The sequence below is a fragment of the Pantoea sp. UBA4549 genome (assembly GCF_002387285.1).
Taxonomy (GTDB): Bacteria; Pseudomonadota; Gammaproteobacteria; order Enterobacterales; family Enterobacteriaceae; genus Pantoea; species Pantoea borealis.
The window spans coordinates 1-56,935 of record NZ_DGLH01000005.1 but is presented as its reverse complement, the minus strand read 5'-3'; the positions used below and the strand labels follow the sequence as shown (position 1 = coordinate 56,935).

Annotated in this window: 55 protein-coding genes (1 of these 55 cut by a window edge); 21 read left to right on the top strand and 34 right to left on the bottom strand. The window is 56.6% G+C overall.

The annotated features are described in order from the left end of the window. A protein-coding gene (locus tag B3041_RS01540) for an amidase (RefSeq protein WP_292968671.1) crosses the window boundary here: on the bottom strand, positions 1–608 show its beginning. The gene continues 742 nt to the left of window position 1, outside the view; 608 of the gene's 1,350 nt are visible here — the first part of the coding sequence; its start codon is at positions 606–608; its stop codon lies off the left edge, out of view. A 14-nt stretch (positions 609–622) separates the two neighbouring features. Then, a complete protein-coding gene (locus tag B3041_RS01535) occupies positions 623–1,303 on the bottom strand; it encodes a DUF2848 domain-containing protein (RefSeq protein ID WP_065647421.1) in 681 nt (226 codons plus the stop codon). Between the two features lie 113 nt (positions 1,304–1,416). Here B3041_RS01535 and B3041_RS01530 point away from each other — a divergent pair, with 113 nt between their 5' ends. Then, complete coding sequence (locus B3041_RS01530; RefSeq protein WP_292968670.1) at positions 1,417–2,091, top strand: GntR family transcriptional regulator; 675 nt, start codon at positions 1,417–1,419, stop codon at positions 2,089–2,091. Here the strand turns inward: B3041_RS01530 and B3041_RS01525 are convergent. Next, a complete protein-coding gene (locus B3041_RS01525; RefSeq protein WP_065647423.1) occupies positions 2,085–3,113 on the bottom strand; it encodes a LacI family DNA-binding transcriptional regulator in 1,029 nt (342 codons plus the stop codon). The two genes, B3041_RS01530 and B3041_RS01525, sit on opposite strands and share 7 nt — an antisense overlap. A gap of 237 nt (positions 3,114–3,350) precedes the next feature. Between B3041_RS01525 and ascF the strand changes: the two genes are divergently transcribed. From ascF to B3041_RS01500, 5 genes are all read left to right on the top strand, one after another. Further along, entirely contained in the window at positions 3,351–4,793 is a 1,443-nt protein-coding gene (ascF, locus tag B3041_RS01520) for a PTS cellobiose/arbutin/salicin transporter subunit IIBC (RefSeq protein ID WP_292968669.1), read from the top strand. Between the two features lie 14 nt (positions 4,794–4,807). Next, entirely contained in the window at positions 4,808–6,244 is a 1,437-nt protein-coding gene (locus B3041_RS01515; protein WP_292968668.1) for a 6-phospho-beta-glucosidase, read from the top strand. Positions 6,245–6,340: 96 nt separating this feature from the next. Then, positions 6,341–6,895 (top strand): YfiR family protein, encoded by a 555-nt coding sequence (locus tag B3041_RS01510; protein WP_292968667.1) that lies wholly within the window; start codon positions 6,341–6,343, stop codon positions 6,893–6,895. Position 6,896: 1 nt separating this feature from the next. Continuing rightward, positions 6,897–8,111, top strand: coding sequence for a diguanylate cyclase domain-containing protein (locus B3041_RS01505; protein ID WP_292968666.1), 1,215 nt, complete (start codon positions 6,897–6,899; stop codon positions 8,109–8,111). Next, positions 8,108–8,578 (top strand): OmpA family protein, encoded by a 471-nt coding sequence (locus tag B3041_RS01500; protein WP_414692342.1) that lies wholly within the window; start codon positions 8,108–8,110, stop codon positions 8,576–8,578. Before B3041_RS01505 ends, B3041_RS01500 begins: the two co-directional genes overlap by 4 nt. Here the strand turns inward: B3041_RS01500 and B3041_RS01495 are convergent. After that, positions 8,565–9,542: a UV damage endonuclease UvsE gene (locus tag B3041_RS01495; protein WP_065647427.1), complete on the bottom strand. Its 978-nt coding sequence runs from the start codon at positions 9,540–9,542 to the stop codon at positions 8,565–8,567. The two genes, B3041_RS01500 and B3041_RS01495, sit on opposite strands and share 14 nt — an antisense overlap. A gap of 105 nt (positions 9,543–9,647) precedes the next feature. Then, positions 9,648–11,678: a choline transporter gene (locus tag B3041_RS01490; RefSeq protein WP_292968664.1), complete on the bottom strand. Its 2,031-nt coding sequence runs from the start codon at positions 11,676–11,678 to the stop codon at positions 9,648–9,650. Positions 11,679–11,924: 246 nt separating this feature from the next. On the opposite strand from B3041_RS01490, the gene betI reads away from it, so the two are divergent. From betI to betA, 3 genes are read left to right on the top strand one after another with little or no spacing between them, the layout of a single operon-like run. Next, positions 11,925–12,521 (top strand): transcriptional regulator BetI, encoded by a 597-nt coding sequence (gene betI / locus B3041_RS01485; RefSeq protein ID WP_065647429.1) that lies wholly within the window; start codon positions 11,925–11,927, stop codon positions 12,519–12,521. 13 nt (positions 12,522–12,534) lie between these two features. Beyond that, a complete protein-coding gene (gene betB, locus B3041_RS01480; protein ID WP_292968663.1) occupies positions 12,535–14,007 on the top strand; it encodes a betaine-aldehyde dehydrogenase in 1,473 nt (490 codons plus the stop codon). 24 nt (positions 14,008–14,031) lie between these two features. After that, positions 14,032–15,711, top strand: a complete 1,680-nt coding sequence (gene betA / locus B3041_RS01475; RefSeq protein WP_065647431.1) for a choline dehydrogenase — start codon at positions 14,032–14,034, stop codon at positions 15,709–15,711. A gap of 147 nt (positions 15,712–15,858) precedes the next feature. Here betA and B3041_RS01470 read toward each other — a convergent pair whose 3' ends face one another. Next, entirely contained in the window at positions 15,859–16,785 is a 927-nt protein-coding gene (locus tag B3041_RS01470; protein ID WP_292968662.1) for a LysR family transcriptional regulator, read from the bottom strand. Between the two features lie 98 nt (positions 16,786–16,883). Here B3041_RS01470 and B3041_RS01465 point away from each other — a divergent pair, with 98 nt between their 5' ends. Continuing rightward, positions 16,884–18,215, top strand: coding sequence for an aspartate aminotransferase family protein (locus B3041_RS01465; RefSeq protein WP_292968661.1), 1,332 nt, complete (start codon positions 16,884–16,886; stop codon positions 18,213–18,215). A 4-nt stretch (positions 18,216–18,219) separates the two neighbouring features. Here the strand turns inward: B3041_RS01465 and B3041_RS01460 are convergent, their stop codons facing one another. The 8 genes from B3041_RS01460 to B3041_RS01425 form a co-directional block, all read right to left on the bottom strand. Then, positions 18,220–19,086 carry a DMT family transporter gene (locus tag B3041_RS01460; protein WP_292969226.1) on the bottom strand — a complete coding sequence of 289 codons (867 nt, stop codon included), beginning with the start codon at positions 19,084–19,086 and terminating at the stop codon, positions 18,220–18,222. 32 nt (positions 19,087–19,118) lie between these two features. Next, a complete protein-coding gene (gene leuE, locus B3041_RS01455) occupies positions 19,119–19,757 on the bottom strand; it encodes a leucine efflux protein LeuE (protein ID WP_292968660.1) in 639 nt (212 codons plus the stop codon). A 233-nt stretch (positions 19,758–19,990) separates the two neighbouring features. Continuing rightward, entirely contained in the window at positions 19,991–21,388 is a 1,398-nt protein-coding gene (locus tag B3041_RS01450) for a purine-cytosine permease family protein (protein WP_292968659.1), read from the bottom strand. 183 nt (positions 21,389–21,571) lie between these two features. Then, a complete protein-coding gene (locus B3041_RS01445) occupies positions 21,572–23,038 on the bottom strand; it encodes an aldehyde dehydrogenase (RefSeq protein ID WP_292968657.1) in 1,467 nt (488 codons plus the stop codon). A 12-nt stretch (positions 23,039–23,050) separates the two neighbouring features. Next, positions 23,051–24,088: an LLM class flavin-dependent oxidoreductase gene (locus B3041_RS01440; protein ID WP_292968656.1), complete on the bottom strand. Its 1,038-nt coding sequence runs from the start codon at positions 24,086–24,088 to the stop codon at positions 23,051–23,053. Beyond that, on the bottom strand, positions 24,085–25,026 hold the full coding sequence (locus tag B3041_RS01435; protein ID WP_065647437.1) for a flavin reductase family protein: 942 nt from the start codon (positions 25,024–25,026) through the stop codon (positions 24,085–24,087). The genes B3041_RS01440 and B3041_RS01435 overlap by 4 nt, the downstream gene beginning before the upstream one ends. Positions 25,027–25,029: 3 nt before the next feature. Beyond that, positions 25,030–25,857, bottom strand: coding sequence for an alpha/beta fold hydrolase (locus tag B3041_RS01430; protein ID WP_292968655.1), 828 nt, complete (start codon positions 25,855–25,857; stop codon positions 25,030–25,032). Beyond that, the gene (locus B3041_RS01425) at positions 25,829–26,431 is read right to left on the bottom strand and encodes an amino acid synthesis family protein (RefSeq protein WP_065647439.1); all 603 of its coding nucleotides are present in this window, start codon (positions 26,429–26,431) and stop codon (positions 25,829–25,831) included. Before B3041_RS01425 ends, B3041_RS01430 begins: the two co-directional genes overlap by 29 nt. Positions 26,432–26,963: 532 nt before the next feature. On the opposite strand from B3041_RS01425, the gene B3041_RS01420 reads away from it, so the two are divergent. Both B3041_RS01420 and B3041_RS01415 read left to right on the top strand, forming a co-directional pair. Continuing rightward, positions 26,964–27,641, top strand: a complete 678-nt coding sequence (locus B3041_RS01420; RefSeq protein WP_065647440.1) for a GntR family transcriptional regulator — start codon at positions 26,964–26,966, stop codon at positions 27,639–27,641. A 2-nt stretch (positions 27,642–27,643) separates the two neighbouring features. After that, positions 27,644–27,931 carry a DUF1330 domain-containing protein gene (locus B3041_RS01415; RefSeq protein ID WP_292968654.1) on the top strand — a complete coding sequence of 96 codons (288 nt, stop codon included), beginning with the start codon at positions 27,644–27,646 and terminating at the stop codon, positions 27,929–27,931. 186 nt (positions 27,932–28,117) lie between these two features. Here the strand turns inward: B3041_RS01415 and B3041_RS01410 are convergent, their stop codons facing one another. Continuing rightward, positions 28,118–29,314: an FAD-dependent oxidoreductase gene (locus tag B3041_RS01410; protein ID WP_292968653.1), complete on the bottom strand. Its 1,197-nt coding sequence runs from the start codon at positions 29,312–29,314 to the stop codon at positions 28,118–28,120. Between the two features lie 216 nt (positions 29,315–29,530). Between B3041_RS01410 and B3041_RS01405 the strand changes: the two genes are divergently transcribed. Beyond that, positions 29,531–31,858, top strand: a complete 2,328-nt coding sequence (locus B3041_RS01405) for an FdhF/YdeP family oxidoreductase (protein ID WP_292968652.1) — start codon at positions 29,531–29,533, stop codon at positions 31,856–31,858. Between the two features lie 46 nt (positions 31,859–31,904). Here the strand turns inward: B3041_RS01405 and B3041_RS01400 are convergent, their stop codons facing one another. Further along, positions 31,905–32,750, bottom strand: a complete 846-nt coding sequence (locus B3041_RS01400) for a substrate-binding domain-containing protein (RefSeq protein ID WP_292968650.1) — start codon at positions 32,748–32,750, stop codon at positions 31,905–31,907. A gap of 240 nt (positions 32,751–32,990) precedes the next feature. Here B3041_RS01400 and B3041_RS01395 point away from each other — a divergent pair, with 240 nt between their 5' ends. The 3 genes from B3041_RS01395 (at position 32,991) to B3041_RS01385 (ending at position 34,690) form a co-directional block, all read left to right on the top strand. Next, on the top strand, positions 32,991–33,680 hold the full coding sequence (locus tag B3041_RS01395; protein ID WP_065647445.1) for a hypothetical protein: 690 nt from the start codon (positions 32,991–32,993) through the stop codon (positions 33,678–33,680). Positions 33,681–33,794: 114 nt separating this feature from the next. Next, entirely contained in the window at positions 33,795–34,322 is a 528-nt protein-coding gene (gene blc, locus B3041_RS01390) for an outer membrane lipoprotein Blc (RefSeq protein ID WP_292968648.1), read from the top strand. An 89-nt stretch (positions 34,323–34,411) separates the two neighbouring features. Further along, complete coding sequence (locus B3041_RS01385) at positions 34,412–34,690, top strand: VF530 family protein (RefSeq protein ID WP_292968646.1); 279 nt, start codon at positions 34,412–34,414, stop codon at positions 34,688–34,690. Positions 34,691–34,732: 42 nt separating this feature from the next. Here B3041_RS01385 and B3041_RS01380 read toward each other — a convergent pair whose 3' ends face one another. The 5 genes from B3041_RS01380 to B3041_RS01360 all read right to left on the bottom strand — a co-directional run bounded on the left by B3041_RS01380 (position 34,733) and on the right by B3041_RS01360 (position 38,294). Then, positions 34,733–34,945, bottom strand: coding sequence for a hypothetical protein (locus B3041_RS01380; protein WP_065647654.1), 213 nt, complete (start codon positions 34,943–34,945; stop codon positions 34,733–34,735). A gap of 428 nt (positions 34,946–35,373) precedes the next feature. Then, on the bottom strand, positions 35,374–35,589 hold the full coding sequence (locus B3041_RS01375; RefSeq protein WP_065647448.1) for a YdgH/BhsA/McbA-like domain containing protein: 216 nt from the start codon (positions 35,587–35,589) through the stop codon (positions 35,374–35,376). Positions 35,590–35,962: 373 nt separating this feature from the next. Next, positions 35,963–36,514 (bottom strand): C40 family peptidase, encoded by a 552-nt coding sequence (locus tag B3041_RS01370; protein ID WP_292968645.1) that lies wholly within the window; start codon positions 36,512–36,514, stop codon positions 35,963–35,965. A gap of 317 nt (positions 36,515–36,831) precedes the next feature. Beyond that, on the bottom strand, positions 36,832–36,987 hold the full coding sequence (locus B3041_RS01365; RefSeq protein WP_167350646.1) for a hypothetical protein: 156 nt from the start codon (positions 36,985–36,987) through the stop codon (positions 36,832–36,834). Positions 36,988–37,226: 239 nt separating this feature from the next. After that, positions 37,227–38,294, bottom strand: coding sequence for an SDR family oxidoreductase (locus B3041_RS01360; RefSeq protein ID WP_292969223.1), 1,068 nt, complete (start codon positions 38,292–38,294; stop codon positions 37,227–37,229). Positions 38,295–38,395: 101 nt separating this feature from the next. Between B3041_RS01360 and B3041_RS01355 the strand changes: the two genes are divergently transcribed. Then, positions 38,396–39,298 (top strand): LysR family transcriptional regulator, encoded by a 903-nt coding sequence (locus tag B3041_RS01355; protein ID WP_065647451.1) that lies wholly within the window; start codon positions 38,396–38,398, stop codon positions 39,296–39,298. 4 nt (positions 39,299–39,302) lie between these two features. On the opposite strand, the gene B3041_RS01350 is transcribed toward B3041_RS01355, so the two are convergent. Continuing rightward, positions 39,303–40,430, bottom strand: coding sequence for a lactonase family protein (locus B3041_RS01350; RefSeq protein WP_292968644.1), 1,128 nt, complete (start codon positions 40,428–40,430; stop codon positions 39,303–39,305). A gap of 263 nt (positions 40,431–40,693) precedes the next feature. Between B3041_RS01350 and B3041_RS01345 the strand changes: the two genes are divergently transcribed. After that, positions 40,694–41,332 (top strand): LysE family translocator, encoded by a 639-nt coding sequence (locus tag B3041_RS01345; protein WP_065647453.1) that lies wholly within the window; start codon positions 40,694–40,696, stop codon positions 41,330–41,332. Between the two features lie 14 nt (positions 41,333–41,346). Here B3041_RS01345 and B3041_RS01340 read toward each other — a convergent pair whose 3' ends face one another. The 4 genes from B3041_RS01340 to B3041_RS01325 all read right to left on the bottom strand — a co-directional run bounded on the left by B3041_RS01340 (position 41,347) and on the right by B3041_RS01325 (position 46,545). After that, a complete protein-coding gene (locus B3041_RS01340) occupies positions 41,347–42,147 on the bottom strand; it encodes an inositol monophosphatase family protein (protein ID WP_065647454.1) in 801 nt (266 codons plus the stop codon). A gap of 14 nt (positions 42,148–42,161) precedes the next feature. Continuing rightward, positions 42,162–43,223: an ABC transporter ATP-binding protein gene (locus tag B3041_RS01335; RefSeq protein WP_292968643.1), complete on the bottom strand. Its 1,062-nt coding sequence runs from the start codon at positions 43,221–43,223 to the stop codon at positions 42,162–42,164. Beyond that, positions 43,220–45,442, bottom strand: coding sequence for an ABC transporter permease (locus tag B3041_RS01330; RefSeq protein WP_292968642.1), 2,223 nt, complete (start codon positions 45,440–45,442; stop codon positions 43,220–43,222). The genes B3041_RS01335 and B3041_RS01330 overlap by 4 nt, the downstream gene beginning before the upstream one ends. 74 nt (positions 45,443–45,516) lie before the next feature. Then, positions 45,517–46,545 (bottom strand): ABC transporter substrate-binding protein, encoded by a 1,029-nt coding sequence (locus B3041_RS01325; RefSeq protein WP_065647457.1) that lies wholly within the window; start codon positions 46,543–46,545, stop codon positions 45,517–45,519. A gap of 211 nt (positions 46,546–46,756) precedes the next feature. Here B3041_RS01325 and B3041_RS01320 point away from each other — a divergent pair, with 211 nt between their 5' ends. Next, positions 46,757–47,791 carry a LacI family DNA-binding transcriptional regulator gene (locus B3041_RS01320; protein ID WP_065647458.1) on the top strand — a complete coding sequence of 345 codons (1,035 nt, stop codon included), beginning with the start codon at positions 46,757–46,759 and terminating at the stop codon, positions 47,789–47,791. 20 nt (positions 47,792–47,811) lie between these two features. On the opposite strand, the gene B3041_RS01315 is transcribed toward B3041_RS01320, so the two are convergent. The 3 genes from B3041_RS01315 to B3041_RS01305 are packed head-to-tail and all read right to left on the bottom strand — an operon-like array spanning position 47,812 to position 50,069. Continuing rightward, on the bottom strand, positions 47,812–48,219 hold the full coding sequence (locus B3041_RS01315) for a DUF2000 domain-containing protein (protein WP_292968641.1): 408 nt from the start codon (positions 48,217–48,219) through the stop codon (positions 47,812–47,814). Between the two features lie 33 nt (positions 48,220–48,252). After that, positions 48,253–49,110 (bottom strand): AraC family transcriptional regulator, encoded by an 858-nt coding sequence (locus tag B3041_RS01310; protein ID WP_292968640.1) that lies wholly within the window; start codon positions 49,108–49,110, stop codon positions 48,253–48,255. 56 nt (positions 49,111–49,166) lie between these two features. After that, positions 49,167–50,069: a LysR substrate-binding domain-containing protein gene (locus tag B3041_RS01305; protein ID WP_292968639.1), complete on the bottom strand. Its 903-nt coding sequence runs from the start codon at positions 50,067–50,069 to the stop codon at positions 49,167–49,169. 98 nt (positions 50,070–50,167) lie between these two features. Between B3041_RS01305 and B3041_RS01300 the strand changes: the two genes are divergently transcribed. Beyond that, positions 50,168–50,938: a HalD/BesD family halogenase gene (locus B3041_RS01300; RefSeq protein WP_065647462.1), complete on the top strand. Its 771-nt coding sequence runs from the start codon at positions 50,168–50,170 to the stop codon at positions 50,936–50,938. On the opposite strand, the gene B3041_RS01295 is transcribed toward B3041_RS01300, so the two are convergent. From B3041_RS01295 to B3041_RS01285, 3 genes are all read right to left on the bottom strand, one after another. After that, on the bottom strand, positions 50,900–52,003 hold the full coding sequence (locus tag B3041_RS01295; RefSeq protein ID WP_292968638.1) for a DUF2817 domain-containing protein: 1,104 nt from the start codon (positions 52,001–52,003) through the stop codon (positions 50,900–50,902). The genes B3041_RS01300 and B3041_RS01295 overlap by 39 nt on opposite strands. A gap of 39 nt (positions 52,004–52,042) precedes the next feature. Then, the gene (locus tag B3041_RS01290; protein ID WP_065647464.1) at positions 52,043–52,810 is read right to left on the bottom strand and encodes a transporter substrate-binding domain-containing protein; all 768 of its coding nucleotides are present in this window, start codon (positions 52,808–52,810) and stop codon (positions 52,043–52,045) included. 218 nt (positions 52,811–53,028) lie between these two features. After that, a complete protein-coding gene (locus tag B3041_RS01285) occupies positions 53,029–54,030 on the bottom strand; it encodes a zinc-binding alcohol dehydrogenase family protein (protein ID WP_065647465.1) in 1,002 nt (333 codons plus the stop codon). Positions 54,031–54,167: 137 nt separating this feature from the next. Here B3041_RS01285 and B3041_RS01280 point away from each other — a divergent pair, with 137 nt between their 5' ends. Beyond that, positions 54,168–55,082, top strand: a complete 915-nt coding sequence (locus tag B3041_RS01280; protein WP_065647466.1) for a LysR family transcriptional regulator — start codon at positions 54,168–54,170, stop codon at positions 55,080–55,082. A gap of 412 nt (positions 55,083–55,494) precedes the next feature. On the opposite strand, the gene B3041_RS01275 is transcribed toward B3041_RS01280, so the two are convergent. Together B3041_RS01275 and B3041_RS01270 are read right to left on the bottom strand one after the other, a co-directional pair. Continuing rightward, the gene (locus tag B3041_RS01275; protein WP_065647467.1) at positions 55,495–55,953 is read right to left on the bottom strand and encodes a hypothetical protein; all 459 of its coding nucleotides are present in this window, start codon (positions 55,951–55,953) and stop codon (positions 55,495–55,497) included. 66 nt (positions 55,954–56,019) lie between these two features. Next, the coding region (locus tag B3041_RS01270; RefSeq protein ID WP_292968637.1) for a HesA/MoeB/ThiF family protein at positions 56,020–56,935 on the bottom strand (916 nt) is incomplete at its 5' end.

The following is a 56,935-nucleotide window of genomic DNA, read 5'->3' as shown; positions in this document are numbered from 1 at the left end:
AGCGTGCCCTGCTGATCGATACGGCTGGCGCTGGGCTTAAAGCCGGTCAGACCACAGAGTGCGGCCGGAATACGTACCGAGCCGCCGGTATCCGTGCCTGCGGAGCCGGCTGACATACCATCAGTAACGGCCACTGCCGCACCGGACGATGAGCCACCCGGAATGCGTTTTTCCTGCCGCCGCCACGGGTTGGCAGGCGTGCCGTAATGCGGATTAATACCCAGACCGGAAAACGCAAATTCCGTCATAGTGGTTTTCCCTACGATCACGGCGCCCGCCTGCAGCAGACGCTGCACAACAGTGGCGTCTGCCGCCGCCGGAGAAAAACCGGGCAGCCGTGATCCGGCCAGCGTGGGCATACCTGCGACGTCAAACAGATCTTTAATACTGACCGGCACACCATCGAGCGGTGAGCGTGCTGCACCGCGCGCCCGGCGCGCATCGGCAGCGATCGCCTGCTGCTGCGCCTGTTCTGCCCACACCTGTGTAAACGCGCGCGTACCCTCGCCCTGTTCCGCCTGAATTGCCGCCAGCGCCTGTGCTGTCAGCGCCACCGATGTGGTTTCGCCGACCTGCAGCTGCTGGCTTGCCTGCCATAAGGTTGTCATAAGGCGCGTCTCCATCAGGCAATAACCGGCAGAGTGGACAGCGAATAGCTGTGTTCCAGCGTGCGATTCAGCACCGGGTCATGCAGCGCCATGCGAAACGCTGCAGCGGGACGGATCCCCCCGATTGCCGACAGCGTGCCGCAGGAGAGCGCAAATCCCTCCTCTTCACTCGCCTTACCGGAGAACCGCGTCATCAGCTCCTGCGGAGAGAGCAGTGCATCAAGCGTGCCGCACTGGTAAGTGACCCAGTCGCCGTTTTCCTTTATCCAGGCACGCAGCTCCAGCTGGTCCCAGTGTGCGGCAACCTCTGCCATGCGCCATGCCTGCTGCGCAACCGGTTTAACGCATACCTGTTTTGAAAGCGCCACGCTGAAGGTTTCCAGATGGCGATCGGTGTGGTCAGAGATAAGCGAAACCCAGCACTCCCCCTTGTGAAAAAAGACAAACGGCTCAGCTTCCCCTGACGTCTGCTCTCCCACCACATCCACGTTCGCCTGCTGGCTCAGCAGCGTCGGCGTAGCGCGATAGAACAGCGGCACTGCACCAGGAGCGGGCACACCCAGCGCCTCCAGTTCACGGATATGGTGCAATACGGCCTCACGATCGCGGCCGGCCCAGCCCGCGATAACCAGTCGGTTGATGGTAACGTCCAGCGCCAGAGGCGGGTTATCCTGCGTGGTGAAACGTAGCTGCATGGTTTTTCTCCCGGCTTGAAATGCCTGTGAAATTTCACTGTGATTTCAAAGTAGCCAATTTCATGCCAGGTTTTTGTGTAATATGTCTCAGTACCCAAAAAAGGATGTGCGTAATGAGTGACGTAATGGCTGAAAATGTGAACCCGCAGGCGGAGGGAAAAACGCTTTCACTGAATGAGCGAGCCTATCTGGCATTTAAACATCGCCTGATCACGCTGCGTTATAAACCCGGCGACTATCTGAATACGGCCCAGGTGATGGAAGATCTGCAGATGGGGCGCACGCCGGTCAACCAGGCAGTGCACCGGCTGGCTACAGAGGGTTTGCTGCAGATCATTCCCCGTAAAGGCGTCATGGTTTCGCCGCTCTCTATTGATGATGCACTTGAACTGATTGAAGTCAGGCTGGTAAATGAAGCGTTATGCGTCAGGCTGGCTGTGGCACGTATCAGTGACGCGCAGATTGCCACCCTGCGACAGCTTAATCAGCAAATCGCACATGCCGGTGCGGCGCATGAAAGAGAGACGATGATGCTGCTGGACCGGGAATTTCATCAGGGACTGGCGGAGATCGCCGGAAACCGGCGCCTCACCGATATTCTGAGCATTATTCATGCCCAGGCACAGCGCTTCTGGGCCACCACGCTCTCCAGCGTCCGGCACATGGAAGAGGTGATCGCCGAGCATGAAGCGATTATTGCTGCGCTGGAGCAGGGTGATGTACAACAGGCGGAAGCGGCTACGCGGGTGCATATTCTCTCCTTCCGGCAGGCGCTGCTTAATCACTGATCATCGCGGGAAAACCAGGGGCCTGCAGCCAGGGATTCGCGCCGGATAAGCGTGCCGGTGTACGGCGCACCGGGCCTCAGATCGCCGCCGTCAAGCATGGCAACCAGACGGGCAATGGTTTCATGGATCATCTCTGTCACCGGCATTTTTACGCTCGACAACGACGGAATGGTATACGGCGCGAGTGGAATATCATCAAACCCCACCACCGCCACTTGCTGCGGCACGGCAATTCCCTGAGCGGCCAGCGCCCTGAGCGCGCCGATTGCCATTTCATCATTGCCTGCCACCACTGCGCTGAAGCGGATCTGCTGCGCTACCAGCTGCTCAATAGCCCTGACGCCCTGTTCCGCCTGCCAGCGCCCTTCCACCACCCGGGCGGGATCAAACGCAATGCCATGCTTCGCCAGCGCCGCCTGATAGCCCGCCAGGCGCTCGCGTCCGGTTGGCGAATCCAGCGATCCGGTAATAAACGCGATCTCGCGATGCCCCAGCAGGATAAGTTGCTCAACCGCTGCCGCGCTGGTGGCGTGCTGATCGGCAAAGATGCAGTAGCTGGTGTGCTGACGCAGGCGACGGTTGATCACCAGAATCGGATGGCGGTGCTGAGCGATGATGCTGTCCATCTCTTCAATGGAAAGAAAGCGCGGATAAATAATGACGCCATCGCAGCGCAGATCGAGCAGAAATTCAATGGCGGCCCGCTCTTCTGCCGCACTGTGTTTGCCGTCGACCAGCAACAGCTGGCGTCCCTGCTGCTCGAGCATGCGTGCTGAATGCTGCATCATCTCGGTAAAATAGCTGCCGCTGTAGAGGGTATTGGTAATGACCAGACCAATTGTCTGGCTGGAGCGCGTCGCCAGATTGCGCGCCAGCAGATTAGGCCGGAAGCCGGTTTCGGCAATGGCCGCATACACTTTTTCCCGCGTATCCTGGCTGACGTAGCCGTTGCCTGACAAGACGCGTGACACTGTCGCTTTTGATACACCCGCGCGTTTTGCTACTTCAGTAATGGTGGTCATAATCTGCCTGTTTAGGGTCTCCTGCTCTGAGTTTACCTAAGTATCAGGAAACGCATAGAAATTATGTTTTGCCCCGCCCGAAGGCATCTGATCTGCGTCACAATTGAGAACATTAAATTTTAAATACCTTGCCCGAACACTTACACGCCTCATGATTTTGTGAAACCGGTTTCTCATGAATAAAAAACAGGCAGCCTGCTGCCGGACACTCTTACCCTGAAAACTGAGACAGACATCATGGCGAATAAGTACGCTGATGCCGCCCGTTCTATTGTCGCTGCGCTTGGCGGTCTGGAGAACATTACGGCAGTGACCCACTGTATGACGCGACTGCGTTTTGTTGTGAGCGCACGTGAGAAGATCAATGACGCAGAGCTAAAAGCGATCCCGGGCGTCATGGGCGTGGTCTACACCGATACCCAGTGTCAGGTGATCATTGGCAATGACGTGAACCTCGCTTATCAGGCTGTGCAGCAGCTCGGCACGCCAGATGCTTCTGCCACGGCAGCCGCGCCGGCCCGTAAAATCACGCTGCGCCGTATCGGGGCCGGTATTCTTGATGCGCTGGTGGGCACCATGTCACCGCTGATCCCGGCTATCATCGGTGGCTCGATGGTTAAGCTGCTGGCGATGATGCTGGAGATGGGCGGCGTGCTGGAAAAAGGCAGCTCCACGCTGATTATTCTCAACGTCATTGGCGACGGCGCTTTCTTTTTCCTGCCGGTGATGGTCGCTGCATCAGCCGCTCTTAAATTCAGAACCAATATGTCGCTGGCGATCGCTATTGCCGGTGTGCTGGTGCACCCCAACTTCATCGATCTGATGGCGAAAGCCGCGCAGGGTCAGGCAGTGGAGTTCGCGTTTATTCCGGTAACCGCGGTGAAATATACTTATACGGTGATCCCCGCACTGGTGATGACCTGGCTCCTCTCCTGGATCGAACGCGGGGTTGATCGCATTACCCCTGCCGTCACCAAAAACTTTCTCAAGCCGATGCTGATTGTGCTGCTGGCCGCACCGGTAGCGATTCTGCTTGTCGGGCCGCTGGGGATCTGGATTGGCAGCGGCATCTCTGCTCTGGTCTATACCATTCATGGCTATCTGGGCTGGCTTTCGGTCGCCATTATGGGTGCGCTATGGCCGCTGCTGGTAATGACCGGTATGCACCGCGTCTTTACTCCCACCATTATTCAGACCATCGCTGAAACCGGCAAAGAGGGCATGGTGATGCCGTCAGAGATCGGTGCCAACCTCTCGCTCGGCGGTGCGTCGCTGGCGGTCGCGTTTAAAACCAAAAATCCGGAGCTGCGACAGACTGCTTTTGCCGCCGCCGCTTCTGCAATTGTGGCCGGTATTTCCGAGCCAGCGCTGTACGGTGTGGCCGTACGGCTGCGCCGCCCGCTGATCGCCAGCCTGATCAGCGGCTTTATCTGCGGTGCAGTGGCCGGCATCGGCGGACTCGCCAGCCACTCTATGGCTTCACCGGGCCTGTTTACCAGCGTTCAGTTTTTTGATCCTGCTAATCCCATGAGCATTGTCTGGGTTGGCGGCGTCATGGTGCTGTCTGTAGTGGTTTCATTTGTGCTGACGCTGCTGCTCGGCTTTGAGGATATTCCTGTTGCCGCACCAGCAGAGAAGCCGCAGCCGGCAACCGGAAACGTTGCCATCCCTACCCGTTAATGATTGAGGTTTTTATGTCTGACACGCCATTTCCGGCCGGTTTTTTGTGGGGCGGTGCGTTAGCCGCCAACCAGTCTGAAGGAAGTTATCTGGCCGGTGGTAAAGGGCTGACCACGGTGGATATGATCCCGCATGGCGCTAACCGTATGGCGGTCAAGCTGGGGCTGGAAAAGCGATTTACGCTGCGCGAAGATGAATTCTATCCCAGCCACGACGCTATCGATTTCTATCATCGCTATAAAGAAGATATCGCGCTGATGGCAGAAATGGGCTTTACCGTCTTTCGCACGTCCATCGCCTGGAGCCGGCTGTTTCCCAACGGTGACGAACTGACGCCGAATGCAGACGGCATCGCTTTTTATCGTCAGGTCTTTACCGAATGCCGCAAATACGGCATTGAGCCACTGGTTACGCTCTGTCATTTTGATGTGCCGATGCATCTGGTCATTGAATATGGCTCATGGCGCAATCGCAAAATGATCGATTTCTTTGCCCGGTACGCGCGTGCCTGCTTTGACGCGTTTGATGGTCTGGTAAAATACTGGCTGACGTTCAATGAAATTAATATCCTGCTGCACAGTCCCTTTTCAGGCGCAGGTCTGGTGTTTGAGCCTGGTGAAAATCATGAGCAGGTGAAATATCAGGCGGCGCACCATGAACTGGTGGCCAGCGCGCTGGTCACAAAGATTGCCCATGAGGTTAATCCGCAGAACCAGGTGGGCTGCATGCTGGCGGGCGGTAACTTCTATCCATGGTCGTGCAAGCCAGAGGATGTCTGGGCCGCCCTGCAGAAAGATCGTGAAAACCTGTTCTTTATTGATGTTCAGGCGCGCGGAGCCTATCCGGCCTACAGCGCACGGCTGTTCCGCGAAAAAGGGGTTACCCTTGAAATAACGGATGAAGATGCAGCCATTCTGCGTCACACGGTGGATTTTATCTCCTTCAGCTATTACGCCTCCCGCTGCGCCTCGGCAGAGATGAATGAGCAGAACAGCAGCGCCGCCAACGTTGTCAAATCGCTGACCAACCCGCACGTCGCGCGCAGCGCCTGGGGCTGGGGAATTGATCCGCTGGGGCTGCGCATCACCATGAATATGATGTATGACCGCTATCAGAAGCCGCTGTTTCTGGTGGAGAATGGCCTCGGCGCACGCGATGAGCTTACTGCCGCCGGTGAGATCCATGATGACTACCGCATCAGCTATCTGCAGCAGCATATTGCGGCTATGGCAGAGGCGATCGCCGACGGTATACCGGTTATGGGCTATACCACCTGGGGCTGTATCGATCTGGTCGCCGCTTCTACGGGTGAAATGAGTAAACGTTACGGCCTGGTCTACGTTGACCGGGACGACATGGGCAACGGCACCCTGCAGCGCACGCGTAAAAAATCATTCTGGTGGTATAAAAAAGTCATCGCCAGTAACGGACGCGACCTTGGTTTTGAGTAAAATTTTGCCGCTTCTGTAGCGACTGCAACGGGCCGCAGATGCGTATTGGTGCGGAAGAATGGTACTATCCCGGCTTTACCGACCCGGAACAGTGCCATGCAGATAAAAGGATTTCCTGCTCCCTATTCAAAAGGATCCTGCCTTTGGCTCTGCTGCGCACTGCCTGCGCTGCTGGTGCTGCTTAGCGGGCAGATGGCATACGCCGCCGATCATGCTGCTGACAATCGCGCTAACCGCATTGTCAGCGGCATCCTCAGTTTTACCCGCTGGCCGCCTCCGGTGCAGGTTCCGCAGCTCTGTATCCTGGCCTCCGCCCGCCATCTTACGCTTTCATCAGCCGACGCACCGCCTGCCACGCCGTTCAGCGTCGTGCGCGCTGACAGCACCGGCAGACTCTCCGCGCTGCATTGTGATGCAATTTATTTCGGTACGGAAACCCCGGCTCAGCAGCACGCGGCTCTGGCAGCAATGCCTGATAAAGCAGTGCTTAGCATGGCGGAAAATAACCCTGACTGCGCAACCGGCGCCACTTTCTGTATGATTTTTGGTGAGGAACGTACCCGTTTTTCGGTGAATCTCGATTCACTGGCACGCAGCGGCGTCAAAGTCAGTCCCGATGTGCTGATGCTGTCGCGTAAAGAGAACCAATAAGATGAAATTTTTACTGAGAAAACGTCAGGGTTCATCACTGCGCGGTCGCCTGCGCCGCATCAGCACCATAAATGCAGCGGTGATCCTGCTGCTGTGCTGGCTGCTGATGACCTCGACCTCTCTCTACTTTATTAAACGTTACGAAAACCGCAATCTGGCGCTGACGGCAACCACGCTGAGCACCAGTCTTACTGCGGCAACGGTATTTGAAGATAGCTATGATGCGCACAGTAAGATTGCCATGCTGGGTGATGAAGGCATGTTTGCGTCAGCGCAGCTGGTCACCGCCAGCCATACTGTACTGGTTGACTGGGTCAACCGCCGCGAGCACAGCGGCTTCTATGAAAAACAGCTGCGGCAGTGGATCTACGCCAGTCCGGTCACTGTTGATATACAGCACGCAGGTACCCGGGCCGGCAGCCTGACGCTGGCCGGAACGGTGAATGGCGCCAGCGAGTTTATCCACTACTCCATCCTGATCCTGACCTGCGGCATGCTATGCGTGCTGGTGATCTCTTTTATGCTGAGCGAGTTTCTGCATCGCGGCATTCTGCTCTCCATGCGCACTATCACGCGCGCCATTCACTATGTGATCCGCACCGGTGATTTTACCCAGCGCGTGCCGCCTGAGCCGATCAATGAGTTTCAGCTGCTCTCCAGCGATCTGAACGCGCTGCTGAGTGAGATGCAGACGCTGAAAGCATCGCTGCTGCGTGATAACCGTTCGCTGGCAGAAAAAGCGCTGACGGATCCGCTTACGGGTCTGGCGAACCGTTCTGCTTTTGTGGCGCGGCTGGCGCAATTGCTCGATCGTCCGTTAACGCCGCCGCGCTTTGCCTTGCTGTTTCTGGATGGTGACCGCTTTAAATGCATTAACGACAGCTGGGGACACGCTGCCGGGGATGAAGTGCTGAAAGCCACCGCTGAACGCCTGGCTGGCCTGGTCTCAGAGGGCGATCTGGTCGCACGCATGGGGGGCGATGAGTTCGCAATGGTCCTGACCAGCCGCACCACCCCTGCCCGGCTGCAGGAACTTCGGGATGCCATACAGCACGCGGTGCGCCAGCCTATCGCGCTCAGCGAAGACCGCACTATTACCACCTCGGTCACCATCGGCTATGCCTGGGCGCAATCTGGCGACAGCGTGGCCTCACTGCTGGAGCGGGCAGATTTGCATATGTATAAAAACAAAAAACTGAATAAGGATCGGCTGTGAAAATCTATGGTTGCCTGATGGCGCTGATACTCACCTGCGCGGGCTGCCAGTCCGGCGGGTTTACCCGTGCCCAGGTTGCGGCGCTGCAGCAGGAGGGGTTCAGTCAGAACAGCGAAGGCTGGGGGCTGGGATTACCCAACCGTATTCTGTTTGGCATTAATGAGTCAGAACTTACCGCAGCCAGTAAACAGCGCATCGCCTCCACGGCCGGCACGCTGGCAGCCACCGGTATTACGCATCTGCGCATTGATGGTCATACCGATAACTACGGTGAAGCGGGTTATAATCAGCAGCTTTCACTCAGGCGGGCTGATGCTGTCGCACAGCAGTGGGCCGCCAGCAGCGGCGTCCCGCGCGCGAATATTGTGACGCGCGGGCTGGGCATGCGGGTACCGGTTGCCAGCAACAGTACCTCGCAGGGACGGGCGCAGAACCGCCGCGTCGCTATTGTGATCACGGCGCCGTAGCGTGGCCGCCGCGCTCCAGCGCATAGAAATAGAGCCGGTCGCGGGCAAGGTTTTTCATTTTGACTTCGCACATGATATCGAACTGGTCAAACGAGAGCGCCCAGTCATTTAGCGTCTGATTGAAGAAGTAATCAGAATGCGCGCGCAGCTTCATTTTAGAAGCCGCCAGCGCGTTCTGATCGGGGAAACCGTGATCGGGGATCAACCCTTCCTGCGCAATTGAGTAGTGCAGCACCGGGCGGACGCCGCGCCAGGAGTCGATGATGTGTGCGATCCGGCTATCATCAGGCTTGATAAAGGCATTCTCTTTTACCCAGTGGTGGTGAATATCCAGTACCACCGCACAAAGCTCTCGCGCCTGCAGCACATCATCCAGCGCGCAGGAAACCTCATCATTCTCCACCGTCAGCATATTACGCGCCTCAGGGCTGAGCCGCATAAACGCGTCGCGAAAGCCGGCAAAGCCATTTTTGCCATTCATATGGATATTGATTTTGAAATCCTGAAAATGCTGGCCATAGCCCATCAGGACGGCGCACATGGCGTGATATTCGACATCCTCAATTGCGCGTTCCACTACGCCCTCATTATCCGACGCCAGCACCGTATATTGTCCGGGGTGAAACGAGAGACGGACATTGCTGGCCCGCGCCAGTTCGCCGCAGCGGGCAAACAGCGGTGCCAGTTCCGACATCGCCTCGCGATAAATCGGCGTCGCCTGCGGTACGGTATAGAGCGGCAGCACATCGCTGCCGATACGCATCATGCGCAGCGCATCGGGCAGCGTAGCCAGCTGCCCGATCATCGCGTAAAGGTTGGTGAGATTGGTGCGGGCCAGCCCAATCAGCAGCGTGGCGGCGGCCTCACCCTCCATGCCCAGAAAGCGGGTGCGGGTGGTGCTTTTGAATGGGAAAGGCTGCTTCGCCTCATGATCGAAATACTTACACGCAAAACCCAGTTTCATAAAATTCCCCTTAACAGCAGCTAGTGAGTCTAGCTCTCTGACAGGAATGCGCGAGGCAGACGGGAAAGAAAACGGGCAGCCGCGTTGTCGCTGCTGCCCGTGGAGTTACATCTCAGGGAAGGTCAGATTACTGCCCGGTGCTTCACGATGCAGATGGATAAAGTTCAGGTGACGCTCATAGTGATCGAGAATATCGATAATCACCTGCTCCTTGTTGTAGTCCATCAAATCGTTGCCCTGGCTTCCTTCCAGTAAAAAGGTCTCCAGCCGGTAGTAGTGCGATTTACCGCTGCGGGCGCGGTAGGTAAAGCCGGGAATTGAATATTGCTGTGGCCAGACCTGATACATAAAGCTCTGCTCTTCACCCAGATCAACGCGCAGTTCAAGGTGCCCCAGCACCTGCCCCTCTTCAGCCGGCATTTTCTCCAGCATTACGTGCGCCCCGCGCAGCTCCAGCTCTTTCGCCACATCTTCCATCGCCGGATAGATAACCGTTTCCATCATCCGCTGCGTATAGCGCGTACCCGGATAGTTCATCAGGCGTGACAGCCGCTTCTTCCAGCTCAGGCGATCGCTGCTTGAGGGAATATAGGGCGCGGTTTCACGCACGGCACTGGCCCGGCGATGATCTTCTACCTTCAGCGATTTCCACAGGCCGGCCATTACAAAGAAGATCACAAAGCTAAACGGCAGCCCCATGATGACCGTGGTGTTCTGCAGTGCAGAAATCCCGTTGGTCATCAGCATGCCCATGGTCAGCACCCCAATCGCAATTGACCAGAAGATGCGCAGCCAGTTAGGCGCATCGCTGTTGATATCCTTGAGCTTTGAAGTGAAGTTGCCCAGTACCAGTGAACCGGAATCTGCTGAGGTAACGTAGAACAGCATCCCGGTAATGGTGGCAACGGACGCGCTGAGTTTAAACGCCGGATATTGCGCCAGCAGACTGTAGAAACCGCGTTCGGCATGCGCCATCACTTCCTGCGCAAAGCCGGCATCGCCGTGAATGATTTCATACAGCGAGGCGTTACCGAATACAGAGAGCCACAGCAGCGTAAACGTAAAGGGAATGATCAGCGTGCCGAGCACAAACTGGCGAATGGTGCGGCCGCGTGAGATACGCGCCAGGAACAGGCCAACAAACGGCGACCAGGCGACCCACCATGCCCAGAAAAACAGCGTCCAGCTGTTCATCCACTGGGTCGGACGATCGAACGCAAACGTATTCAGCGTCATCCCCATAAAGCGGTTGATATAGTCGCCAACGTTCAGCACCAGCGCGTTCAGCAGGAAGTCTGTCTTGCCCATAAACAGCACAAACAGGATCAGGCCGAGCGCCAGCGCCACGTTGAGCTCAGACAGGATCCGGATGCCCTTATCAACGCCCGATGTCACGGAGATAGTCGCAATAATCACTGACAGGACAATCAGCGCCATCTGCGCGGTCAGTCCTTCAGGAACGTCAAACAGCACCTTAAGGCCGTAATTCAGCTGCACCACGCCGATACCCAGCGTTGTGGCGATACCAAATATGGTGCCAATGACCGCAGCGATATCCACGGTATGCCCAATCGGCCCATTGATGCGTTTACCAAAAATCGGATAGAGCGCAGAGCGAATCGTGAGCGGCAGGTTATAGCGGTAGCTGAAGTAGCCGAGTGCAATCCCCATCAATGCGTACATTGACCAGCCGGTCAGCCCGTAGTGAAACAGCGTCCAGACCATCGCCTGACGCGCAGCCTCCATGGTTTGTCCGGCGCCCTCCGGCGGCTGCATATATTGTGATACCGGCTCCGCAACAGAGAAAAACATTAAGTCGATGCCAATACCGGCGGCAAACAGCATCGCCGACCAGCTCAGCAGGCTGAACTCCGGTTTAGACTGCTCCGGCCCGAGCTTAATTGCGCCATAGCGCGAGCAGGCCATATAGACCACAAAGACGATATAGAGCGTGGCAGCCAGCATGTAATACCAGCCAAACGTGGTTGAGACCCAGTTTACCGCTGTCTGGATCCAGGCGGCCGCAAGGTCGCTGTAGAGAATGGTGACAAGTGAAAATGTCAGAATCAGTCCGGCTGAGGTGAAGAACACCACGGGATTAATTCTGTCTTTTTCACTGGCAGGTGGATTAATCATCGATAACCTCTGGTTAATTTCCTGTAATTACTCAAAAATTTTATATGATCAGTGTGGCTGACCTTGTAGTTGTACTCCCTGCTTTTCCTCCATTAGTTGAGAACGGTGATAAATCGCTATCAGCGTAGCGTACCGTCTGGCTTTGTAACAAACGAAGCACACCATCCTAACAACTTTCTTTTTTATATTGAACGTGCAATCAAAAAAAGTTTTAATAGGGTCTCAATTTGAGGTGGAGCGGTAGTGATGCCAAAGGTAGGAATGCAGCCGATACGTCGCCGGCAGCTGATTGATGCGACGCTGGATACCATTAATGACGTAGGCATAAACTACGCCACCATTGCGCAGATCGCCCGACGGGCTGGCGTCTCCACCGGCATCATCAGTCATTATTTCAAAGACAAAAATGGCCTGCTGGAAGCCACCATGCGCGATGTCACGCGTCAGCTGCGCGAAGCGGTTGCCATGCGGCTTAAGCCGCTGGCAGGCGCCAGCACTGAAGCACGCCTGCTGGCCATTGTGGAAGGTAACTTTGATGATACCCAGCTCCATAGCGCTGCCATGAAAGCGTGGCTCGACTTCTGGGCAAGCAGCATGCATCAGCCGCAGCTGGGCCGGTTAGAGCGGGTCAGCAGTCGTCGTCTGTTCTCCAGCCTGGCCGCCGAATTTCGCCGCGAAATGCCACGTGAGCAGGCCCGCCTGGCAGCTTACGGTCTGGCTTCTATGATTGATGGCTTGTGGCTGCGTGCCGCATTAAGCGGCAAGCCTTTTGATTTAGCCATTGCCAGAACGCTTACCACCCAATTCATTCGTCAGCAACTGGCTGGCTCACCGAATCACTGAGGAAGGAGAACCCATGTCCCGATTCACCGAACAGCACCTTTACATTGATGGCAAATTTGTTCCTTCAGCAGCGGGCAATACCTTCCAGAGTATCAACCCTGCGAATGGGGACGTGCTGGCAGATATCCATGAAGCTGAGCGCGCGGATGTTGATCGCGCCGTCGAAGCGGCAAAAAAAGGCCAGAAAATCTGGGCTGCGATGACGGCGATGGAGCGTTCACGCATTTTACGGCGTGCGGTGGAGATCCTGCGCGAACGTAACGATGAACTGGCGGAGCTGGAAACGCTGGACACCGGTAAACCTTTCAGCGAAACCCAGGCGGTGGATATTGTCACCGGTGCAGATGTGCTGGAGTACTATGCCGGTCTGATCCCTTCACTGGAGGGTCAGCAGATCCCGCTGCGCGACACCTCTTTTGTCTATACCCGCCGCGAACCGCTGGGCGTGGTGGCCGGGATCGGCGCATGGAACTACCCCATCCAGATCGCGCTGTGGAAATCGGCGCCGGCGCTGGCAGCAGGTAACGCCATGATTTTTAAACCCAGCGAAGTTACCCCGCTAACCGCGCTGAAGCTGGCTGAGATTTACACTGCTGCCGGCGTGCCGGATGGTGTTTTCAACGTCCTGAACGGGCGTGGCGCGGTGACCGGCCAGCTGCTGACCGACCATCCTGGTATCGATAAAGTCTCTTTCACCGGCGGCGTAGCCAGCGGTAAGAAAGTGATGGCAAACGCCGCTGGCTCGACGCTGAAAGATGTCACGATGGAGCTGGGCGGAAAATCTCCGCTGATCATTTTTGAGGATGCCGATCTCGATCTCGCCGCTGACATCGCCATGATGGCGAATTTTTACAGCTCCGGTCAGGTCTGCACCAACGGCACCCGCGTCTTTATTCCTGCTGCAGTAAAAGCGGAATTTGAGGCCAAAATCAGCGAGCGGGTTGCGCGTATCAAAGCAGGCGATCTCACCGATCCGGCCACGAACTTTGGCCCGCTGGTGAGCTTTGCCCATCGTGACAACGTGATGCGCTATATCGAATCGGGCATCAGCGAAGGAGCCACGCTGCTGTGCGGCGGTAAGCGCATGAGCGGCGCTGATTTTGACAAAGGTGCCTGGGTTGAGCCAACCGTCTTTACCGACTGCCGCGACGAGATGACTATCGTGCAGGAAGAAATTTTCGGTCCGGTCATGTCCATTCTTACCTATGAGAGCGAAGAAGAGGTCGTGCGCCGTGCGAATGCCACCGAATATGGTCTGGCTGCGGGCGTGGTCACGCAGGACCTTAATCGTGCACACCGCGTTATTCACCAGATTGAAGCCGGTATTTGCTGGATTAATACCTGGGGCGAATCCGCAGCTGAAATGCCGGTTGGCGGCTACAAGCACTCCGGGATCGGGCGTGAGAACGGCGTGATGACGCTGCAGAATTATACGCAGGTTAAATCGGTGCAGATCGAAATGACCCGTTTTCAGTCAGTATTTTAATTAGGCTTACCTGAGGAGCGACTAATGGAATTTGATTACGTCATTATCGGAGCCGGATCCGCAGGAAACGTACTGGCTACCCGTCTGACCGAAGACAGCAATGTCAATGTACTGCTGCTGGAAGCGGGCGGTCCCGATTACCGCTTTGACTTCCGTACCCAGATGCCCGCGGCCCTGGCTTACCCGCTGCAGGGCAAGCGCTACAACTGGGCGTATGAGACCGAGCCGGAACCCTATATGAATAACCGCCGCATGGAGTGCGGGCGCGGTAAAGGACTGGGCGGCTCTTCGCTGATCAACGGCATGTGCTATATCCGCGGCAACGCGATGGATCTCGACAACTGGGCCAAAGCGCCTGGTCTGGAGCAGTGGAGCTATCTTGACTGCCTGCCCTACTATCGCAAGTCAGAAACGCGCGATATTGGCGCAAATGATTATCACGGCGGCGAAGGTCCGGTCAGCATCACCACCTGTAAGCCGGACAACAACGTCCTGTTTGCGGCGATGATTGAAGCAGGCGTACAGGCGGGTTATCCGCGTACCGACGATCTGAACGGTTATCAGCAGGAAGGCTTTGGCCCGATGGACCGCTTTGTTACGCCAAAGGGCCGTCGTTCCAGCACGGCGCGCGGCTATCTTGATACTGCGAAAAAGCGTCCGAACCTGAAGATCATTACCCATGCGACCACCGATCGCATTCTGTTTGACGGCACGCGCGCGACCGGCGTCGAGTACCTTGAAGGCGGCAGCAATGCGCCGAAAACGGTCTATGCACGGCGTGAGGTACTGCTGTGCGCTGGCGCCATCGCCTCGCCGCAGATCCTCCAGCGTTCAGGTGTGGGTCCGGCAGAGCTGCTGCAGCAGTTTGATATTCCGGTCGTGCACGACCTGCCTGGCGTGGGTGAGAATCTGCAGGATCACCTGGAAATGTATCTGCAGTATGAGTGCAAAGAGCCGGTTTCGCTCTACCCGGCGCTGAAGTGGTGGAACCAGCCGAAAATTGGCGCCGAATGGCTGTTTAACGGTACCGGCGTGGGAGCCAGCAACCAGTTTGAAGGCGGCGGCTTTATTCGCAGCCGGGAAGAGTTTGACTGGCCTAACATCCAGTATCACTTCCTGCCGGTTGCCATTAACTACAACGGCTCTAACGCGGTTGAAGCGCACGGATTCCAGTGCCATGTTGGCTCTATGCGCTCGCCAAGCCGGGGTCACGTGCGGATTAAATCACGCGATCCACGCCGTCATCCGGCCATTCTGTTCAATTACATGTCACATGAACAGGACTGGCAGGAGTTTCGCGATGCGATCCGCATTACGCGTCAAATCATCAACCAGCCGGCGCTGGATAACTATCGCGGTCGCGAAATCAGTCCGGGTATCGACTGCCAGACCGATGAGCAGCTGGATGAGTTTGTGCGTAACCACGGTGAAACGGCTTACCACCCTTGCGGCACCTGTAAAATGGGCAGCGATGAGATGGCCGTGGTCGATGGTGAGGGCCGCGTGCATGGCCTGCAGGGTCTGCGCGTGGTCGATGCTTCTATCATGCCGCTGATCATCACCGGGAACCTGAATGCGACAACCATTATGATTGGCGAGAAGATTGCAGATAACATTCGCGGTCGCGATCCGCTGCCACGCAGCACCGCCGACTACTATGTTGCCGGCGAGCGCCCGGTGCGCGGTGAGCCTGTGCGGGCATAATCTCCTGTCTTTCTGCAGGGCAGCGTAAAGCTGCCCTGCCTCATGTGCTCCTCACACCGTTGTAAAACAAGCCTGATATGACTGCCTGATTAAACGGCCTGCACTATGGCTTAACAAGGTAGTTGATCAACTAAAAGTATGTTGTAATTACAGAGGCGCATCAGCTTCACTCTCTGCGCCCGTTGCCGTCAGAAAACGCTGCAGGATGGCGTTATTACGCTGCCCCTGTCGGGTCACAATCGCGATTTCGCTGCTGAAGCACAGCCGGGCAGGCGCAATCGCACGCATCTGCTCCAGCTCACACCAGCGTGCTGCATAGTGATCGGGCAGAAAGCCGATATAGCGTCCGGTCAGGATCAGAAAAGCAATCCCTTCCCGGTCAGAGGCCGTGGCCGTGCAGTTAAGTGACTGATGCAGCGCAGCGGCTTCCGCACTCAGACGGTAACCCGGTGCTATCGCCTCATGGCGAGCCAGCACCGACAGATCCATTTCATGCGCCTGGCTGAAAAGCGGATGCGTGCTGCTGCAGTAAAGGCAGGAGATCTCTTCATAAAGCGGGGTATAAGCCAGGCCCGACACCGGCGCGGTATAGGGTAGCGCGCCCACGTGCAGGCGACCGTCGAGCAGGCCCTGTTCAATATCAGCGGCCGTGAGCATACTGATATTAATGCGGACGTCGGCCCCCTGTTCGCGTAATGCTTCCAGCGCCTGAGTAATCTGCATTCGCGGCTGCGTCACCAGATTATTGATAATGCCGATGTTCAGCTCGCCGCGCAGCTGTTTATGCATCTGGTTGATCTGCTGGCGGAAGTCCTCGACGGCCACCATCAGGCTGGCGCTGAGACGCAGGATCTCACGGCCCTCATCCGTCAGGGCAAATCCCGCCCTTCCGCGCTGACAGAGCCGCATCCCGAGACGCTTTTCCAGATCGCTCATATGCAGGCTGATTGCCGAGCGGGTAATGCCCAGCCTGCTTTCGGCGGCCGTAAAGCTGCCGCATTCGCTGACGGTTTTAAACAGCCGCAGTAGGCGCAGATCGAAATCAGTAACCTGCGCCAGCGTTTTAGGTTTCATTCAGGTGAGTTTTCCGCTGACTAAACTTAAGTTAATTAGCATTTAACTTAACCGATGCCTGATTGCAAACTCTGGCTATACACTCTGGAGAAACTGCTATGTCTGAACGTATTGATACCGCATCCCTGAACCTGCAGTCGCACTGGATGCCCTCCAGCGCCAACCGTAATTTCCAGCGCGACCCGCGCTTTATCGTGGCCGCGGAAGGACGCTGGCTGACCGATGATAAAGGGCGGCGCATTTATGACAGTTTGTCAGGACTGTGGACCTGCGGCGCAGGCCATACGCGCAGTGAGATCCAGCAGGCGGTCAGCCGGCAGCTCGGGGTACTGGATTACTCCCCCGGTTTTCAGTATGGCCATCCGCTCTCATTTCAGCTGGCAGAACGTCTTGCGCAGCACATGCCGGGCGATCTCAATCATATCTTTTTTACCGGTTCCGGATCTGAAGCCGCAGACACCGCGGTTAAAATGGCGCGCGGCTACTGGCGGGCCAAAGGTCAGCCGGCCAAAACGAAACTGATTGGCCGCGCCCGCGGTTATCACGGGGTGAATATTGCCGGTACCAGCCTCGGCGGCATTGGCGGTAACCGCAAAATGTTTGGACAGTTTATGGATGTGGATCACCTGCCGCATACGCTGCAAAGCGATCTCGCCTTTACACCGGGCCAGGCTGAAACCGGCGGCGAGGCGCTGGCGAATGAGATGCTGAAGCTGATTGAGCTGCACGATGCGTCAAACATCGCCGCGCTGATTGTTGAGCCGCTTTCCGGCTCCGCCGGCGCCATTATTCCGCCGCGGGGCTATCTGCAGCGCCTGCGTGAGATCTGTACGCAGCACAATATCCTGCTGATTTTTGATGAAGTGATCACCGGCTTTGGCCGCATGGGACGCTGGACCGGCGCAGAGTATTTTGGTGTGACGCCGGATCTGCTCAACTTTGCCAAGCAGATCACCAACGGGGCCATTCCGCTGGGAGGCGTGGCGGCCAGCAGCGAAATCTACCACACCTATATGTCACAGCCGCTGCCAGAGCATGCGGTGGAGTTTGCCCACGGCTATACCTACTCGGCGCATCCGGTCGCCTGCGCAGCGGCCATCGCGACGCTGGACCTGCTGGAAAAGGAGTCGCTGATCGCGCAGTCGGCTGAGCTGGCTCCGGTATTTGAACAGCAGCTGCACGCGCTGCGCGGCTGTCCGCACGTGGCAGACATTCGCAACTGCGGGCTGGTCGGCGCGATTCAGCTGGCACCCCGCGAGGGCGATGCCACACTACGGCCTTTTGAGGCGGGTATGCTGTTATGGAAGGCGGGATTCTATGTCCGCTTTGGCGGCGATACGCTGCAGTTTGGTCCGATGTTTGCTGCTCAGCCTGACGAACTCGACAGGCTGTTTAATGCGGTAAGTGATGCACTGCATCGTGTGGCTTAAGCGGTTACGTCAGCGCTTTCGCCTGCCGCAGCCGGTAATAGAGCAGCGACAGTAATATCAGCAGGCAGCCGAGCATCTGCCGTGCTGACATCGCCTCGCCATACCAGAGCGCCGCCGCCAGTACCGTCAGCAGCGGCTCTAAAATCATAATCAGTGCGGCATTCGCGGCGCTGGTCATGCTCTGTCCTTTCAGCTGCAGCCAGAAGCGCAGGCTGGTTGCCATCAGCGCGCTGGCCGCCAGCCAGCTCCATGATGCCAGCGTAACCTCCTGCGGCCAGCTTTCAGTGAACAGCGACAGTACGCCTGCCACTGCGCCCGTGCAGGCGAGCTGTACCGTAGCCAGCGGACAGACGGGAACCGTAGCGGCAAAGCGGGTAGTGAAACAGAAGTAGACCGCCTGAATCAGCGCGGCGCCCAGAAACAGCAGCTGACTCAGTTCAAAATGCAGATCCTGCCTGAGCGTCAGCAGAGCCAGTCCCGCTATGCCCACCGGCAGAGAGAGCCAGAACGCGCGTGCCGGGCGGCTGCGCAGTATGAGCCAGGCGAAAAGCGGCACAAACAGCATGGAGAGGCTCATGATAAATGCCCCCTCACCCAGCGAACGCGTGGTGGCAACGGCATAGATCCACAGCAGCATATAAGCAGACTGCAGGAGACCACTCATCAGAACCGGCCTGATATTCCGCAGCGTATGGCGCAGTTCGGCGGCGCGGCAGAGCAGCAGCAGTATCGCGCTGGCAGAGAGAAAGCGCAGCGCGACAAATGCCAGTGCGGGAATACCGGCTATCGCCTCACGCGAGCAGATCCAGCCAAACGCCGCAATGAGCGTAGTGCTCACCAGCAGGGCATCAGCCTGACGTTGTTTGGTTATCATTTATCTCTCCGCAGCGTGCGTGGTCACTATCAGCTCTGGGCGCTTACCAGCCGGACGGCAAAACCAAAGAACAGCATACCGGTCAGCATGTTGGCAAATTTAACCAGCCGCGTGCGGCTGCGCAAAAAGCGGACCATTACCGCGCCCGCCACCAGCAGCACGGAATAGTAGCTGAAGCTGATCAGCTGGATCAGCGCACCCAGCGTGGCGAATGCCGGTGCGGTATGCGTGACTTTCGGGTCGATAAACTGAATAAAGAAAGAGACGTAAAACAGGATAGCTTTAGGGTTAGTCACCCCCAGCAGTACTGCACGCAGAAAGTAGTTTTCCGCTTTGACCGGTTCAGCAGGCTGCGTGTCCGTGCGCTGGCGCAGCGCGCCCATAATAATTTTGATACCCAGATAGAGTAAAAACATCGCCCCCAGATAACGCACCATCATAAAAATATGCGGGCTGGTGCGTATCAGCGTGGCCACCCCCGCCCAGGCGAGAAAGATCAGGATCAGATCGCCTGCCATGACACCCGCAATCGCTTTAGAAGCCGCTTTGATGCCGCGCCCCATGCCGGTGCGTAAAACATACAGACTGTTCGGGCCAGGTAACAGAATAATCACCAGCGCACCTGCCAGAAATGTCCATAAATCGATAATGCCTAAATCTTGCAACATCAGTGCCATAGCTCCATTCGCCGCGCGTTATTTACACGACGTAATCATAGTATTTATACAGGGTTTACCAGACGACAACGCGCAGCTGCCGCGCGCTATGGTAGCAGGTATTCCATACAAATCGCACGCCTGCAGCGCGCTGTTTCCCGGTTTGAAGAAGAGAGCAGACGTTAATGGCGGAAACGGAGGGTAACGTGTCGGGTAAACCGGACGGGGCGTCCCTGCCCCGGTTTTTATACTTTGCTTTCAGGCAGTACGGTTAACCGCGGCTGATACTTTCGGTGAAACAGCGGATACGCGATGCTGGTGACAACCAGACTGATAATCCATGAGATATCCACACCGGGGATCAGTTTTGCATACGGACCGGAAAAAAACGCATTTTCAATAAAGGGGATCTGTACCAGAATGCCGGCAAAATAGACCAGCAGTGCCTGCAGATTAAGCCGCCCGTAGCGTCCTCCGTCGGCCTGAAATATAGCGTCCACATCGTAATGCTGTTTGTTGACGTAGTAGAAATCGAGCAGGTTAATCACAATCCACGGGATCAGTACGGCAATCAGCGCCAGGATAAGGTTGATGAAAAAAGCCACAAAGTTCTGCGACGCCGCCAGGGCAATCAAAATGCTGCCTGTCAGCACCAGGGCCGACACCACCAGCCGTACTGCCGCCCCCGGCGTCCAGTGCGGACGAAAGGTTTGCACAGCCGTTATCAGCGACAGCACCGCACCATACAGATTCATCGAGTTATGGCAGATGATATTTACCAGAAACAGGATCATCAGCAGCGGTCCCAGCCAGCCAGTGGCGTGACGTACTGCCACCATGGCGTCATCCGCAGGAGCAATACTCACGGCCATCATGCCAAAGACAAATGCCAGAATCGTCCCGCCACAGGCGCCGAGATAAGTGGCCCAGAAAGGACGGGCGATACCCACATCTGCGGGCAAATAGCGCGAATAATCTGAGGTGTACGGTGAAAAGCTGATTTGCCACACGGCCCCAATGCAAAAGGTGCCGAACCACCCTGCTGCACTCATCGAGCCGCGCTGCCAGAAATCTGCCGGTAGCGGCTGCGATAACATCAGCGTCAGTCCAAGCAGCAGGGCTGCTCCCATAATCCATGCGCCAACTTTATTGATCCGGTGGATAAAGCGGTAGCCTATCACGCCGATCGCTGTTGCCAGCACGGCACCTAAAATCGTTGCGCTGGCTACCGGCAGTACCGGAATAACATTGTTAATTACCCGGCCAGAAAGCGAAATGTTGGAAATAAAAAAGCCAAGATAGATAACGGTGGTGAAGCTGATCACCAGCAGCGAGCCATAGCGCCCGAACTGCGCGCGACTCTGCACCATCTGCGGAATGCCGGTTTTAGGTCCCTGCGCTGAGGTCAGCGCAAGAAAAATGCCACCAAACAGATGACCGGCGACAATCGCAGAGAGCGCTGAAATCACATTGAGATGAAACGTTTCGGTTGCGATCGCCCCGCTGACCACCGCCAGCGGAGCAATATTGGTGCAGAACCAGAGCGTGAACAGGCTGTGCGGCTTGCCGTGTCGCTCAGACACCGGCACATAATCCACCGACTTGTTCTCGATAAACTGCCCCTGACGTGATGATTTTTCCACCTTACCCTCCGGTTGAGATGCAGAATTATTATGTGTTGCAGATACATCACTGGCGTTTAAATGCCATAGCCATCCCGACGATGTGCGTCTCGTCTTCTCTCAGGAGAAACTGCTGGCGGTAAGACGCCTGATACTTAACGATCCGGCGGGCAATGGTGTGGATGGCCAGCGCCGGAAGGGGAATTAACGCATGATAAAAGGATCGTCGATGGGTTCATCGCTGGTACGCAGCCAGACGGTTTTGGTTGTGGTGTACTCCAGCGCTGCGTCAACGCCGCCTTCGCGCCCAGAACCTGACTTGCCGTAGCCACCGAAGGGGGCCAGCGGTGAGACAACCCGATAGGTGTTCAGCCAGACCACGCCGCTGCGCAGCTGGCGTGTAATACGGTGTGCCCGCGTCAGATTTTGCGTAAAGACGCCTGCAGCAAGGCCATATTCAGTGCCGTTTGCCAGCCGCAGCGCCTCCGCCTCACCGCTAAAGGTCAGCACTGAGAGCACCGGACCAAACAGCTCCTGCACGACACTCTCTGCTTCCGGCACGCTGCTGCAATCAAGGATCGTAGGCGGATAATAAAAACCGGGCTGGCTGACCGGCTCATGCCCGATAATCAGCTGTGCGCCCTGCTCCAGCGAACGACTGACAACCTGCTCGATATTCTGTTTCTGACGCAGTGTGCAGAGCGGGCCAAACTGAGTATCGGTCTGCTGCGGGCAGCCAATGACAATGTCGCGCACTTTACTCACCAGCTTGTCAATAAACGCCTCTTTAACACTGGCCTCTACCAGAAGACGCGAGCCCGCGACGCAGCTCTGACCCGACGCTGAGAAGATCGCCGCCACCTGAGCGTTAGCCGCACTCTCCAGATCGGCATCGGCAAAAACGATGAACGGGGACTTGCCCCCCAGCTCCAGTGAGGTGCTGGCGAGGTTCTCCGCGCTGCCGCGAATAATATGGCGCGCCGTTTCTGCTCCGCCGGTAAAGGCGATATGATCGATCAGCGGATGCGCAGTGAGCCGTGCCCCGCACTGCTCAGCAAATCCGGTGATAACGTTAATCACGCCGGGCGGAAAACCCGCTTCATCAATCAGCTCTGCCAGCGCCAGAAGAGGAGCCGGTGCCACTTCTGCTGCCTTCACCACCAGCGTACAGCCAGCGGCAATCGCCGGGCCGATTTTAACCGCAGAGAGAAATAGCTGACTGTTCCAGGGAATGATTGCCGCCACCACGCCCACCGGTTCGCGTCTGACCCACGTTTCCATATCGGGCTTGTCGATACTGAGCGTAGCCCCCTCCATTTTGTCAGCCAGCCCCGCGTAATAGCGGTAATACTCTGCGACGTAGGCAATCTGCGCCTGCGTTTCACGAATAATTTTGCCGGTATCCAGCGTTTCAATACGCGCCAGCCGCGCCGCATCCCGCTCAATCAGATCGGCCAGCCGCAGCAGCAGTTTACCGCGCGCGCTGGCGGTAAGACCGCGCCACGCCTCTGACGTAAACGCGCGGGCAGCTGCCTCCACCGCGTGGTCAGTCTCCTGCTGTTGTGCGCCGGCGATCGTGGCCCAGGGTTCTGCTGTCGCCGGATTAAGGGATGTGAACGAGGCAGCGCCGGTTACAAACTGCCCGTCAATGTAGAGTTTAAACGCGTCCATCTCTCTCTCCGCTTAGTGGAATTCCGGAACGACCTGTTCAATAAAGCGCATCAGTGAGGCCTTTTTGCGTTCAAAGGTCATCCCGCTGTCGAGCCACAGCGCATATTCGTCATAGCCCAGTGCTTCATAGTTTTTCAGCCGTGCGATCACTTCGTCCGCCGTACCGATAGCCAGGTTCTGGCGCATTTTTTCTGCGCTGTAATACGTGTTAGCGGCCATCTCTTTCTCACTCAGTGGGGCAATAAGCCCCTGCGTCACTGGTCGCTCGTTTTTAAACCAGGCGCCGAAATAGTGGTAAAAGCGGTTCAGCTCCTCTGCTGCCTGCTGTGCATCCGCCTCATCCGCCGCCACGAAACCGTGCTGCAGTAACATGATTTTCAGCGGTTGCTCCGGGGCGTATTCCCGACACGCCTCTTTAAACGTGGTGATCAGCCGGACAATCTCCTCGTCCCCCTGATGCAGCGGCGTGCACTGCACGTTACAACCCTGTTTAACGGCAAACTCATGGCTGTTGGGATCGCGGGCAGCAACCCAGATGGGGGGATGCGGCTGCTGTTTGGGTAACGGCGATGACGTGGTGGAAGGAAACTGCCAGAACTCGCCCTGATGAGTATAATCACCGCGCCAGAGCGCTTTTACTGCCGGGACCAGTTCCCGCATGCGCTGGCCGGCCCCCCAGGCATCAAGCCCTGGCAGCAGACGCTCATACTCATACGCGTAGGCCCCGCGCGCAATACCCAGCTCCAGCCGTCCGTTAGTGATGATATCGGTCATTGCCGCCTCACCGGCAAGGCGAATCGGATGGGTAAACGGCGCAATAATGGTGCCGGTGCCGAGCCGCACATGCTGTGTGCGGTGCGCAATATCCACCAGATTAATAAAAGGATTGGGGGCAATGGTAAAATTCATACCATGGTGTTCACCGGTCCAGATAGCGTGCAGACCACCGCGGTCGGCGATTTCACACAGCGTCATCATCTCTTCGTAGAGCTTATCCTGTGCATCATCAGCTGAGACGCGCTCCATATGCAGAAACAGAGAAAGCTTCATACCACCTCCTGATGGGCTGGCGTAACGAACTGGCGCACAGAGCCTTGCGCTTCATCACCGTAATAAAGGCCATAATTACCCGCCGCGTATTCACGCATATAGCGCCCCAGCAGCGCCTGCAGCGCACTGTCGGCGACCGGCATGGTGGCCAGATCCTGCAGATCCCGCCACTCTCCCTGGTCCACAACGGGCAGCGTACTGCCCGTGGGCTGCGCACATAAGAAGACAATATGCTGCTGCTTTTTCTGCCTGTCTTCCCACATGGAATAGATAAAACCCGGACTGGCGGCAATCTGCAGCGTACTGAACACCTGCGTCAGCGTTTCATCAACACTGCGACCGCGCATGGTTTGTGCCGGCAGACTGTACCCTTCTGACTGCCGGACCAGCAGCACCTGACCGGCAGATTCGATAAGCGCACTCACCACGACATCCGGCCCGCTAATCAGCGACTCCGCCTGCTGGTAAGGTGTGAAATAGGCGCCGCGATAGTAGCCCAGACCTGCAGTGCCGCTGGAAGCGAATTGCAGCACATTACCGATCAGGATCGCGTGGTCGCCCGCGTCAATCACCTGATGCAGCGAACACTCAAACCAGGCCGAACTCTCATCAATCAGGGGTGTACCCTGCTCTCCGCGTCGCCAGCTGACGCGCGCAAAGCGATCGGCAATCTTCTGCGCAAACACGTTCGACGTCTCTTTCTGCTGTTCTGCCAGAATATTGACGGCAAAATGGCGGCACTGCGTAAAGTGCTCAAAGTTAGCCGACCGTTTGTCGATGCTCACCAGCAGCAGCGCCGGGTCCAGTGATACCGAGGAAAAAGAGTTAGCGGTAAAACCAATTGGCTCACCATTCGCATCGTGGGTCGTGACTACGGTTACGCCCGTCATAAAGGCACCAAAGGCGTCACGCAACTGTCTGCGTTTATCTGCGTCCATAAGTTACTCCTGAATAGGCTCTTGTGACGTGACGTGTGCTGCAACCGGCTCGAGGAAAGAGAGCATCTCTCGTGTTACCCGTTCAGCATCGGTCAGATTCAACATGTGTCTGGCGTTATCGATAACCACCGCCTCACCGTAAAGCGCAGCGCTGGCCATCTGTCGGGTCATGTCCGGGCTGGAGTTGGCGTCCAGTTCCCCCGTCATTACCAGCACCGGACAGCGCATCTCTGCCCAGCGATCGGCATACAGCGAGTCGCCCTCAGCGAAAGCCTGATAGGCACGCGCATAGCCTGCCGGGCTGACCTGCTGCAGCCACTCACCGACTTTGTGTCGCAGCGGCTGCTCCTGAGGGGTAGCGCTGAACCAGCGCTCCAGTGGCGCATCCAGCTGTACGTTGCCGCTTGCCAGCTCGTGAGCGCGCTGCAGTACCGCCGCCCGGGCAGCAGCTGAGCGCCTGAATACGCCGCTCATCACGATTGCCCGGCTGACATAGTGCGGATAATCAATCGCCAGTCCGGCGGTAATCAGAGCGCCCATTGAGTGCCCGGCAACAGCGAAGCGTTGTTCTGGCTGGGTGGCGAGAAAGGCCGCCAGCCAGTCGACATAATCGGCCAGCGTCGCATGATGCCCGAAGCCCGTGCTCTCGCCATGTCCGGGCATATCCACTGCGATCACCCGGAAATGGCGGCTCAGTACCGCTATCTGGGGAAACCAGGCTTCAGCATTCATGCCCACACCGTGAATCAGTACCAGGGGGGTGCCTGTTCCCGCTTCGAGATAGCTGACCTGTGATAACGCCTCAGACAGCCGCTGGATTTTTCTGATCATGGCCAAGCTCTTTAAGATCAAGATAACGGTTACCGATACGGTGGTGCGGCCGTCCGCCCAGCGCAGCGCCCAGCGCAATCACGATCTCGTCACTGAATGGCGCATCGTTAATATTGAACTGCATGGTCAGGTAGTGTTCACGTGAGCCCTCATCTTCTGTTCCCATCATCGGAACCAGAATCGGCGTGTTGGCCGGGCCGCGCGTATTATTGAATGCCAGATAGGTTTTGCCCTGCACTGCAGAACGGTAGTGATTACCAAAATGCAGCGTATGAATCAGCGCTGAGGCGTGCTCCAGCTCGCCGTTCAGTCCGGTAACGGCACATTTGCCATAGGCGACCACGCGATCGCCGCCTCCCGCCTCTTTAACGATGAGTCCGGTCAGCAATTCGCCCAATACCGGCGCCATCTCACGGATTTCCGGTGCCAGATCTTCAACAAAGCCTCTGCCAGCCCACGGATTTTTGACCACGGCTGCAGCGGCAATCATCACCAGCGGCGTGCCTGCCGCTTTGCCGCCGTCGGTATACAGCGTTTCAGTTGTGACGATGGTTTTACGAATGTCCGGATGCATGTAATCCCCTTTCAAGTTAACGGTTTGTTAATTACTACTGGTGAAAGGGGTATAACATCGGCGCTTTTGGGATGTCAAAAGTTGGTATACCATCATACAGTCATACATTAATTAGCTGCTTTTTCCGCTTCAGCGTGCGCCAGCTGCGGTTCCGGCCATCTTTTGACTCTCTGTTCAGGTGCATCGCGTCGGATACCAATACTGCTGCCGGAGTGTGACTGGCCTCAAATAACTGATGCAGGCCTGTACGACAGGATAAATTTATGTTGCTGATAAGTAGGGGGTTTCAGGAAAAGGCGTGATGAGAACCGAAAAGCGTCAGCGATCGGTGATAAAAATGTGAGCAATGACAAATTACTGGCGCGACCGCATCAGGATAAACCGCAGCACCGTTTATTACTTTGTTGCTTCAGGCCCTGTTGCCCGTACTACCTGCAACGTTGCGTTCATTGCCATAACAGTGCTAATAGTAAAAAAGAGCGCGCGCAGGGCTGCGCGCAACGATTCTTAACGCAGGACAATAGGGAAGATCATGATTGCGATTCACTCCTTAAGGATTGAAAACACGCCGGTGACTCTCCGGGAACTGGCGCTGGTGAAAGTAAGACAGGCAATCATCTCGGGCTATTTTAAAGCGGGCGATCGTCTGGTTGAACGCTCACTGTGTGATGAGCTGGGTGTCAGTCGTACCGTGGTGCGGGAAGTGATCCGTTATCTGGAAGCGGAAGGCCTGATTGAAAATCTGCCCAAAAAAGGGCCTATCGTGGCGCGGCTTACCTGGGAGGTTGCGCAGCAGATCTACAGCATACGGCAGCTGCTTGAATCTGCAGCCGCAGAGGATTGCGCCCGTACAGCCACAGCGGAAGACAAGCAGGCGCTGCACACGCGGCTGATGCGGATTGCCAGCGCTTCTGAACATCATGACGATATTGAGCGGGTTGAAGCGTCGCAGGCGTTTTACGAAACGCTGTTTTCGATTGCAGAGCATCATATCGCCTGGGAAATCGTGCAGCGGCTCAACAGCCGCATCAGCCGTCTGCGCGCCCTGACGCTGCGTAGTCCTGAGCGTCAGGTTGCCGGATTTGAACGTATGTCGCGTATTTACGCTGCGGTTGAAGCCAGCAATCCGCAGCAGGCCAGAGAAGCGGTGATTCAGCATCTGACGGAAGCGGCGCAGCTGGCGAAAACAATTCTGACGACGGAGGAGTAGCGATGACTGCTTACTGGATAGCTCACGTTACGGTGCATGATGCTGAGCGCTATCAGCGTTACCGGGATCTTGCACCGGCAGCTTTTGATAAATATCAGGCGACCTTTCTTGCACGCAGTGAGCACGCGCTGACGCTGGAAGGTAAAACCTATGCCCGCCATGTATTAATCGCGTTTCCCGATTATCAGACGGCCGTTGAGTGTTACCATTCGCCAGAATATCAGCAGGCGCGGGCAGCGCGGGCTGACATTGCTGAAGCGATGATCGTTATTACTCAGGGCGCAGACTAAACCAGGAACGCTACCGTAATCTTTAAATTATTTATCTGTTCAGCAAAATTAACTCATCGAACAAAATTCGTACGCCTGCGTAATCGTTGCTACTATAGTGACGCTAAACAGCAATGCGTTGCTGACGAGAAAGTTTACCGGTTATCGTTCGCCTGCCCGCCTCGCGGGCTTTTTTTTGCCTGCCGTTCAGCCTTTATCTGCCAGGCGCGGACGTTCCGGGCGAAATCCCAGTCCGATAAGGCGTCCGAACAGATGCCGCAGAAACGGGTAGCGGCTGATGAACTGTGGCACTTTGGATGGCGCGCTGCGCGTGCGTTTTTTACTGCTCATCTTGATCTGCAGAAACTGCGTGGCGACCGTGGGAAACTGACGCCGCCGCTGGACTTTCTGCAGCGTTTTAAGGTTTACCTCACCTTTCAGCAGCGCGGGCGTCAGCAGATTAGCGGTGGCCACCGCATCCTGAATCGCCAGATTGACCCCTACGCCCCCGATAGGCGACATTGCATGCGCTGCATCACCGATACAAAGGACGCCTGGCCGGCACCAGCTATCGAGACGATCGATTCGAATCGACAGCAGGTGAAACATCTCCCAGCCGGTCAGCGCCTGCATACGCACTTCACTGAACGGCGCAACCTCAGCAAGCTGTGTAATAAACGCAGCGATATCGGTCTCTTTCAGTCGCTCAAACTCGCCTTTTTCGATGGTATAGCCACACTGCCAGTAGTCACCGCGATCGATCACGATAAAATTCTGTTTCGGCCCTTTATGACCCATTCCGAGCGCCAGATCGTCGGGCTGTTTAGCGAGTGAAAACCACAGCACATCACGCGGCGCGCCAAAATTCTGGCTGGTTAATCCCGCTTTAGCACGAACCTGCGAATGACGGCCATCTGCCCCGACCACAAGCGGCGCATGAATAGTGTGACCCTGTAACGTCGTCAGGCCAGTAATCCGATCTCCCTCTCTGATGAAGTCAGCAAAGCCGGTATCGTGCAGCAGGGTAAAATTATCAAAGGCGCGGGCTTTACGGGCCAGAAAATCGAGAAAATCCCACTGCGGCATAAAGGCGATAAAACGGCAGCGCACCGGCAGGCGGGAAAAGTCCGCCATAGTGATCTCTTCGCCACCGACTTCCGCCTGCAGTTTCTCAGTGCGCTGATGCGGCAGCGTTAACAGCTCATCCAGTAATCCAAGCTGGTACATGATCTCCAGCGTAGAAGGATGGATCGTGTCGCCACGAAAATCACGCAGAAAATCCGCATGTTTTTCAATAATAATAACGTATACGCCGGCGCGCGCCAGCAGGTATCCCAGCATCAATCCTGCCGGGCCACCGCCTGCAATACAGCAGTCAGCATAGAGAGATTTATCGTTTTGCATCTGTCAGTTCCGCATCAATTCACTGAGAATAATTATCATTTATATAGCATATTATTACCGCAGGACGATAATCAGAGGTGCTTTAACACGTTTTTAGCAATCGCAGCGCTGCAATATTCTGTAAACATTAAAATAGCGTGTTTCATATAGTTTCCTTGCGGACGCCGCAGCTTATTCCAGGCTTAAGAGATAATTTTTTACACGAGATAAGCAGCCATGAAAGAGCAGAACCGGGATGTCGGCATTAAACCTTATGGAGGCTCAGCGGGCGGCTGGGGAGCACTGAAAGCGGTAGCAGATGCGATCCGGCATCAGATGGCGGTAAAACAGGATGTTATCGCCTTATTCAAGGTCAACCAGCCTGAAGGGTTTGATTGTCCGGGCTGCGCCTGGCCCGATCCACGTCACGCCTCCTCATTTGAATTTTGCGAGAACGGTGCCAAAGCGGTTTCCTGGGAAGCGACCAGTAAACGCACTACGCCTGCCTTTTTCGCCGCGCATACCGTCAGCGAACTCTGGGAGCGCAGCGCTTTTGAACTGGAAGGTGAAGGACGCCTGACCCATCCCATGAAATATGATGCAGCCAGCGACACTTATCAGCCGATTGAATGGGACACGGCGCTGCAGGAGATTGGCGCGCTGCTGCGCGGTTATGACGATCCTGATAGCGTTGAATTTTACACCTCCGGCCGCGCTTCAAATGAAGCGGCCTTTCTCTGGCAGCTGTTTGCCCGTGAATATGGCACAAACAACTTTCCCGACTGCTCGAATATGTGCCACGAACCCACCAGCGTAGGCCTGCCAGAGTCGATTGGCGTTGGCAAAGGTACAGTAGAGCTGGAGGATTTTGATCACGCCGATCTGGTGCTCTGCATTGGACACAACCCTGGCACCAACCATCCGCGTATGCTGGGAACACTGCGGGAAGTGTCAAAACGCGGCGCGAAGATTGTTGCCATCAATCCATTGCGCGAGCGCGGGCTGGAACGCTTTACCTCACCGCAAAGTCCGATTGAAATGCTCTCAATGGGGTCCACGCAGCTGGCTTCAACCTACTACAAGGTGCGCGTTGGCGGTGATGCAGCCATGCTTAAAGGCGTGATGAAAACGCTGCTGGCTATGCACGATAAGGCGCTGGCGGCCGGTGAACCGCCGGTTCTGGATGAAACCTTTATCAGTGAACATACTGAAGGTTTTGCGGCGCTGAAAGCCGATCTGGACGACACCAGCTGGGATCATATCCTGAAAGTTTCTGGGATGGACATCGCTGAGATCCAGAACATTGCCCACCTCTACGCCGCCGCAGAAAACACCATTATCTGCTACGGGATGGGTATAACCCAGCATCAGTACGGCACGCAGAATGTGCAGCAGATTGCGAACCTGCTGCTGCTGCGCGGCAATATCGGCCGCCGCGGCGCAGGCATTTGTCCGCTACGCGGGCACTCAAATGTTCAGGGCGATCGCACGGTTGGCATCACAGAGATCCCCTCACAGACCCTGCTGGACAGTCTGCAGAAGGTCTTTGGCTTCACGCCCCCGCAGCAGCACGGGCACGGCGCGGTGGCGGCGATTCAGGCGATTCGCGACGGGCGCTCAAAAGCGCTGCTGTGCCTGGGCGGTAACCTCGCCGAAGCCATCTCCGATCCGCAAATCACCTTTGAAGCGATGCGCAAGCTCGATCTGGTGGTTCATATGGCGACGAAGCTCAACCGCTCTCACCTGCTGATGGCTAAGCACAGCTACCTGCTGCCGGTGCTGGGACGTACGGAAAGGGATCGCCAGGCTTCGGGCGATCAGAGCGTGACCGTGGAAGATTCTATGTCAATGGTTCACGCCTCGCGCGGCACGCTGGAGCCTGCATCTCCGCATCTTAAATCGGAACCGGCGCTGGTTGCCGGACTGGCCAAAGCGACGCTGCCGGCCTCCCGTGTAAACTGGGACAAAATGGTCAGCGACTACAGCAACATTCGTGATGCCATTGAAGCCGTGTTTCCCGCTTTTGAGAACTTTAACCAGCGCGTTATGCAGCCGGGCGGTTTCCGTCTGCATAATGCGGCGTCTGAACGTGTCTGGCTGACGCCGTCAAAGCGCGCGCAGTTTAAAGTGATGCAGGGCATCAATGAGGATCCGCGCTCGCTGAAGTGTCACGATCTGGTGCTGACCACGCTGCGCAGTCACGATCAATACAACACCACGCTATACGGGCTAAACGATCGGTATCGGGGCATTACCGGGCGGCGCGATGTGCTGTTTATTTCCGCTGATGAAGCGGAGAGCCGGCAGCTGCGCTCCGGGGATACGGTCGATATGACCGCGCTCGATCCGCAGGGTAACCGCACCCATCGCCGTATGAAGAACCTGACAATCGTGATTTATGACATGGCCCCCGGATCGGTAGCCGCTTACTATCCGGAAGCGAATATTATGGTGCCACTCGACAGCCACGATACGCAAAGCGGTATTCCCGCCTATAAAAGTATCCCGGTGGTGATTGAGCCTTCCGTTGCCACACAGGCTGACAGCAGCGGCGTGCTGCGTTGAGGCTATGGCCCCGGATACGCATTACCACGCTATCCGGGGCCGCAACTCAGTGGCGTATAGCACAGCCGCATTGCGACATTTCGCCGGGAATATATTTCCCCTGATGGGAGTGCCGCACTTCCAGTTCACCCTGCTGCCAGCCGCTGTTGTTGTCAGCGCCCTGCTCCAGTAACCGGTTTAACGTTTCTGTCACCCGCAAATCGCTGCGCGGGGCCCAGCGGGTAAGATGCCAGGTGGACATCGCCGCTTCAGCCACGTTACCGTATCCCGTTACCGCAACGTGTGCGCCCTGACCAAAATCACGCACAGCCTGCAGCGCGCCAAACGCCAGCTCATCGCTGCTGCACACCAGCGCGTTGATACGTTCGGCGGCACGGGTTTTCTTCAGATACGCCATCATCGATTGATACGCCTCTTCGCGCCGCTCACGGCCGGCTGTCAGCAAAAGCTGCACCTCTTTTTCCTGCGTCTGCAAACCGGCATTGACGCCTGCCAGCTGACGAGCTATCTCCGGCGTTTCACCGGCATGCATAAAGCCCGTCCGCTGATGCCCCTGAGAAAGCAGTAGCAGCGCGAGCGCTTCGCCTGCGCTGTAGCGATCGCTGGCCAGCGTCTGTGCATCCGCATGAAGCTGCGCAACCGCAGGCAATATCTCTGCTGCCAGGCTCTGTTCATCGTCACAGACAGAAGAGAGGAACAGCAGATGCGTGACCGGCAACGCCGCGGCATTCTGCAGCGCCTGCTGCAGTTCACTGCGTGATTGCACATGAATCAGGATGCTGACCAGGCCACGTTTGGTGAGCTGAGCGCTGAATGCGCTGAGCTGACAGGCGGTTGCCGCATTTTCAGGTGTGCGGCAAACCAGCGCAACCAGTGAAGTAGAAACTGACATCGAAGAGGCTCCTGCCAGTCCTGACTGGCGTGATGAAGGTGATAGTCTCTATTCCACGTTACCCGAATAATTCATTATCGCCAATGACCGGCTGTACGCCCTGATGGATACTCATGCGCCGGACGAAGGTTCAGCCACCGTACAGGATAACGTGAGCCGCTGATGAACGATGTCCTTAAAATCAATTTGCGCCGGCAAATGGTACACTGTTGCCACTTATATTCTGTTTGCGGGATGTTTATGCACGTGACTATTGATCAGGCCGATCGGCCTTTTATCCACCGGCTGCTGGGCAGCGAGCCTGAAAGCATCGCAGCCAGCTCCGCTGACGCGCAGCGACTGCAGCAGGCTCTGGTTATTGCTCGTCAGCAGAAAAACCATGAAGCCGATCTCGACTGGAAACGTAACGCGCTCTACCTGGTGCTGTTTCTGTTTTTGTATGGCGTCCTCGGCGCATCGTTAACGCTTGATCTCACCGGTCTGGCGCAGGATTCGCTGCATAAAAGTATCGCTTATGCCCTGCAGGCGGTGCCGGTGCTGATCGCTTTCTCGGGCCTGTTTATCTCGCTGCTGTTTCTGTTTGTGACGCGCGGCAGCGCGCGTCGTCTGCGCAGCTGGGACCAGGGCATCTGGATACTTGAGAAATACACAGGCTGTAACCTCAGTATGCAAATCAACGAAATGGGCGCACGCGCGACAAATTATTCACAATCCGCTATCAGCGTGGCGCTGGCGCTGTTTATCTGTGTGACCTGGGTGGTGATGTATAACTTCTTTACCTTTACCACCAGTGGCGTCATTGGCAGCGTGATTTCTCTTTTTATCACCACCATGACTTACGTCATGCTCGATATTCAGCTGCTGAAGTCAGGCAAGTCGATCGCCATTGATGAACCTTTAATTCCGTCGGACGACGAGAAAACGTCATAAGCCGGGCAGGTCAGATGCGCGGGTAAGCTGCACCCGCCCGCGCACGCCAGGCGTCCCGTCAATCCTTAACTATACTCAGCATGGGATTTTTATGATGTTGTGTAAGGAGTGACAATGAAGATTTGGCCTCTGGTTGCCGTCACCGCGCTTTCATTAACGCTGGTGGCCTGCAAATCGCCCACCCCGCCAAAAGGTGTCAAGCCGGTCTCCGGTTTTGATGCAGAGCGCTACCTGGGTAAGTGGTATGAAATTGCCCGTCTCGATCACCGTTTTGAACGCGGTAAAGATCACGTCACCGCCACGTATAAAAAGCGCAGTGATGGCGGCCTGGTTGTGATCAATCGCGGCTACGATCCGGTGAAGAAAAGCGGGAGTGAAAGCGAGGGTAAAGCTTATTTCACCGGACGCTCTGACGTCGCGGCCCTGAAGGTCTCGTTCTTTGGGCCTTTCTATGGCGGTTACAACGTTATCGCGCTGGATGATGATTATCAGTATGCGCTGGTCAGCGGCCCGAATCGGGGCTACTTGTGGATCCTGTCGCGTCAGCCGCAGATCCCGGAACAGGTTAAGCGTGATTACGTTAAGCTTGCCAGGGAGCTGGGGTTTGCTACCGATAAACTCATTTGGGTCGATCAATCCTGATAACCCCTTTTCACCGCGGGGTGGTTTGCGGTTACCGCAGGTTTACGGTAACCTTGGCGCCCCTTTTTGCCCGCGAGACGTAACCTGACATGCATTCAAATGATCCTCTGCACGGCGTAACGCTGGAAATGATAGTGACTGCACTGGTGGAGCGTTACGGCTGGGCAGAACTGGCTAAACAGATCAATATCAACTGCTTTAAAAGCGATCCCAGTATCAAGTCGAGCCTTAAATTTTTGCGGCGTACTCCCTGGGCACGTGCAGAAGTTGAAGCGCTCTATCGGGATATGTTGTCGGAACAGCCTGAGAAAGATTGCGATAATGCCGGATTTAATCCGTGGACGCAGGGCAATAAACAGGATCATTAAGCATTATCAGGCAGGGCTGAATACCACCCTGCCGTGAATCTGTTACTGCGTATGTTTATCCGCTTCTTTCTCTTTTTTATTCGCCATGTGGTGACCTACTGCACATCCTGCTGCCGCACCGGCTACGCCGTGATGCTTAAGATGCCCTGCCACACCCCCTACCGCAGCCCCTTTCAGACAGCCTTTAGCCTGAACCTGCGTGGTGGCTGACAACAACACCCCTGCAGTGAATAAAGCAAATGCTATTTTACGCATATTCGTATCCCCGAAAATAAATGCAGATTGCATTCATGCTGAATATAGTAATGAAATTCCGGAATATCGAATTAAAGGTCTGAGATGGGTATTATTAATGTGTAACCAGAAATAAGTTACTAAAGGTTAAAATTAGCGAAAAGACGTGTCGCTGTTCTTATTCGATATTATTAAAAGTTCATCAAATAAAAAGATAATAGCCAGGTAGATAATGCAGAGAAGTGCAGTGATTTATATGCAGGGTCTGGCAGAAGCGACGGTGCAGGGTCGCCTGGTTTATCCACATTCCGCGTGAAAAGAGCAGGCGCAAACCTGTGGATAACCTTCTGCAGCCCGCATGGCAGGTACGCTGCCAGCAACTGTTCATTTTTTGAACAATTAAAGCAGCAAAGCCGCCCGCAGGCGGCCTTAACACTCATCACGCTGAATTATTTGTAGAGTTCAGCCGTCATATGCACACGGTTATTCGTATTGGCTTCAGTAATTTTATACTGTGCGCCCTGCTCCTGAGCCTGCGCTGCTATTTTAGCTTCTGCACCGTCCAGCGTACCGGAAGTGACAGAGATGCTCTGTGCAAAGCTCGCACCTGATACCAGCGTCAGGGCAGTTACGGCAGCAATTGAGAAAGCTTTCATGGTTTTCATACTTTTTCCTTAATGTCTGTTTTAAGGCACACGCCTTCGATAAGAGATATAGTAACAAATGAAACTATACATATATTGATAATAAATGCGTTTATTGTGATCATGCTAATCAAAATTCGCAGCCTGTCACACAGTTTATTTCACTGAGATTGACGTGTGAAATCTAACTGGCTTAACGCTTCGGATGGGGACTCTGTTGCGATGAAGAGAGAATAAGCGTATTGACGCTAGTTTAAAAGCTAAGCATTTTGCCGTTTTTGTTCATATTTTTTGAATAAAATTCAGGCATAAAAAAACCGCCTGAAGGCGGTTTTCTCTGAGGAGGCTGGCGTTTCAGCGCTGGTTATCTCTGCTTCACAAAGACAGATTACCTTCAGACTTTATTCTTATAGTTGAAACTGATCTGTGAGCTTTGTTCGCGCGGCAACCGGCGCGCCTGGAGATAAACAGATTTCCAGTAAGGATTATTGAGTGACGAACGCATCACGCCCTGACTGACTGACGCATGCAGGAACTGCCGGTCAGTGTCATAAAAGCCTACGTGCAGCTCATGCCTGATGCGGAAAAACACCAGATCGCCTGGCTGCAGATGGGCCTGATCCACCGGCTTGCCCATCGCAATAAGTTCTCGTGTTGTCACGCGTTCCATCGGAATGTTAAAGCGGTCTTTCAGCGTACGCCAGACAAAGCCTGAGCAGTCAACGCCGGAGAGCTGCGTGCCTCCCCACTGGTATTTTGTCCCCTGCCAGGAGTGCATTTGATCGTGCAGTGCAGCAATAACCGGGATCAGATCGGGCTGTTTATCACCAGAAAGCGCAACTTCAGCACTGTCAGGCGGAGGCGCTTCATGATGTTTTTTCGCACATCCAGCCAGTGTAAACAGCAGCAGAGTAGTGATAAGAGTACGGCTTGCGGTGATAGTCATGGGTTGTTATTTCGCCCGGCTTATTGGTGAAAGATTTATACCGTAAAAAAGCAGTACAGTTAAACCCGCAGCGGGAAAATCCTCACTCTCTCCCCGTTATTTACCTTAATTTACAAAAAGGTAACATCATGTTTATACGTAGAAAAACAGGATAAAAAGCGATTTTGGCAGGTGCCGTGGGTCGCGCGTACTGAACGAGCTAATTTTAGCTGCTGTTTCAGGAAAGAGGAGCAGGGAAAAGAAAAATTTCAGGCAGTCATAAGAAGGGATAAAGAAGATGTCCCGGTTAACTCTGATAGCCAGCCGGGACCTGAGGATTACTCTTCAGCAGCAATAGCAGTCAGCGACTCAATTTGCTGCCAGAAATTCTCGGACAGGGACCGCACCAGCGGAACGGGTTCGCTGACGGCCTGTTCTATAGCGACAAGAAGTTGCTGTGTATCACTGTTGTTGTTTTTTAGAAGTGTTGTCATAACGCAATAACCTGGTGAAATGTATCAGCGGGTTATTGTAAGGATCTGGTACTAAAAATAAATAAACGGACCGCACAAATCTGCCGCTGATTTGAGGCTTTTGTGCGTTTTGCGCATAACTTCACAGGATGAAAACAGACCAGGTACATCAGTTTTACAGATTCAAAACAGAGCGGTAAAAAATAGCGTTTACACGTAACGTCTGCCGCTCGCCTGGGGCGGCGGCAGAACCAGAGCGCTTACTGCGGGATAATGTTTTCCGCTTTCAGACGATCAAACAGCTGAATGAAAGAGTCAACGGACGAACGATAACCGGTAAAACCGGCTTTGCGGCTTTTGCTCATGTCTGTAAACACTTCCATCGGACGACCAAGATCGGCATCGGTATGCCACCATGACGCCAGCTTACTGATATCCGTTTCCCGCAGCTGATAACGCGCGGCGATCTCCTGCCAGATTTCAGCCGCCTCCTGCATTCTCTCTTCCAGCGGCGACGTCTGAGCCGGTAATTCTGCAGGCTCAATACCAAAATAAGCTGCCAGCTGCGGCCACATCCAGTTCCAGCGGAAAACGTCGCCGTTAACTGCATTGAAGTCCTGATTCGCTGCGCCTTCTGCTGTAGCCGCCCAGACCAGCTGTTCAGCCAGCAAACCGGCATCCGTCACATCCACCAGGCCATTCCACTGCTCAGGCGAGCCGGGGAAGACAAACGGCCAGCCTTTTTCACGACACAGGGTGGCATAAACGGCCAGCGTCTGACCCATATTCATCGCATTACCGAGTGCAAAGCCAACGATGGTGTGCGGACGGTGCACGCTCCAGCGATAGTCATATTTTTCGGCACCGGCAAACAGCTCATCCTCCTGCGCATAGTAGAAGTTATCCACCGGCTGACGACCCTGCTCTTCACGAAACGGCGTAACCGGCACGGCACCTTTACCGTAGGCTTCAAAAGGCCCCAGATAGTGCTTAAGGCCGGTGACCAGCGCCACGTGGGCACCCTGCAGCCGTTCGCCCAGCGCCTCAATGACGTTGCGTACCATGCCGCCATTAACGCGGATATTCTCTTTTTCATTTTCCTGACGTGCCCAGACGCTGAAAAACAGCGCATCGGGTTTTTCCTGCGCCAGCGCATCGCGTACTGCATCGCTGTCAGTAAGATCGGCAGTGAGGCTACGACAACCGTCCGGTACGGCACCGCGTCCGCGTGACAACCCGGTAACGTCCCAGCCCTCTTTCTGCAGCTGTTCTGCCAGTGCACGTCCGATAACGCCGCTGATCCCTACGATGAGTGCGTGTTTTTTCATCATGATTCTCCCGTTAGTTTATTAATATTCAGCCTAATAGAGAAATCAGTTCTTATCTCTGGTAAAAATTCACTTCATTTCTGAATTGAGTTCATGAATAGATGCACGATCACCGCCTGAAAGATATCGTTCCCTTTGTTGCCAGCGTGGAATGCGGCAGCTTTGCTGCGGCAGCGCAGCGGCTGCATCTGACCGGTTCAGCGATCAGTAAAAGTGTGACCCGGCTTGAAACGCGTCTCGGTTCGCGGCTGCTGGAGCGCACCACGCGCAGTCTGAAATTAACCGATGCCGGCAGCGCCTACTATCAGACCTGTCTGCGGGTGATGGAGGAGCTGGCCGAAGCGGAATCGGTTCTTGCCGCGCAGCGGACAATCCCATCCGGACGCCTGCGACTGGCCCTGCCCAGCACCTATGGGCGGCTGGCGGTGATGCCGCTGCTGATCGCTTTTTGCCAGCAGCATGCGGAGGTAGAGCTAAACCTGACGTTTTCCGATCGTTTTATCGATCTTTTTGAGGAGGGGATCGATCTGGCCGTACGCATTGGCGGTTCACCGGATCTCCCTGCGTCGCTGGGCTATCGTCATCTTGGGCGCGAACGGATGGTATTTTGCGCGGCACCTGGCTATCTGGCACGCCACGGCTACCCCGCAACGGAAAGCGAGCTGCTGCTGCATCCGGCGGTGATGTATGAACGGGTTGATGGTACGACGAAACCCTGGCTGCTGACCACGGCAGAAGGACACGCTTACTGGCGTAATGTACCGCACCGCATGGCGCTGGGCGATGTTGACGCACAGGTGCAGGCCGTCTGCGCCGGACTCGGCGTGGCGCAGATGCCCTCCTGGCTGATCGCCGGGCCACTGCAGCGTGGCGAGCTCGAAATCATTCTGCCGCAGCAGCAGCCAGACGGCTTTGCGCTTTCACTGATCTGGCCGCGCCGCAAGCAGCTGTTACCGAAAGTTGATGCGCTGCTGACGGCGCTTGAACAGTTACCTATCCGTTAGCCACTCAGCGTGCATCCGAATGTGCAGTGGTCACAAATTTGATATCAGTTGGCGTGGCAATTTTTACCGCCTCGCCTTTCGCCTCCAGCTCGCCACTCTCTTCATCGAAAGAAAACAGCGAAATAGCGTTAGTGAAGACATTGGTCACGTACAGATAGCGACCGGTGGCGTCGAAAGATATCGCCCGGGGTTCAATGCCGCCTGCCGGGTAACGTACGGGCGCTTCCGGTTTGCCGTCACGACCAATCCGGAATACCAGCAGATGGTTGTGCGAACCGCGGTTGGACACAATCAGAAATTTTCCCTGCGGGCTAAGCATGATTGCGCCGCCGCTTCTCTGATCCGCCGTAGCGTTATCGGGCGCTATGTCCGTACTCGCGATGCGTTCCGGTTTCTCTCCCGTAAACCGCCAGGTTTCGATCACAGCCGCCATTTCTGCAATGACCCAGGCGTAGTGACCATCGGCTGAAAATACCATATGGCGCGGCCCGGCACCGGGTGAAAAGGTCATGTCGCGTGCCGGATCCGGCTGCAGCGGTGTGGCTGAATGCGCGTCGTAGCGATAAGCATAAAGCGTGTCACCTCCCAGATCAGCGGCATAAAGCGTTTTTCCATCCGGCGTAAACGTGACTGAGTGAGCATGTCCGCTCTCCTGACGCTCATCCACCACGCCGCTGCCTTCAGCAAACGGAAAGTGCTGCACCGGCGCACCCAGCGACCCATCCTGGTTCACCGGTAGTACGGCAATGCCCGCACCGCCTTTATCACCCGAATAGTTGGCGACCAGCAGATAGCGGCCATCGGGGCTGAGCGTGGCGTGTGTTGGCTCATCACCGTGGCTGGTTATCGTGTTGATCACTTTCACGGTGCCATCAGCCGCAACCGACAGTGCGGTTACGCTGCCCGCCTTCTCTTCGTTAGTGGTATACAGGAAGCGCCCGTCGGCAGACTTCACCAGCCATGAAGGACTCTTCATCTTTACCACGTCCAGCGGGGTAAGCGTTCCGTCACTGTTCATCTTCAGCCGGTACAGGCCTTCGCTCGGCTGTGCCGGTTTTTCAGCGGCTGGTGCATCAGGCACGCTGGTCCAGGTGCCCACCAGAGCAATTTGATTTTCGCTGTTTTGTGCCATTACATTTCCCCCAAAAGTAAAAAGAGCCAGTGACAGTGCTACTGAAAGGCGCGTCAATGCACCAGGCGTAGCGGATTTCAACGGTATAAGCATCGTTATGGTTATCCTGCAGTCCAGAGGTGTGATACAGCGTAGTCAGGAAACGGGCAATCTGGCAACGATCCTGCAAGCCGTCTATAGGAGTTAGTCAACAATCTGATTCTGCGATTAACACTGCCTGCCAGAGATGATTTAATAGCTTTTTCTCTGCCTGGGACGGATATATGTTGCCGTTTTCAAATGGATTTTTGCTTAGCCTCTCCTTATGCCTCGATATTGGTCTTGCCAATATCGCCATGCTGACCCTGGCGATGCAGCGCGGTTTTCTGCAGGGTTTCTGGCTGGGTGTCGGCACCTGCATCGGCGATTTGATCTATGCCCTGCTGGCGCTGGCGGGTATGGCTATGGTGCTGCAATTTGCGCCTGTGCGCTGGGCATTATGGATCGGCGGTGGCCTGTTATTAATCTGGTTTGCCGGGCGTATGCTTTATGCTGCGCTGATAAAGTCTGTTGCCATGCCGGCAGCTGAAGCCGCGCCCCCTCAGCCGCTGTCACGGGAATTCCGGCGCGGAGTAGTACTGGCGATGTCATCGCCAACCGCCATTCTCTGGTTTGCCAGCGTTGGCGGCGCGCTGATTGCGCGTATGGGTAACCAGAGTGCAGGCGCCACGACGGAATTCCTGAGCGGCTTCTTTATTGCAGGTTTACTCTGGAGCGGTGTGATCTGCCTGACAGGCGCGCTGGGCGGCAAAATGCTGGGTGGGAAGCTGCTGAGGCTCTCTTATCTCGCCTCAGCGCTGATTTTCTGCTATTTCGCGGTGTACGTTATCTGGTCAGGCTATCAGGAATTTATCCTGATGTGAGCAGGCCTGCCCCTTTACACGCCGGCAATCTGCCTGAGTTCGGTTTCCGCACCGGGCGCCACTGCCAGCACCTGCGCGCCTTTCAGCAGGCGGTCGCCTTCGGTATTGAACGGGTGATACCAGCCCCCCGCCTCTTTCACCAGGCAATACCCCGCCAGACAATCCCAGGCGTGCATATAGGGTTCAAAATAGCCTACCACCCGCCCTGCGGCGACCCATGCCAGCATCAGAGCGCCTGAGCCAATACGAATAAAGTTGCCGCCCGCCGCCAGCAGCGACGCAAGCAGCCTGCCAACCTCTTCCGGACTGACGTGGCTGTTGGCACCAAAACCGGTGACATGGTTTTGCAGGGTGCGCGCGGGATCAACCTGCAGTAACGTGCCATTCAGGGTTGCGCCTGCGCCGAGAGAGGCGGCATAACACTCCTCGTAAACCGGCGCATAAATAACGCCAACTACCGGTATTCCCTCATGCAGCACGGCCACTGATACGCACCAGTTAGGCATCCCGTTAAGAAACGGGCTGGTGCCATCGATAGGATCCACCACCCAGGTATAACCAGATGAGCCGGGCTGCAGGCCATACTCTTCTCCCAGGAAACCATCCTGCGGAAACCGGTGGCGGATCTGGTCGGCTATCAGCTGCTCAACTTCACGATCGGCACGGGACACCACATCCTGCAGATCATATTTTGTTTCCACCACCAGCGATTCACGCTGCCGGAACCATGCCAGCGCACTTTCGCCCCCCGCCCGCGCAACCTGTTCAGCCAGCTCCCGTCGCGCCTGTAGCGCACTGCTTGATGTCTCACTCATGACGCTTCCTCTTATCAGCCGGCAATCAGAGCCAGCCCCTGTGGTTTGAAATCGACGCCTACCCGTGCAGCCAGCGGCAGCTGCTGCTCCATCTGTGCATCGACGATAAACAAGGCGCCCAGCTCAGTGCTCACTTCATATTCAATATGGTCCCCCAGCCAGGTGCAGTGCGTGACTTCACCCGCCAGCGCGCCGGTGCCGTGTGAGCTGAGCGTAATAAACTGCGGGCGAACGGAGAGGCGGGCAGTACCGGCGCGTACGCCATTATCCGGCACGCGATAGCGCTGGTTTCCCAGCCGGATCAGTGCCTCACTGCCCGCTACCTGCTCGACTTCACACGGCAGGATATTGGCCTCCCCCATAAAATCGGCAATAAATTCTGAGGCCGGACAGCGGTAGAGCGTTTCCGGGGCGCCCTGCTGGGCAATGTCACCCTCTTTCATGACAATGATTTTATCGGAAACCGCCAGCGCTTCTTCCTGATCGTGCGTGACATAAACCGCTGTAAAGCCAAGCCGTTGCTGTAAATCGCGGATATCGGTTCGCACCCGGCGACGCAGCCGTTCATCCAGGTTAGAAAGCGGTTCATCCAGCAGCAGTACCTGTGGCTCCAGTACCAGTGCGCGCGCCACCGCAATGCGCTGCTGCTGACCGCCCGACAGCTCTGAAGGCAGACGCTGCCCCTGACTCTCCAGTCCCACCAGCTTCAGACCCTCACGCGCGCGATCCTGCGCCTCACGCTTCGCCATCCCGGACGACTGCAGCCCGTACATGATATTGTCCAGCGCACTCATATGGGGGAACAGCGCGTAACTTTGAAACACCATTGCAACGTCACGTTCATTGGCGGGGAGACGGGTAACATCTTTTCCGCCAATCAGGATCCGCCCGGAGGTAGGATGCTCCAGCCCGGCGAGCAGGCGCAGCGTGGTGGTTTTACCACAGCCGGAGGGGCCCAGCAGCGTCACCAGTGTACCCGGCTCTACGGTGAGCGAGAGATCCGGCAGCGCGTTAAAGCCGGCAAAGCGCTTAGTGACGTGTTCAAATACAACGGAACCTGCTTTGATGGCACTCATACAGCACTCTCCTGCGTTAAGGATGGGGTAATAGGTGGCGCGGCGACATCCACCGGGCGCGCTGCACGGCGCAGCCGGCGCTCACCCACCAGCCACTGGAACAGGCCGATAATCAGCAGCATGACAAAGATCAGTACGGTGGAGTACGCAATAGCCACGCCATACTCCCCGTTTTCCACCAGGCCCACGATGTAGGACGTCGCCATGTTGTACTGCGCGCTGACGAGGAAAATCACTGCACTGATGGAGGTGATAGCGCGCACGAAGGCGTAGACCAGCGCGGCGCTGATCGCCGGTTTCAGCAGCGGCAGGACCACTTTGCGCAGCGTGCGGAAGCTGCTGGCACCCAGCGTCAGTGATGCTTCATCCAGGCTTTTGTCGAGCTGGCTCATGGCGGCAATGCCGCCGCGCACGCCCACCGGCATATTACGGAAGACAAAACAGGCGATCAGGATCATGGCCGTACCGGTGATCTCCAGCGGCGGCAGGTTATAAGCCATGACATAGCTTACGCCGATAACCGTACCGGGAATGGCAAAGCTCAGCATGAGCAGAAACTCAAACGTCTGCCGGCCGGCGAACTTCTGGCGGACAATCAGCCAGGCGGTCAGCAGCCCGACGATAGCGGTGAGCGGCGCGGCGATCAGCGCAATTTCCAGCGTGGTCCAGAAGGAGTTCCACGCCACCCCGCTCCACAGCAGATGGCCATCGCTGATGCTGACGCGGAAAGCACGCACATAGTGCTCAACCGTCAGCGCACTGTTCAGGCCCCACGACTGCACGAAGCCTCCGACCAGAATCATGCCGTAGACCACCAGAGTAAAGAGGCCCCACGGGATCACCAGCCCATAGACGCCGCCGCGCAGCAGCGGCGGCAGCTGGCTGTGCTGACCGCCATCCCCTTTGCCGGTCACGGTGGCAAAGTTTTTACCGCCCAGCCACAGGCGCTGCAGCACAAAGGCGGCCAGCGTGAAGCAGAGCAGGATCATCGCCAGCACCGCCGCCCGGCTCGGATCGTTCTGCGCCCCCACGACCGAAAAGAAAATTTCTGTCGAGAGCACGCCGTGGCTGCCGCCCAGCACCATCGGGTTGCCGAAATCGGCCATGCTCTCGATAAAGCTGATCAGAAAGGCGTTTGCCAGGCCTGGCGCCATCAGCGGCAGCGAAACGCGGCTGAAGGTGCGCCAGCGATCGGCACGCAGCGTCTGCGACGCCTCTTCCAGCGAGGGGCTGACGCCTTCGGCCACGCCAATCAGCACCAGAAAGGCGATCGGCGTAAAGGAGAGCACCTGCGCGATCCAGATCCCGGTCAGGCCGTAGAGCCAGCGCCCTGGCTCTATGCCAAACAGCGCGGCCAGATGTTCCGTTACCACACCCGAACGACCAAACAGCAGGATCAGCGCCAGTCCGATCACAAACGGCGGCGTGATGATCGGCAGAATGGTCAGCATACGCAGCGCTTTTTTACAGGGCAGCGGGGTACGCGTGGCGGCGAGCGCAAAAGCGAGGCCCAGCAGCGTGGAGCCGGTCGCCGTCATCAGCGCCAGCCAGAGCGTGCGCCAGGCTGTCCCGCAGCTGCCGCCTGCCAGACAGGAGAGGCTCCAGATCGAGGGATCCTGCAGGTTAGCTAACAGGCCATCGGGTTGAAAGCTGCCGTCAACGTCCTGTACGGAGACCACAAACATACTCAGCACCGGATAAAGCACAAATACGCTGACCAGCGCGGTGATCAGCACCAGCGCCGCCACGACAAACGCATCCCCTCTCAGCACGCCGCGCTCCGCCAGCGCAAAGGCGAAAAGCAGCAGAAAGGTGGTCAGCAGTAGAATTGCGCCTGCTCCCATTGCAGGCTGCCCCTGTTCCAGCGTACCAAACTGGTTCTCCAGCCACAGCCAGCTCCAGCCGCTGTAGCCAATGGCATGGCCCTCAATCACCAGAAACAGTACGCCCAGTGCGCTGAAAAGCAGCAGCAGCGCGCTGCGCTGTCTGCCCGGCAGCAGGCCGCTCAAACCGCACAGCAGCCAGAGTGCCAGCGCTCCCCCCAGCCACGGATGTGCCCCGAGCTGCCACAGCGCCGGGGCGCTGGCCTCATCGCGCCAGAGCGACAGGATCCAGCCGGTATCAAAAAAACCCGCTTCCAGGCTGTACCAGGGCAGCAGCGTCAGCGCTACGGCACCCAATAGCAGTGCGCCTGTCAGACGACGATTATGTGCATTCATATAACACCTCGAACGGGAGGGATCGGGCTGATGCAATCGGCACCAGCCCGGGATGTCTGTCTGCAGACGTGGATTTACTGCGCGCCAGAGCCGATCTCTTTATCCCAGCGACCAAGCAGCGCTTTACGTTTGGCCGTATCGCCATAGGTTTTGAAGTCATAATCGATCAGTTTGATGTTCTCAAAACGTGGCGCATATTCTGAGATTTCCGCTTTACGGTTAGAGGGCAGCTGGAATGATTTCGCCTCTTTCATATGCGACTGCGCTTCCGCGCTGAGCGCCCAGTCATACCAGACTTTGGCATTCGCCAGATTGCGTGCGCCTTTCACAATTGACATCGAGCCAATTTCGTAGCCGGTGCCTTCACACGGCGCGACGGTTTTTATCGGGAATCCATCAACCTGCATGGCGACTGCATCGTGCATAAACACAATGCCGACCGTCGCTTCACCTCGTGCCGCGGCTTTCACCGGTGCCGAACCCGACTTGGTATATTGTGAGATATTGGCATTGAGCTTTTTCAGATAATCAAAGGCCTTATCCTCACCCATGATCTGCACCAGCGTGGCCAGCGTGTTATATGCCGTGCCGGATGAATTCGGGTTGGCGATCTGAATTTCGCCTTTAAACGCCGGATCAAGCAGGTCGGCCCAGCAGGTGGGTTCTTTCAGTTTTTTCTCTGCCAGCAATTTCGTGTTGTATCCCCAGCCCAGCGCGCCCGCATAAATCCCCACGGTGCGATAACCGGCATTTTCCGCCTGTTTCTGCGCCCACGGCTGCTGCTGATCGAGCAGCTTTGATTTGTAGACCTGCGTCAGCCCTTCTGCCGCCGCCTGCATATGTGGATCGCCGGTGCCGGCCCACCAGATATCGGTACGCGGGTTACGTGCTTCGCTGCGCAGCCGGGCATAAGCCTCTCCGGCTGACAGCCGCACCATGCTGACTTTGATATCGGGATGACTCTGGCTGAAAATACGCGTCATCTGCTCGCATACCACGACATCTGCTGAACAGATCATATTCAGGTTGCCCGCTGCTGAGGCGGTAAGCGGCAGGCCGGCCGCTGAGAGTGAAAGCGCAACGGCCAGGGGGATGATTCGCATAGTTGTCTCCTGTCGGGAAGAGGTGTGCTGATTCATTGTTATTTGCACGTGTGTGCAAATTAGTAACGGACAGAAAATAAGCTGTCAAACGCTGTAAGCTGCAATTGACTGCCTGTGTCACAAAATTGCAACATTTGAGTTCAGAGATAATTTGCACACCTTTGCAATTTGCGGCAGACTCCATTAAGCGACGGGAGTTGAGGAAGTGATAATGCAAAACGATAAAGCGGTTGTCAGCGCGCAGGATGTGGCAGCGCGGGCAGGTGTCTCACGGTCGGCGGTATCGCGTGCTTTTACCCCGGGTGCCAGCGTCTCTGCAGCAACGCGGGCCCGGGTGATGAAAGCCGCGGAGGAACTGGGCTATCACGTGAATCATCTGGCTCGCGGTCTGGTGCGTAACCGCAGCGGCATTGTCTGTCTGATCGTCTCAGAGATCGCCACGCCTTATCGCGCTACGCTGGTGAGATGGCTGACGCAGTTTCTGCAGGAGGCGGGCAAAGTGGCGATGGTGATCAACACCGATCGCTCCGACAACAGCGTGTCGGCAGCGCTGCTGCAGGCGATTAATTTTCGCGCCGACGCATCCATTATCCTGTCAGGCATGCCGGATCGTGCCATCACTGCCCAGTGCTACCGGCACGGACAGCGCATCATTCTGATTAACCGCGATGAAGCGCTGCCAGGCTCGCTCAGCATTCATCTGGACGCGCAAAGTGCTGCTGAAACCGCCGTTATGGCCTTTCAGCGCGCGGGCTGCCGCCACCTTGCATTCGCTAACTCACTGGCGGGCACGCCCAGCCTGCAGAAACGTGAAGCGGCGTTTCTGGCCGTTGCGGAGGCCGCTGGCCTGCACGTTACCGTGGAGAGGTTTGGTACTACTTCTTACGAAAGCGGACAGATTCTGGCGCATCGTCTGCTGACGCGCGCGCAGCGGCCCGATGCAATATTCTGCGTGACCGATCTTATCGCCTGCGGTGTGATGGATGAAGCGCGTCACCGTTTCCGGCTGCGGGTGCCGGACGATCTCTGCCTGTTCGGTTATGACAACATCGCGCAGGCGGGCTGGGCATCCTATAACCTGACGACCTTTGCACAGCCGGTAGAAAAGTTTGCCCGTGACGCCGTGGCCTGGCTTAGCGCCACGGAATCGGGCGAGAACGACGCATCCGGCGCTGATGAACAGCCGCCTGCGTCGCGTCTTTATCAGGCAGAAGTGATCTGGCGAGGCTCGGTGCGCGGCGGATGATATCGTGTCAGGCGCGCCGATCACTCATGCAGCACCAGCCCTTTAATCGCTTTATCCACCGCTTTTTTCGGACCATACAGCGCAAGGCCAACCAGATTCATCTCTTCCGCATTTTCTGCCAGAAACACCTCGCGGTTAGCCGCGTCGTTTCCGGTAGAAAACATCGCTTCCACGTAGGGTATCAGCGTCAGTTCACGCTCCAGCCCCTGGCGATGCGCACGCTGCAGACCAGAGAGATTGCCGGAAAACACGCGCATCGGTTGTCCGGCGATCCGGCCATAGTGACGCCCCTGCGCATCGATATAGGGTTCTCCCAGCATCTCAGGCGCACCTGCAGCCAGGCCGGTCGCGATAAACGCTACCACGTTCAGACGCTGCCAGATGGCTAAATCATCGCGTACGATCAGGGCAATTTTGGTATCAGACATAGAACACAGCTCTCTTTCAGACGGAAAAGGCTATCATTCCTGACGTGGCGGGGCGCCGTATAGAAGATTTGTGCACGCGCGCTGATACGTTGCCGGCGTCATATGCCAGGCGCGCCGAAACCAGCGGCCAAGATGGCTCTGATCGGCAAACCCGGTCCGGGCGGCAACCTCCACCGGCGCGATGCCCTGCGCCAGCAGCGCACGCGCTGCACGCAGCCGCAGGCGCACCAGATAAGCGTGCGGCGACTGACCAAATGCCTGCCGAAACTGACGCGTCAGGCGAAAACGATCGAGCCCGGCAAGACGCGAGAGTTCGTCGAGTCCGATATCCTGTGCCATAAAGTCATGCAGATAATCACGCAGCAGCAGCATCTGACGCTGTGCCGCCGTCTCAGGCCGGTCCGGGCGCACTTCAAGATGCCGGGACAGAAGGTTCATCAGCTGATCCAGCGTCTGATCGCGCGCCAGACGCCCTTCGCGCTGGTGAAGGGCATACCACGCCTCTTCCGTGGCGCGGGCAAGCTGCACGTCATCGGTCAGCGTATGCCGGAATGCACCGCCCATCCGGGCAATATCCCCCTGCCCGCGCTGCTGCATCATGTCAGCCACCCACGGCTGTGGCAGATAAAGCATGACATAAGTAAAACCCGCAGCCTCCGGCGCGTGGCCATCATGCACTGCGCCCGGCTCAATAAGTATGACGCGGCCGGGCGTACTGGTATGCAAGGCACGGCGGCAGTTAAAGCGCTGCAGGCCCTGCCGGGTTACCCCGACCAGCAGCTCATCGTGATCGTGTGCATCGTAAGCGTGCCCGCTAAAATGGGCATTGATAATCTCAATGCCGGTTTCCTGGTCGCGCCGCAGCTCAACCCAATCTTTACTGTCTGACATAGTCTGGTCCATTCCTGCAGCGCCTGAGATCATCTGACAACAGCGTGCGGATAAAATCAGGCGGCCGCAAGCGCAGTGAGCCACGCTATCAGCGCCCGGGCGTCGGGCTGCTGCAGCGTACGCTGCGGCCAGACAAGGTAGTAAGGTTTACTGAGCGGCAGGCCGTAGCTGTCTGCGATAACCAGATCGCCCCGGGCCAGCTCAGCGGCAATCAGGCGTCGTTGTCCCAGCAGCAGCCCGGCGCCAGCCACCGCAGCATCTATCGCCAGCGAAGTCAGGTTAAAGGTAAAAGCGGGCTGCGGCACGGGTTCGCCAGTGCCGCGCGCCTGCAGCCAGCTTCGCCAGTCCGGCAGAAAGCGCCCCTCATTACCCCAGTCGAGATGGATCAGCGGTGCCTGGTTAAATAACCGATCGCGCGGGTAGCGCTGCAGCAGTGCCGGGCTGGCTACCGGCAGCACTTCATCATGAAACAGGCGCTGTTTCTCCAGCTGCGGATAGCGATCCTCGCCGAACACGATGGCGAAATCAGCCGGCGTGGCGCTGAAATCGACCTGCGCATGGGTGCCATGCAGGCAGAGATCGCTCGCAGGGCAGCGCTCCCGCCAGTGATTCAGCTGCGGCATCAGCCACTTTGATGCCAGCGCCGGCAGCGTGTAGAGGGTCAGCGCGGGTCGGATGGCGGCCTGACGCAGATTGAGTTGACCCATGCGCAGGATATCAAACGCTTCTGAGACGTAGCGCAGATAGGCTCTGCCACTTTCTGTCAGCATGACACCGCTTTGCGTACGCACAAACAGGGCATGTCCCAGCAGCGCCTCCAGCTGGCGGATCTGCTGGCTGATCGCCGCCGGCGTCAGCGCCAGGTGCGCGGCTGCTTTTGCAAGACTGCCCAGCTCCGCAGCAGCTTTGAACGCGAGAATAAGGTTGATTTTTGGCAGACGCGAAGCACTGACGGACATTAACGTTTCCTTAGCAGGGCAGTAATGATTTATCGCTACGCATTCCCGCCGCAGCATCGTAGAGTTTTCAGCATACTGTTGCTACCGGGAAACGCACTATGTCTGAATTAATACGTTTTGACCTGCATCCGCTGGCGGACGCTGACTGGCGCGCGCAGTGTCGCGCACAGCTGGAACAACACGGCGCACTGGTACTGCGGCAGTTTCTGCAGCCGGCAGCGCTGCAGGCCATCATTACAGAAGGTAACGCACAGCGCCATCTTGCCTGGCATACGCGCAGCAACCATAACGTCTATCTGCTGAAAACAGACGAGACATTAAGCGCAGATCATCCCCGTAACCGCGATGTTATCAGCACCAAAGGCTGTATTACTGATGAGGCGATCGCTCACGACTCACCGCTGCGTCAGCTGTACAACGACACGCTGTTTAAGCAGTTTCTCTGTGAAGTGCTGAACGAGAGCGCCCTCTATCCTTATGCCGATCCGCTCTCGTCAATCAACCTGCACTATGCCGCACAGGGGCAGGAGCTGGGCTGGCATTTCGACAACTCCTCCTTTGCCATTACTCTGCTGCTGCAGAAGCCGCAGGCGGGCGGTCTGTTTCAGTACGTGCGCGATCTGCGCGATGCTGACGCAGGCGAGATGAACTACGACGGCGTCGCCGCGGTGCTGGATCAAACCCACACACCTGATGCGCTGGCGATTGACGCGGGCGATCTGGTGCTGTTTCGCGGACGCAATTCGCTTCATCGCGTGACGCCGACCGAAGGTGATATCACCCGCATGCTGGCGGTACTGGCGTATAATACGCAGCCGGGGATCGCGCTGTCAGAGACCGCCCGCCTGACGTTTTATGGTCGTCTGTGACAGCAGCGCCTGCCAGCCGCGCCGGAAAATTTGCTGCGTACGGAAGGCCGTCAGCGCGCGCCAGTCGCTATCCTGTGGCCAGAACCCCTCAACCAGCTGCTGTTTGAGGGCCTGCCCGGCCGCGCTTTGCACATCACCCTGTAAGTGCAGCCAGTGATCGTCCCGCACCCGCCGGTGCATCTCTTCACCCGCATAAGTGCCACACTCGACGACCAGCGGCAGTATGGCCCCGTCCGGCAGCTGATCCAGCAGAAACTGCGACACGTAACCGGTCGCGGTTGCCGTCACGCCGGTGTCGCTCTCCTGCCCGCTGCCGGTGCCGATTAGCGTCAGCCACTCACCATACAGTTCGCGTCCCCAGGCATGCGCAGGAACCCGCTGCTGCGCAATGCCCAGCAGCATCGGATGTCCCCAGGCCCCGGCGCCGGTATGCAGATCAAAGCTCAGGATCTGTTCTGCCTGCCGCAGATGGCTGTCCACAATCTTCTGCAGCGTCTGCTGCGACCAGGTGGCGTGCTGTCCGCCATAGAAGAGGCCATCGGCGTGCTGATACTGTCCGGCCTCTACCACCCGCTTGATCGCCGGCCAGCCGTCGCGCTGCAGCGCGGCAGCCAGCAGCCGATCCGCTTCTGCCCGTTCACCGTGATAGAACGCGTGATAGCGTGCATAGTCAGCGTTATCCGGCCCCGGCGCGCTGAACGTAATGAAATTGCGGTTCAGGTCGATATTGTCTTCATTCACGCGCCGCAGATGCGCCGCTCCCCACGGGTTCAGCAGGTGTACCAGCATCACGGCACACTCTGCCGGTAAGCGGGCAGCATCGAGGCTGTTCAGCCACTCAATCTGATTATCTGACCCGTAATACCCCTCTACGCCATGCGTGCCGGAGATAACCAGCATGACGCGCGGGGCGTGCGGATTGCCGATGACGGCAAGATCGGTAAACAGTGCCTCACCGGCCGGACCGGTTAACGGATGTTGCCAGGTGTGCACCACGCCCTTTTTCTGCTCAACGGCAGCAAGAAACCGGGCGCGCTGTGCACGGTAATCGGTCAGGTTATGCATAATCCTCCAGCGGGCAGATAGCGGGTTCACTGATATCGGTCAGGGATAGACTTTATATTTGAAATATTTCTGCGCCAGGCGGTCATATGTGCCGTTACGGTGCAGCTCTGCCAGAGCCGTGTTAATCAGCTTACGATTTACCTCGTCATCCTTACGCAGCCCGATCCCCACGCCATTCCCCAGCACCGCTTTATCCGTCAGGGTCACTTTATTCACATATTTCTTCCCTTCTGCGGTATTCAGAAAGCCCTGATCGGCAGATACCGCATTGGCCAGCGTACCATCCAGTCGCCCGGCAACCAGATCGGGGTAAATTTCCATCTGGTTAGGATAGGAAACCACGCTGACGCCTTTGGGTGCCCAGTAAGTCTGTGCGTAGGTTTCCTGAATAGTCCCCTGCGCCACGCCGATGTTTTTACCGCGCAGCGTGGCGATGTCATCCGTCAGCGCGCTGTCAGCCGGGGTGATGAGCGCGCTGGGCGTAACATAGAGCATATCGCTGAACGCAACCTGCTCGCGTCGTTTCTCTGTCATCGACATCGCCGATAAAATCGCGTCAAACTTCTTCGCCTGCAGCGCCGGAATAGAGCCATCAAAGCCAATCTGTACCCATTTGCAGGTCACTTTGGCCTGGGCGCAAATGGCGTTACCGAGATCGATGTCAAACCCCTGCAGCGATCCATCGCTGGCTTTGGATTCAAAAGGTGGAAAAGTAGGATCGACGCCAAAGCGCAGCGTCTGTTGCGCTGCGGCTGACTGAATAGCGCAATATGAGAGCAGCAGAGCCAGTGAAATTCGCTTGTACATAATTCTCTCCGGAAGGCTGAAAGCACAGAGATCAGTCATATCATGACCCGCCGGGTTCGGCCATAGCCGCAGACCAGATTTGCAGAGCAAATTCTTATAATAGTTAGGGGGTTAGCGAAAATTACGACGGCCATCAGATTAACTTAAGGCGGCGGGTGACGTTTTCCTGACTGAAACCCGGCACGAAGCGGCCGCTCCGTGCCGGGTGAATCACGTTATCAGAAACCGCTAAGCACCAGCTTGCCGCGCGCGCGTCCGCTTTCGATCAGCGCATGCGCTTTACGCAGGCTGGCAGCATTAATGGTGCCGAGGTGTTCACCGGCGGTGGTCTTCAGCGTGCCCTCATCAATCAGCTGGCTGATACGCTGCAGAATCTCATGCTGCCGCTGCATATCCGGCGTTTCAAACAGCGAACGCGTAAACATCAGTTCCCAGTGTAATGAGATCGCCTTGCGCTTAAGCGGCATGGCATCCAGCGTCTCCGGATCGTCAATCAGCGCCAGCTTGCCCTGCGGCGCCAGCACTTCAATCAGCTGCGTATAGTAGCTGTCAGTGTGCGTCAGCGACGCAACATATTTGACCGTGTCGATGCCGAGTGCGCGCAGTTGCTCCGCCAGCGGCTGATGATGATTGATGACATGATGTGCGCCCTGCTGCTGCACCCACGCTTCGGTTTCCGGACGTGATGCCGTGCCGATAATCGTCAGACCGGTGAGCTTGCGTGCCAGCTGAGTAAGGATAGAACCGACGCCTCCGCCTGCGCCCACGATCAGCAGCGCCGCGTTCTCATCCGCCTGCACCTCAAGGCGATCAAACAGCAGCTCCCACGCGGTCAGTGACGTCAGCGGCAGCGCAGCCGCATCGGCATCGCTCAGCGAGCGCGGTTTATGGCCGGCAATGCGCTCATCCACCAGACCATACTCTGCGTAGCTGCCGGCCCGACTGATATCGCCGGCATAAAACACCTCATCACCCGGCCGGAACAGCGTAACCGCTTCACCCACTGCTTCTACCACGCCAACGGCATCCCAGCCCAGAATACGCGGCTGCTCAGTGGCGGCACCTTTACGTACTTTGGTATCGACCGGATTCACCGCAATGGCATTGATTTTGACCAGCAGATCACGGGCGCCGGGCCGGGGTTTGGCAACCTCAGCGTCATACAGCGCATTTTCATCCGAAATGGGTAAGCCGTTCTGACTATAAACAATGGCTTTCATGCCTTATCTCCATGGTGATTGACAGGTTTTTTGTGTACCCATCAAGCATAGCGGGCAATAGCACATGGAAAAATCAACGTTGCAGGGGAAGACTTTCACTCGTAGAGTGAAAATCCAGTTCATCAGGTAAAAACGTTATGGTTCGCCTCGAAGATATTACGCTGTTTGTCCGATCGGCTGCGCTGGGCAGCTTCTCCCGTGCCGCGCGCGAAGCAAACCTGCTGCCGGGTCAGGTCAGCGCAGCTATTCAGCGGCTGGAGCGCGATCTCGATCGCCGCCTGTTTGCGCGCTCAACGCGCAGTCTGCGCCTGACCGCCGAGGGTGAACGCTATCTGCCTTTTGCACAGGAGATGCTGGCGCTGATGCAGGCAGGTGCAGAGAGTCTGCAGCGTCATGACGACGAACTGCGCGGTGAACTGAAAATTGCGATGCCATCTGATATCGGGCGGCATATTCTGCTGCCCTTGCTGACCCGTTTCTGCCGTCAGCATACCGGATTACAGCTGCGCCTTTCACTCTCCGATCAGGTCAGTAACGTCTTCCGCGATCCGGTAGATATTGCTATCCGCTACGGCAAATTAGAGGAGAGCAGCTACGTTGCGCTGCCGCTGGCTGAAAATAACCGCCGGGTACTGGTCGCGTCACCCGATTATCTCAACGAACATGGCCGGCCGGCCGCGTTGACCGACCTGACCCGCCATCACTGTCTGCCGTTTATGATGGGAGGCCACGTGTATGACAAATGGAGCTTCCCGCAGGGCGATGGCACGCAGCTCATCACGGTAAAAAGCCGCCTTCTGTGCGATGACGCTGAAGTCGCACGCCGCTGGGCGCTGGCGGGGATGGGTATCGCCTATAAATCCTGGCTGGATGTGGCTGAAGATGTGCGCCTGGGGAGGCTGGAGTGGATTCTGCCTGAAGTAACGGGCGAGCCGACCCCGCTGCACCTGATCTGTCCGCACCGCCGGCAGTTCTCGCCGGCGATCCGCGCTCTTCATCATTACTTACGTCAGCATCTGCAAAACAGCATCGCGATGCCGGGTAAAAATTAACAATCAGCCTGGTTTTTAACCGCAGGGCTCTGCTTATTAGCGCCAGCACTTCTGATAATCGGGTTCGGATTGCTCTCTATTCTCTGCTGCATGTATGCCATAAATTGCATCCTGACAGCCTTTTCCGGGTGTGTAACCCGGGCATCCCTCAGGTTTAGCCTGGCCTGGCATGGTATTCTTATTCTGAATAGGTAATAGTAAGTGACAGTACATATTTGTCAGGCCAACTATTCAGGATGGGTAATGTCTTATTCCAGATCCCGGTCGCGCAGGCCGCTTACGCACATTGTGTTTTTTATTGTCGTCATCAATGTCATTGATGTCATTCATGCGCTGCTGAGCTGATGTCAGACAGCCACCTGAATAGTGCAGAGTGTCGCGTGATGGAGCGGTGCTGCTGCACCGCACTTTCTCAGGAGTTATCGGGAGGCGTACTGCTTTCGCTGAACTGCGGACGCTGACGGGTCACCGAATAAACCACATGTTTCGGGTTAGTCGCATCCGTGGTTATATCAACCCCGGGAATAGTGACTTTGCCAAAACCAAACAGCGTCTGGACGTAGCCGCCAATTTCATGCTTGCCTGCCGCAACGCGGATCTCTTTATTCTCACCTTTTTTCAGCATACCTGCGTCCTGACCGTCAACGGTGACATACACTGCCGATCCGTCATCAGTGCGCGTAACCAGGTGCGAAACGTTAATCACCGTGGGGCCGCTGGCAAAGGGCGTGTCGGTGTTGCTGTTCTCAATCGGCGCGGCAGCACTTACTTCTGCTGGCGTGCTGCTGGCAGCCTCACCGGAATGATGACGGGCGCAGCCGGTAAGCAGCAAGGCAGCGGCTAAAGAAGCCAGTGTAAAACGTGAAAACATTGTGACGAACACCCCTTAACAAAATGAGAAGCGTTTAGTTTAGCGTGGCTTCTCATGTGATAACAGTCACAGGATTCCAGTATTTTCCGAAAAATTGCCTGCCTCCGGGATGCTATTTGCCGCCAGGATAGCCAGGTCTGTATAGCCCCGCTCCGCCAGCTCGCTGGCCGCCTGCGCAGCGCGCAGGCCGCTGGCGCAAACCAGCACAATGCGCCGTCCGGCGGGGGGCTGCCAGGCAGACAGGTCTGCCGGTAAAATGCGTTCAGCCTGGCTGGCCACGCTGGCGGGCGCTTCATCCCGGCTGCGTAGTTCGACGACACAATCTGCCGGAGTAAGCAGCGAGCGATCGATAAAGGGTACGCCCGGTACAGCAGGTTCCTGCGCTTCATCAAAGCGAAACGCACGAAAGTGCCAGTTCACAAAATCGCAGTTAACCATCAATCCCAGCGGTGACGGCCGCAGCTCAAGCAGTACCGTCAGGGCCATCTGCGCCTGCATGGCACCCAGCACGGCCACAGCCGGTCCCATCACGCCTGCCGTGCTACAGCTGGCGGCCGTACGCGGCAGCCGGGGAAACAGCGCCCGGTAGCTGGGAGCACCACCGCAAAATCCGCCCGCATAGCCCTGCCGGCCCAGCACTGAAGCGCTGATAAACGGCGTACCGGCCGCATAGCAGGCGTCTGAAAGTTGCCAGGTCACGGCAAAATTATCGGCCGCGTCGATGACCAGCGTGCAGCCAGCGATAGCCTGCGCGATGTTACTTGCCGTCAGCGCCTGCGCGCAGGTTTCGATATTGACCTCCGGATTACGCTGCGCCAGCGCCTGACGCGCACTGAGCACTTTTGACTGCCCGATATCCTGCTGCGTAAACAGCGTCTGGCGATGCAGATTATGCAGCGCCACGTCATCGGCATCATAAATACGCAGCGTTCCCACACCTGCTCCCGCCAGCTGCGGCAGAAGCGTTGCGCTCAGCCCCCCC

Coding starts and splice junctions, on each gene's coding strand:
- B3041_RS01415 (WP_292968654.1), top strand. CDS start 27,644: ATGACTGCTTACTGGATAGCTCACGTTACGGTGCATGATGCTGAGCGC.
- B3041_RS01465 (WP_292968661.1), top strand. CDS start 16,884: ATGTCTGAACGTATTGATACCGCATCCCTGAACCTGCAGTCGCACTGG.
- B3041_RS01445 (WP_292968657.1), bottom strand. CDS start 23,038: ATGGACGCGTTTAAACTCTACATTGACGGGCAGTTTGTAACCGGCGCT.
- B3041_RS01380 (WP_065647654.1), bottom strand. CDS start 34,945: ATGCGTAAAATAGCATTTGCTTTATTCACTGCAGGGGTGTTGTTGTCA.
- B3041_RS01310 (WP_292968640.1), bottom strand. CDS start 49,110: ATGTCAGACAGTAAAGATTGGGTTGAGCTGCGGCGCGACCAGGAAACC.
- B3041_RS01440 (WP_292968656.1), bottom strand. CDS start 24,088: ATGAAGCTTTCTCTGTTTCTGCATATGGAGCGCGTCTCAGCTGATGAT.
- B3041_RS01470 (WP_292968662.1), bottom strand. CDS start 16,785: ATGAAACCTAAAACGCTGGCGCAGGTTACTGATTTCGATCTGCGCCTA.
- B3041_RS01505 (WP_292968666.1), top strand. CDS start 6,897: ATGAAATTTTTACTGAGAAAACGTCAGGGTTCATCACTGCGCGGTCGC.
- B3041_RS01365 (WP_167350646.1), bottom strand. CDS start 36,987: ATGACAACACTTCTAAAAAACAACAACAGTGATACACAGCAACTTCTT.
- B3041_RS01275 (WP_065647467.1), bottom strand. CDS start 55,953: ATGTTTTCACGTTTTACACTGGCTTCTTTAGCCGCTGCCTTGCTGCTT.
- blc (WP_292968648.1), top strand. CDS start 33,795: ATGAAGATTTGGCCTCTGGTTGCCGTCACCGCGCTTTCATTAACGCTG.
- B3041_RS01370 (WP_292968645.1), bottom strand. CDS start 36,514: ATGACTATCACCGCAAGCCGTACTCTTATCACTACTCTGCTGCTGTTT.
- B3041_RS01305 (WP_292968639.1), bottom strand. CDS start 50,069: ATGTCCGTCAGTGCTTCGCGTCTGCCAAAAATCAACCTTATTCTCGCG.
- B3041_RS01400 (WP_292968650.1), bottom strand. CDS start 32,750: ATGTCAGTTTCTACTTCACTGGTTGCGCTGGTTTGCCGCACACCTGAA.
- B3041_RS01340 (WP_065647454.1), bottom strand. CDS start 42,147: ATGAGTGAGACATCAAGCAGTGCGCTACAGGCGCGACGGGAGCTGGCT.
- B3041_RS01420 (WP_065647440.1), top strand. CDS start 26,964: ATGATTGCGATTCACTCCTTAAGGATTGAAAACACGCCGGTGACTCTC.
- B3041_RS01375 (WP_065647448.1), bottom strand. CDS start 35,589: ATGAAAACCATGAAAGCTTTCTCAATTGCTGCCGTAACTGCCCTGACG.
- betB (WP_292968663.1), top strand. CDS start 12,535: ATGTCCCGATTCACCGAACAGCACCTTTACATTGATGGCAAATTTGTT.
- betI (WP_065647429.1), top strand. CDS start 11,925: ATGCCAAAGGTAGGAATGCAGCCGATACGTCGCCGGCAGCTGATTGAT.
- B3041_RS01525 (WP_065647423.1), bottom strand. CDS start 3,113: ATGACCACCATTACTGAAGTAGCAAAACGCGCGGGTGTATCAAAAGCG.
- B3041_RS01510 (WP_292968667.1), top strand. CDS start 6,341: ATGCAGATAAAAGGATTTCCTGCTCCCTATTCAAAAGGATCCTGCCTT.
- B3041_RS01435 (WP_065647437.1), bottom strand. CDS start 25,026: ATGGACGCAGATAAACGCAGACAGTTGCGTGACGCCTTTGGTGCCTTT.
- B3041_RS01495 (WP_065647427.1), bottom strand. CDS start 9,542: ATGAAACTGGGTTTTGCGTGTAAGTATTTCGATCATGAGGCGAAGCAG.
- B3041_RS01320 (WP_065647458.1), top strand. CDS start 46,757: ATGCAAAACGATAAAGCGGTTGTCAGCGCGCAGGATGTGGCAGCGCGG.
- B3041_RS01515 (WP_292968668.1), top strand. CDS start 4,808: ATGTCTGACACGCCATTTCCGGCCGGTTTTTTGTGGGGCGGTGCGTTA.
- B3041_RS01530 (WP_292968670.1), top strand. CDS start 1,417: ATGAGTGACGTAATGGCTGAAAATGTGAACCCGCAGGCGGAGGGAAAA.
- B3041_RS01425 (WP_065647439.1), bottom strand. CDS start 26,431: ATGCATCCGGACATTCGTAAAACCATCGTCACAACTGAAACGCTGTAT.
- B3041_RS01395 (WP_065647445.1), top strand. CDS start 32,991: ATGCACGTGACTATTGATCAGGCCGATCGGCCTTTTATCCACCGGCTG.
- B3041_RS01345 (WP_065647453.1), top strand. CDS start 40,694: ATGTTGCCGTTTTCAAATGGATTTTTGCTTAGCCTCTCCTTATGCCTC.
- B3041_RS01410 (WP_292968653.1), bottom strand. CDS start 29,314: ATGCAAAACGATAAATCTCTCTATGCTGACTGCTGTATTGCAGGCGGT.
- B3041_RS01490 (WP_292968664.1), bottom strand. CDS start 11,678: ATGATTAATCCACCTGCCAGTGAAAAAGACAGAATTAATCCCGTGGTG.
- B3041_RS01350 (WP_292968644.1), bottom strand. CDS start 40,430: ATGGCACAAAACAGCGAAAATCAAATTGCTCTGGTGGGCACCTGGACC.
- B3041_RS01355 (WP_065647451.1), top strand. CDS start 38,396: ATGCACGATCACCGCCTGAAAGATATCGTTCCCTTTGTTGCCAGCGTG.
- leuE (WP_292968660.1), bottom strand. CDS start 19,757: ATGTTGCAAGATTTAGGCATTATCGATTTATGGACATTTCTGGCAGGT.
- B3041_RS01295 (WP_292968638.1), bottom strand. CDS start 52,003: ATGCATAACCTGACCGATTACCGTGCACAGCGCGCCCGGTTTCTTGCT.
- B3041_RS01405 (WP_292968652.1), top strand. CDS start 29,531: ATGAAAGAGCAGAACCGGGATGTCGGCATTAAACCTTATGGAGGCTCA.
- B3041_RS01285 (WP_065647465.1), bottom strand. CDS start 54,030: ATGAAAGCCATTGTTTATAGTCAGAACGGCTTACCCATTTCGGATGAA.
- B3041_RS01335 (WP_292968643.1), bottom strand. CDS start 43,223: ATGAGTGCCATCAAAGCAGGTTCCGTTGTATTTGAACACGTCACTAAG.
- B3041_RS01315 (WP_292968641.1), bottom strand. CDS start 48,219: ATGTCTGATACCAAAATTGCCCTGATCGTACGCGATGATTTAGCCATC.
- B3041_RS01360 (WP_292969223.1), bottom strand. CDS start 38,294: ATGAAAAAACACGCACTCATCGTAGGGATCAGCGGCGTTATCGGACGT.
- betA (WP_065647431.1), top strand. CDS start 14,032: ATGGAATTTGATTACGTCATTATCGGAGCCGGATCCGCAGGAAACGTA.
- B3041_RS01430 (WP_292968655.1), bottom strand. CDS start 25,857: ATGATCAGAAAAATCCAGCGGCTGTCTGAGGCGTTATCACAGGTCAGC.
- B3041_RS01290 (WP_065647464.1), bottom strand. CDS start 52,810: ATGTACAAGCGAATTTCACTGGCTCTGCTGCTCTCATATTGCGCTATT.
- ascF (WP_292968669.1), top strand. CDS start 3,351: ATGGCGAATAAGTACGCTGATGCCGCCCGTTCTATTGTCGCTGCGCTT.
- B3041_RS01325 (WP_065647457.1), bottom strand. CDS start 46,545: ATGCGAATCATCCCCCTGGCCGTTGCGCTTTCACTCTCAGCGGCCGGC.
- B3041_RS01300 (WP_065647462.1), top strand. CDS start 50,168: ATGTCTGAATTAATACGTTTTGACCTGCATCCGCTGGCGGACGCTGAC.
- B3041_RS01535 (WP_065647421.1), bottom strand. CDS start 1,303: ATGCAGCTACGTTTCACCACGCAGGATAACCCGCCTCTGGCGCTGGAC.
- B3041_RS01385 (WP_292968646.1), top strand. CDS start 34,412: ATGCATTCAAATGATCCTCTGCACGGCGTAACGCTGGAAATGATAGTG.
- B3041_RS01280 (WP_065647466.1), top strand. CDS start 54,168: ATGGTTCGCCTCGAAGATATTACGCTGTTTGTCCGATCGGCTGCGCTG.
- B3041_RS01330 (WP_292968642.1), bottom strand. CDS start 45,442: ATGAATGCACATAATCGTCGTCTGACAGGCGCACTGCTATTGGGTGCC.